Annotated in this window: 51 protein-coding genes (1 of these 51 running past the window's edge); 22 read left to right on the top strand and 29 right to left on the bottom strand. The window is 68.8% G+C overall.

All coding sequences use genetic code 11. The features are described 5' to 3' along the window. From A5767_RS20560 to A5767_RS24225, 3 genes are all read right to left on the bottom strand, one after another. Positions 1-918: the 5' portion of an acyl-CoA dehydrogenase family protein gene (locus tag A5767_RS20560; RefSeq protein ID WP_064853036.1), read on the bottom strand. 132 nt of this gene lie to the left of the window's left edge; 918 of the gene's 1,050 nt are visible here — the first part of the coding sequence; it begins with the start codon at positions 916-918; the stop codon falls past the left edge of the window. Positions 919-925: 7 nt separating this feature from the next. Next, a complete protein-coding gene (locus A5767_RS20555) occupies positions 926-1,441 on the bottom strand; it encodes a DUF4242 domain-containing protein (RefSeq protein WP_064853035.1) in 516 nt (171 codons plus the stop codon). Positions 1,442-1,555: 114 nt separating this feature from the next. Beyond that, positions 1,556-1,606 carry a hypothetical protein gene (locus tag A5767_RS24225; RefSeq protein WP_367880875.1) on the bottom strand — a complete coding sequence of 17 codons (51 nt, stop codon included), beginning with the start codon at positions 1,604-1,606 and terminating at the stop codon, positions 1,556-1,558. Positions 1,607-1,702: 96 nt separating this feature from the next. On the opposite strand from A5767_RS24225, the gene A5767_RS20550 reads away from it, so the two are divergent. Continuing rightward, a complete protein-coding gene (locus A5767_RS20550; RefSeq protein ID WP_082937759.1) occupies positions 1,703-2,338 on the top strand; it encodes a TetR/AcrR family transcriptional regulator in 636 nt (211 codons plus the stop codon). A gap of 26 nt (positions 2,339-2,364) precedes the next feature. Here the strand turns inward: A5767_RS20550 and A5767_RS20545 are convergent, their stop codons facing one another. After that, positions 2,365-3,483: an energy-coupling factor ABC transporter permease gene (locus A5767_RS20545; RefSeq protein ID WP_064853034.1), complete on the bottom strand. Its 1,119-nt coding sequence runs from the start codon at positions 3,481-3,483 to the stop codon at positions 2,365-2,367. Between the two features lie 134 nt (positions 3,484-3,617). On the opposite strand from A5767_RS20545, the gene A5767_RS20540 reads away from it, so the two are divergent. Further along, positions 3,618-4,844, top strand: coding sequence for an acyl-CoA dehydrogenase family protein (locus A5767_RS20540; RefSeq protein ID WP_033096324.1), 1,227 nt, complete (start codon positions 3,618-3,620; stop codon positions 4,842-4,844). Positions 4,845-5,010: 166 nt separating this feature from the next. Beyond that, a complete protein-coding gene (locus A5767_RS20535; RefSeq protein WP_231913241.1) occupies positions 5,011-5,763 on the top strand; it encodes a TetR/AcrR family transcriptional regulator in 753 nt (250 codons plus the stop codon). A gap of 3 nt (positions 5,764-5,766) precedes the next feature. On the opposite strand, the gene A5767_RS20530 is transcribed toward A5767_RS20535, so the two are convergent. Together A5767_RS20530 and A5767_RS20525 are read right to left on the bottom strand one after the other, a co-directional pair. Continuing rightward, positions 5,767-6,579 carry an alpha/beta fold hydrolase gene (locus tag A5767_RS20530; protein ID WP_064853032.1) on the bottom strand — a complete coding sequence of 271 codons (813 nt, stop codon included), beginning with the start codon at positions 6,577-6,579 and terminating at the stop codon, positions 5,767-5,769. 22 nt (positions 6,580-6,601) lie between these two features. Next, complete coding sequence (locus A5767_RS20525) at positions 6,602-8,137, bottom strand: ABC-F family ATP-binding cassette domain-containing protein (RefSeq protein WP_064853031.1); 1,536 nt, start codon at positions 8,135-8,137, stop codon at positions 6,602-6,604. A gap of 193 nt (positions 8,138-8,330) precedes the next feature. Between A5767_RS20525 and A5767_RS20520 the strand changes: the two genes are divergently transcribed. The 3 genes from A5767_RS20520 to A5767_RS20510 all read left to right on the top strand — a co-directional run bounded on the left by A5767_RS20520 (position 8,331) and on the right by A5767_RS20510 (position 12,760). After that, complete coding sequence (locus tag A5767_RS20520; protein WP_064853030.1) at positions 8,331-10,100, top strand: penicillin-binding transpeptidase domain-containing protein; 1,770 nt, start codon at positions 8,331-8,333, stop codon at positions 10,098-10,100. A gap of 78 nt (positions 10,101-10,178) precedes the next feature. Next, a complete protein-coding gene (locus A5767_RS20515; RefSeq protein WP_024102066.1) occupies positions 10,179-11,858 on the top strand; it encodes an NTF2-like N-terminal transpeptidase domain-containing protein in 1,680 nt (559 codons plus the stop codon). Between the two features lie 164 nt (positions 11,859-12,022). Further along, positions 12,023-12,760: a sulfite exporter TauE/SafE family protein gene (locus tag A5767_RS20510; protein WP_064853029.1), complete on the top strand. Its 738-nt coding sequence runs from the start codon at positions 12,023-12,025 to the stop codon at positions 12,758-12,760. A gap of 21 nt (positions 12,761-12,781) precedes the next feature. Here the strand turns inward: A5767_RS20510 and A5767_RS20505 are convergent, their stop codons facing one another. The 5 genes from A5767_RS20505 to A5767_RS20485 form a co-directional block, all read right to left on the bottom strand. Then, positions 12,782-14,254, bottom strand: a complete 1,473-nt coding sequence (locus A5767_RS20505; RefSeq protein WP_033096407.1) for a peptide MFS transporter — start codon at positions 14,252-14,254, stop codon at positions 12,782-12,784. A 129-nt stretch (positions 14,255-14,383) separates the two neighbouring features. Continuing rightward, positions 14,384-14,764 carry a DUF3054 domain-containing protein gene (locus A5767_RS20500; protein WP_006552707.1) on the bottom strand — a complete coding sequence of 127 codons (381 nt, stop codon included), beginning with the start codon at positions 14,762-14,764 and terminating at the stop codon, positions 14,384-14,386. A 134-nt stretch (positions 14,765-14,898) separates the two neighbouring features. Further along, positions 14,899-15,453, bottom strand: coding sequence for a YceI family protein (locus tag A5767_RS20495; RefSeq protein ID WP_039585015.1), 555 nt, complete (start codon positions 15,451-15,453; stop codon positions 14,899-14,901). A gap of 89 nt (positions 15,454-15,542) precedes the next feature. Then, positions 15,543-16,664, bottom strand: a complete 1,122-nt coding sequence (locus A5767_RS20490; protein WP_228044692.1) for a lysylphosphatidylglycerol synthase transmembrane domain-containing protein — start codon at positions 16,662-16,664, stop codon at positions 15,543-15,545. 84 nt (positions 16,665-16,748) lie between these two features. Further along, entirely contained in the window at positions 16,749-18,248 is a 1,500-nt protein-coding gene (locus A5767_RS20485) for an adenylate/guanylate cyclase domain-containing protein (RefSeq protein WP_039585012.1), read from the bottom strand. A gap of 174 nt (positions 18,249-18,422) precedes the next feature. Between A5767_RS20485 and macS the strand changes: the two genes are divergently transcribed. The 3 genes from macS (at position 18,423) to A5767_RS20470 (ending at position 20,988) form a co-directional block, all read left to right on the top strand. Further along, complete coding sequence (macS, locus tag A5767_RS20480) at positions 18,423-19,625, top strand: MacS family sensor histidine kinase (protein ID WP_006552703.1); 1,203 nt, start codon at positions 18,423-18,425, stop codon at positions 19,623-19,625. Next, the gene (locus A5767_RS20475) at positions 19,625-20,251 is read left to right on the top strand and encodes a response regulator (RefSeq protein ID WP_006552702.1); all 627 of its coding nucleotides are present in this window, start codon (positions 19,625-19,627) and stop codon (positions 20,249-20,251) included. The genes macS and A5767_RS20475 overlap by 1 nt, the downstream gene beginning before the upstream one ends. Before the next feature lie 62 nt (positions 20,252-20,313). Further along, positions 20,314-20,988, top strand: coding sequence for a DUF1707 SHOCT-like domain-containing protein (locus A5767_RS20470; protein ID WP_064853028.1), 675 nt, complete (start codon positions 20,314-20,316; stop codon positions 20,986-20,988). A 57-nt stretch (positions 20,989-21,045) separates the two neighbouring features. On the opposite strand, the gene A5767_RS20465 is transcribed toward A5767_RS20470, so the two are convergent. The 3 genes from A5767_RS20465 to trmB are packed head-to-tail and all read right to left on the bottom strand — an operon-like array spanning position 21,046 to position 25,847. Beyond that, positions 21,046-24,402: an MMPL family transporter gene (locus A5767_RS20465; protein WP_064853027.1), complete on the bottom strand. Its 3,357-nt coding sequence runs from the start codon at positions 24,400-24,402 to the stop codon at positions 21,046-21,048. Between the two features lie 9 nt (positions 24,403-24,411). Beyond that, positions 24,412-25,104, bottom strand: coding sequence for an NYN domain-containing protein (locus A5767_RS20460; RefSeq protein WP_006552699.1), 693 nt, complete (start codon positions 25,102-25,104; stop codon positions 24,412-24,414). Then, positions 25,101-25,847: a tRNA (guanosine(46)-N7)-methyltransferase TrmB gene (gene trmB / locus A5767_RS20455; protein WP_006552698.1), complete on the bottom strand. Its 747-nt coding sequence runs from the start codon at positions 25,845-25,847 to the stop codon at positions 25,101-25,103. The genes A5767_RS20460 and trmB overlap by 4 nt, the downstream gene beginning before the upstream one ends. Positions 25,848-25,982: 135 nt before the next feature. Here trmB and A5767_RS20450 point away from each other — a divergent pair, with 135 nt between their 5' ends. The 5 genes from A5767_RS20450 to A5767_RS20430 all read left to right on the top strand — a co-directional run bounded on the left by A5767_RS20450 (position 25,983) and on the right by A5767_RS20430 (position 31,255). Continuing rightward, entirely contained in the window at positions 25,983-26,627 is a 645-nt protein-coding gene (locus tag A5767_RS20450; RefSeq protein ID WP_064853053.1) for a hypothetical protein, read from the top strand. After that, positions 26,624-28,009, top strand: coding sequence for a hypothetical protein (locus tag A5767_RS20445; protein WP_064853026.1), 1,386 nt, complete (start codon positions 26,624-26,626; stop codon positions 28,007-28,009). The genes A5767_RS20450 and A5767_RS20445 overlap by 4 nt, the downstream gene beginning before the upstream one ends. A gap of 38 nt (positions 28,010-28,047) precedes the next feature. Next, on the top strand, positions 28,048-28,425 hold the full coding sequence (locus tag A5767_RS20440; protein ID WP_006552695.1) for a DUF6802 family protein: 378 nt from the start codon (positions 28,048-28,050) through the stop codon (positions 28,423-28,425). Positions 28,426-28,705: 280 nt separating this feature from the next. Further along, the gene (locus A5767_RS20435) at positions 28,706-30,538 is read left to right on the top strand and encodes a phosphoenolpyruvate carboxykinase (GTP) (protein WP_064853025.1); all 1,833 of its coding nucleotides are present in this window, start codon (positions 28,706-28,708) and stop codon (positions 30,536-30,538) included. A 321-nt stretch (positions 30,539-30,859) separates the two neighbouring features. Then, positions 30,860-31,255 (top strand): hypothetical protein, encoded by a 396-nt coding sequence (locus A5767_RS20430; protein ID WP_231913240.1) that lies wholly within the window; start codon positions 30,860-30,862, stop codon positions 31,253-31,255. Positions 31,256-31,319: 64 nt separating this feature from the next. Here the strand turns inward: A5767_RS20430 and A5767_RS20425 are convergent, their stop codons facing one another. The 4 genes from A5767_RS20425 to A5767_RS20410 form a co-directional block, all read right to left on the bottom strand. Beyond that, positions 31,320-33,122, bottom strand: coding sequence for an AAA family ATPase (locus A5767_RS20425; RefSeq protein WP_082937758.1), 1,803 nt, complete (start codon positions 33,120-33,122; stop codon positions 31,320-31,322). 90 nt (positions 33,123-33,212) lie between these two features. Further along, complete coding sequence (locus A5767_RS20420; protein WP_019290872.1) at positions 33,213-33,689, bottom strand: VOC family protein; 477 nt, start codon at positions 33,687-33,689, stop codon at positions 33,213-33,215. Between the two features lie 59 nt (positions 33,690-33,748). Further along, a complete protein-coding gene (locus tag A5767_RS20415; protein ID WP_064853023.1) occupies positions 33,749-34,918 on the bottom strand; it encodes a zinc-dependent alcohol dehydrogenase in 1,170 nt (389 codons plus the stop codon). Next, positions 34,918-35,484 (bottom strand): SRPBCC family protein, encoded by a 567-nt coding sequence (locus tag A5767_RS20410; RefSeq protein ID WP_064853022.1) that lies wholly within the window; start codon positions 35,482-35,484, stop codon positions 34,918-34,920. Before A5767_RS20410 ends, A5767_RS20415 begins: the two co-directional genes overlap by 1 nt. Positions 35,485-35,948: 464 nt before the next feature. Here A5767_RS20410 and cysK point away from each other — a divergent pair, with 464 nt between their 5' ends. Then, positions 35,949-36,884, top strand: coding sequence for a cysteine synthase A (cysK, locus tag A5767_RS20405; RefSeq protein WP_060650337.1), 936 nt, complete (start codon positions 35,949-35,951; stop codon positions 36,882-36,884). Positions 36,885-36,892: 8 nt separating this feature from the next. After that, positions 36,893-37,471 carry a serine O-acetyltransferase EpsC gene (gene epsC, locus A5767_RS20400; RefSeq protein ID WP_019290877.1) on the top strand — a complete coding sequence of 193 codons (579 nt, stop codon included), beginning with the start codon at positions 36,893-36,895 and terminating at the stop codon, positions 37,469-37,471. 86 nt (positions 37,472-37,557) lie between these two features. On the opposite strand, the gene A5767_RS20395 is transcribed toward epsC, so the two are convergent. Continuing rightward, complete coding sequence (locus A5767_RS20395) at positions 37,558-39,006, bottom strand: aldehyde dehydrogenase (protein WP_006552686.1); 1,449 nt, start codon at positions 39,004-39,006, stop codon at positions 37,558-37,560. A gap of 74 nt (positions 39,007-39,080) precedes the next feature. Beyond that, positions 39,081-39,602, bottom strand: coding sequence for a nucleoside deaminase (locus A5767_RS20390; protein WP_064256136.1), 522 nt, complete (start codon positions 39,600-39,602; stop codon positions 39,081-39,083). 110 nt (positions 39,603-39,712) lie between these two features. Here A5767_RS20390 and A5767_RS20385 point away from each other — a divergent pair, with 110 nt between their 5' ends. Further along, a complete protein-coding gene (locus A5767_RS20385) occupies positions 39,713-40,129 on the top strand; it encodes a hypothetical protein (RefSeq protein WP_006552684.1) in 417 nt (138 codons plus the stop codon). 6 nt (positions 40,130-40,135) lie between these two features. Here the strand turns inward: A5767_RS20385 and A5767_RS20380 are convergent, their stop codons facing one another. The 3 genes from A5767_RS20380 to A5767_RS20370 form a co-directional block, all read right to left on the bottom strand. Further along, positions 40,136-40,567, bottom strand: a complete 432-nt coding sequence (locus tag A5767_RS20380; protein WP_024102052.1) for a CBS domain-containing protein — start codon at positions 40,565-40,567, stop codon at positions 40,136-40,138. A 106-nt stretch (positions 40,568-40,673) separates the two neighbouring features. Next, positions 40,674-41,576 (bottom strand): ROK family protein, encoded by a 903-nt coding sequence (locus tag A5767_RS20375; RefSeq protein WP_064853021.1) that lies wholly within the window; start codon positions 41,574-41,576, stop codon positions 40,674-40,676. 22 nt (positions 41,577-41,598) lie between these two features. Beyond that, positions 41,599-42,354, bottom strand: coding sequence for a class I SAM-dependent methyltransferase (locus A5767_RS20370; protein WP_064853020.1), 756 nt, complete (start codon positions 42,352-42,354; stop codon positions 41,599-41,601). A gap of 165 nt (positions 42,355-42,519) precedes the next feature. Here A5767_RS20370 and A5767_RS20365 point away from each other — a divergent pair, with 165 nt between their 5' ends. Then, positions 42,520-43,749 carry a glycosyltransferase family 4 protein gene (locus A5767_RS20365; protein WP_006552680.1) on the top strand — a complete coding sequence of 410 codons (1,230 nt, stop codon included), beginning with the start codon at positions 42,520-42,522 and terminating at the stop codon, positions 43,747-43,749. Here the strand turns inward: A5767_RS20365 and A5767_RS20360 are convergent. Beyond that, complete coding sequence (locus A5767_RS20360) at positions 43,660-45,411, bottom strand: hypothetical protein (RefSeq protein ID WP_033096314.1); 1,752 nt, start codon at positions 45,409-45,411, stop codon at positions 43,660-43,662. The two genes, A5767_RS20365 and A5767_RS20360, sit on opposite strands and share 90 nt — an antisense overlap. 42 nt (positions 45,412-45,453) lie before the next feature. Between A5767_RS20360 and A5767_RS20355 the strand changes: the two genes are divergently transcribed. After that, positions 45,454-46,755, top strand: a complete 1,302-nt coding sequence (locus A5767_RS20355) for a lipopolysaccharide biosynthesis protein (protein WP_019290885.1) — start codon at positions 45,454-45,456, stop codon at positions 46,753-46,755. A 28-nt stretch (positions 46,756-46,783) separates the two neighbouring features. Here the strand turns inward: A5767_RS20355 and A5767_RS20350 are convergent, their stop codons facing one another. Next, positions 46,784-48,019, bottom strand: a complete 1,236-nt coding sequence (locus A5767_RS20350; RefSeq protein WP_072740554.1) for a DUF3068 domain-containing protein — start codon at positions 48,017-48,019, stop codon at positions 46,784-46,786. 246 nt (positions 48,020-48,265) lie between these two features. On the opposite strand from A5767_RS20350, the gene A5767_RS20345 reads away from it, so the two are divergent. Continuing rightward, entirely contained in the window at positions 48,266-49,438 is a 1,173-nt protein-coding gene (locus A5767_RS20345) for an acyltransferase family protein (RefSeq protein WP_033096313.1), read from the top strand. Here the strand turns inward: A5767_RS20345 and A5767_RS20340 are convergent. The 4 genes from A5767_RS20340 to A5767_RS20330 form a co-directional block, all read right to left on the bottom strand. Continuing rightward, positions 49,327-53,613, bottom strand: a complete 4,287-nt coding sequence (locus A5767_RS20340) for an alpha-(1->3)-arabinofuranosyltransferase (protein ID WP_064853019.1) — start codon at positions 53,611-53,613, stop codon at positions 49,327-49,329. The genes A5767_RS20345 and A5767_RS20340 overlap by 112 nt on opposite strands. Next, positions 53,594-53,767, bottom strand: a complete 174-nt coding sequence (locus A5767_RS22835; protein ID WP_006552672.1) for a DUF2613 domain-containing protein — start codon at positions 53,765-53,767, stop codon at positions 53,594-53,596. The genes A5767_RS20340 and A5767_RS22835 overlap by 20 nt, the downstream gene beginning before the upstream one ends. Before the next feature lie 140 nt (positions 53,768-53,907). Then, positions 53,908-54,990: an isochorismate synthase gene (locus tag A5767_RS20335; protein WP_006552671.1), complete on the bottom strand. Its 1,083-nt coding sequence runs from the start codon at positions 54,988-54,990 to the stop codon at positions 53,908-53,910. 55 nt (positions 54,991-55,045) lie between these two features. Next, the gene (locus A5767_RS20330; protein ID WP_019290888.1) at positions 55,046-55,513 is read right to left on the bottom strand and encodes a universal stress protein; all 468 of its coding nucleotides are present in this window, start codon (positions 55,511-55,513) and stop codon (positions 55,046-55,048) included. Between the two features lie 113 nt (positions 55,514-55,626). Between A5767_RS20330 and A5767_RS20325 the strand changes: the two genes are divergently transcribed. Further along, a complete protein-coding gene (locus A5767_RS20325; protein WP_024102046.1) occupies positions 55,627-56,805 on the top strand; it encodes a glycoside hydrolase family 3 N-terminal domain-containing protein in 1,179 nt (392 codons plus the stop codon). A 75-nt stretch (positions 56,806-56,880) separates the two neighbouring features. Beyond that, the gene (locus A5767_RS20320; RefSeq protein WP_006552668.1) at positions 56,881-57,489 is read left to right on the top strand and encodes a TetR/AcrR family transcriptional regulator; all 609 of its coding nucleotides are present in this window, start codon (positions 56,881-56,883) and stop codon (positions 57,487-57,489) included. Positions 57,490-57,671: the final 182 nt, after the last annotated feature.

Here is a 57,671-nt window from a genome sequence, read left to right as displayed (position 1 = left end):
CTCGAGGCGGGTCGCGGCGACCGCCACGACCGAACCGTCGAGACGCAGACGGATGAACTCCGCGGGAGCGATCGAGGTGGGATCGGTGGCGAAACGGTACAGCCGCTCGCGCAGCGATTCGTAACGCGCCGAAAGCTCTTCGTATTCACCGGTGAACTGCTCGCCCAGTCCGTGCAGGCGGCCGGCCGCCTCGGTGAGCGACGCGCGTGCGATGCCGACGCAGAACGAGGTCTGCAACATCATGAAGGTGGGTCGGATCGAACCGCAGAAGTTCGCGAGATCCTCGGTGAGGATGTGCGACTGCGGAATCCGCACACCGTCGAACTTCAGCGAGGTCGACGACGTGGCACCGAGCGCGAGCAGTTCGGGTGAATCCGCGATGGTGATGCCCTCGGCGTCGGCGCGGACGACGGCGACGAGGCGATCACCGTCGGCGGTGCGGGCCGGGAAGACGATCACCGAGTCGGGAAAGACGTTGGACGCCCAGTGGATCGGGCCGGTGACGGTGATGCCGTCGTCGGTTCGTTCGGCGACGAGGGGGAGCTCGCCGAGACCGGCAAGATGCTTGAGCGCCGCGGCCATGGCGGTGACGCCGATCGTGCGGCCGGACGCGAGGTCGTCCCGGTAACGATCGCGCAGGAACTGCGGTGCGCGATCGATGTATTCGAGCGTCATGCGCTGCGCCCACAGCGAGAAGCCGACGGTGAGCGATTCGGCGGCGACCTCGTCGATGACCGCGACCATCTCGGAGAGACACTCCCCGCTCAGCCCCTTGCGGAGCAGGCCGAGCTCGCCTGTACGGGCGATGTCGGTGCGGATGTCGGTTTCTCCGCGATCGAGAGCAGCTGCGCGATCGCGTACGAACTCTGCGATCGCCGCGCGCTGTTCCTCGCTCGTCCGGTCAATGGCCGCGGTCATCGGATGCTTATCCTTCGAGGGAGTGGAGACGGTCGATGGGCGTGCTGACGACCTCGCGGGCGCGCACGACGGCGGCCTCGTCGGGGGCGTTGTAGAAGCACAGGCACTTGTCCATGTCCTCGCGGACGTAGGTGCGCAGGAAGCTCACCTCGGGGACGTCGGCGTACTTCGGTGAATTCGCCTTCTTGCGCGCGAGGTAGGTCTCCATGTCGATGGTGTCGGGGATGTCCCACTCGACGAGGTAACCGGCCTCGGGGCGGGTGGCCTTGATCTGGTCGAGCTCGGCGCCGACCAGACGGACCTCGTTCGGGCCGACGATCTCGGCGACATCGAGGGAGGCCGACTCGAGCTGGGCGGGGCGGCAGGCGTCGAACTCGGCGATCGCGAAGACACGCGTGCCGCCAGTGGTGACCTGCGATTCGATCAGTTCGCCGCCGGCGGCGACGACAGCATCGTCGAAGGCCTTGATGGCAGCTTCGGCCTGGCTCTCGGTGGGGACGAGTTCGTAGAGATACAGCGACATGGGGTCACCTTCCGGGAAAGCGGGTTGGAACTGTGACCGGTCCGGGCACGGCGGGGCGCCGTTTCGTCTTCGGACGGGGCGACTACGGCATGCGGCGCACGCAGACGAGGCCGGTCAGAGAGAGGAGCGACAACACGCAGCAGTCGACACCCGCACGAGATCCACGTGCAGGCGGCGAGTCAGAAGGCTGTGTGTCACGTGCTCCACCGTACTGTGAATAGAACGGTCTGTCTATCGCGCCCTGTCCGTTACTCTGGGCACGTGCGTACGTTCGTCGAGAGTGAATCGATCGGCACTCCGAAGGGCACGGCCGGTCCGAAGGGGAAAGCCGAGCGATCGCCGTCCAAGCCCTCACCCTCCACACGCCTGCTCGACACCGCGAGCACGCTCTTCGCCGAGCACGGCATCCGTGCGGTGGGCATCGACCGCATCCTCGCCGAGGCCGGCGTCGCCCGCGCGAGCCTCTACTCGTCGTACGGGTCGAAGGACGCACTGGTGCTCGCCTATCTGGACGACCTCGACCAGCGCGACCGCCAGCGGTGGCACGCCGCCGTCGAACCGCTCGACGATCCGATCGCGAAGATCCTCACCTTCTTCGATCTCGCGATGCAGTCGGCGCCGAAGAAGAACTTCCGGGGATGCCAGTACGCCAACGCCGCGACGGAATTCCCCCAGGAGCCTCTCGAACCGGTGCTCGCGCACCGGGAATGGCTGAATTCGACGCTCGTCGACCTGCTGAATCTCGCCGGGGCGACCGAATCCGAGGTGGTGGCCGGGCGCGTGCAACTGATCTACGACGGTGCCTTGTCCGGCAGCAAGTTCGAGCACTCCGTCGAACCGATCCGGCTCGGCCGCGACATGGCTGCAGCGATCATCGAGACGCATCTCCCCCGCTGACCCGGGGTCCGCGTCGACCCGTGGACTCAGCCTGCCGAGTTGCTCCGCTGCTGTGTGCGGCGCTCCGTGGTCGCGGAGATTGCCGGCCGCGGCACGAGAGCGCGGAAACACACGCTCGCCAGGACGAAGGTGCCGAGCGTTCCCAGCACCGCGGCAATGCCCGTCGAACCGGGACGGTCGTCGATGGTGTAGTCGGCCAGTGCGCTGTCGGCGAGCCGATGTTCCTCGACGTCCCGTGCCATGCAGTCGCCTGTGAGATCCTCGGCGAGCGAGTCGATCTCGCAGCCGCGTGAGGTGGCCACCTCCAGAGCGCCGGGGGTGTCGACGGCGAGCGGCGCGAGGATCCCCGCGACGACGAGCGAGGTGAACGCCAGGCCGATGAACAGCGTCCCGCGAGCGCGCGGACGCGGAGGCGGGGGCGGCGAGGCGGTCGAGTCGAGAGGATTGACCGGAAGCCGGGTGAGATGGACGGATTCCGGGGAGATCCGCGCAACGGCGAGCACGACGGCGGCCGTCACCACACCCTCGACCAGCCCGACGGGAATGTGCGTGGCGTAGAGGAATCCGATGTTCGACACCGGAACCGCAAAGGTGCCGCCGAGGGCGTACTCGACGACGAAACCCGTCACCGCCGCGAGGACCGAGACGAACCCTGCGACGAACGAGACCAGACCGAGCATGACGAACCGCCGCACCCCGTGGTGTTCGCACAGTGCGCGCAGCACCGTCGCGGCGAGGAAACCGGCGGCGATGGCGACGAGCACCATGTTCGTGACGTTGGCGCCCAGTGCCGACAGGCCGCCGTCGGCGAAGACGAAGGCCTGCACCACGAGGACGATCGTCAATGCGACCGCACCCACGAACGGGCCGAGCAGGATCGCCGCGAGCGCGCCGCCCACGACGTGGCCGCTCGCGTCCGGCAGCACCGGAACGTCGACCACCTGCAGGGCGAACAACAGGGCGCAGACCACCGCCGCAGTGGGCACCGACCTCTTGCTCAGGTCGCTGCGTGCGTACCAGGCGGCGATGCTGACCCCGATCACGGCGATGACGAAGAACCACGCGGACGCGCGGTCGGCGATCAGGCCGTCGCCCATGTGCAGGGCGAGGACGTCCGTGCCGGCGAACCCACTCGTATCGACCATCTCCGATGTCCCTCCCACCGACGGAGTGCTCTGCGGCGAAGGCTAGTACCGGCATCGGGGGAGGCGGAGCGTTTTCGAGAGCTCGGCGGGACGGGAGCCTGGGCAAAAAGTGAAACCCGTTCTATATTTGCGCCATGTACGAGTGGTCCGACACAGACCTCATGTTCCGCGATGCGCTTCGCGGTTTCATCGAGAAGGAAATCCGCCCGCACGTCGACAGTCTCGAATCGGGAGAACTGCCGCCGTACGACATCATCCGGAAGTTGTACGCGACTTTCGGCATCGACGAGATGGCCCGTGAGTCGCTCGAACGCGCCCTCGCGAAAGAGGAACGCGGAGAGAAGCCTTCGGGGTCGTCCGGTGGTACCGGCGGGTCGCCGGGGATGGCGGCGTTGCTCAATATCGAGATCGCCGGGGTGAGCCTCGGGCTCATCGCCTCGCTGGGCGTCAGCCTGGGCCTGACCGCGGGCACGATCCGCAGCCGCGGCACCCTCGCGCAGAAGAAGCGATGGCTGCCCGAGTTGGTGACCTTCGAGAAGGTCGGAGCGTGGGCGATCACCGAACCCGATTCGGGTTCGGACGCCTTCGGCGGGATGAAGACGACGGTGCGCCGCGACGGGGAGGACTACGTCCTCAACGGCCAGAAGACCTTCATCACCAACGGTCCGTACGCCGACGTGATCATCGTGTACGCGAAGCTCGACGAGGGCGACTCCTCGGTGGATCGCCGCGACCGCAAGGTGCTCGCATTCGTGCTGGACAAGGGCATGGAAGGGCTCACCCAGAGCCCGCCCTTCAAGAAGATGGGCATGAACTCCTCGCCGACGGGCGAGCTGTTCTTCGACAACGTGCGCCTGACCCGCGACCGGCTGCTGGGTGAGACCGAGGACGGCGGTCGCAGCGACGGCAAGGACAGCGCGCGCGAATCCTTCGCCACCGAACGTATCGGCATCGCCTATCTGGCCCTGGGCATCATCGAGCAGTGTCTGAAGCTGTGCACCGAGTACGCGAAGTCGCGGAAGCTGTGGGGCAAGGAGATCGCACAGTTCCAGTTGATCCAGCTCAAGCTCGCCGAGATGGAGATCGCGCGGGTGAACGTCCGCAACATGGTCTTCAGCGCGATCGAACGCACGCAGGCGGGGAAGCCGGTGAGCCTGTCGGAGGCGTCGGCGATGAAGCTGTACTCGTCGCGGGCTGCGACCGAGGTGGCGATGGAGGCCGTGCAGCTGTTCGGAGGAAATGGATACATGGCCGAATATCGCGTCGAACAACTCGCGCGTGATGCGAAATCGTTGATGATCTACGCCGGTAGTAACGAAATTCAAGTAACACATATCGCGAAGGGATTGCTCGCACAGTAAGCCCTGAATACGACCGCTCGAAATTAGCAAAAAGGACAATTTTCGGAGGGGGGATGACAATTCCCCCACTGTGTCGACTATTGTTCGCCATGAGAAAAGTTATGCCGGTCGCCGACGAGGGGAGCGACCGGTCCGGAGGGGAGTCCGAGCGGAAATCGGGGGAGCGATGTACGCGGAACGAAGGGACGGCGAAAAGCCGTCGGTCACGACGGACGGCAGGAGCGCTCGCGCAGAGCGCACCCGGCAGGCCGTCATAGAGGCTCATATCGCGCTCATCAGGGCGGGAGAGCTCAAACCCACAGGGGCGCAGATCGCCTCGCGGGCCGGGGTGTCCCTGCGATCGTTGTGGGGACACTTCGGCGACCTCGAGACATTGTTCGCCGTCACCGGCGCCGAGCTGATGCGGCGCCAGGTCGACGCCTACGAGCCGATCGATCCGTCGCTGCCGCTCGAGGAGCGGATCGACGCCTACTGCAGGCAGCGGGCGGAGATGCTCGAATACATCGCGCCGTTCGCACGGTCGTCCGAGATCCGGGTGCCGTTCTCGCGCGAGTTGCAGCGCAACCGCGTGCGTTATCTCGACCGGGCGCGATACGAGATCGGGGCGTTGTTCTCCGACCAGTTCGAGGGCGTCGACGGCACCGTCCGCACCCACATCGAGAACCTGCTGGGTGTGTCGACGACCTGGCCCACCTGGGTGTCGCTGCGGGACGTACTGCGTTTGCCGGTGCCCGAAGCCGTCGAGGTCATGAAGCGGTCGGTGTCGGCGCTGCTCGCGGAGGCATCCGGAGCCGGCCGGCAGCAGGCGGTGGCCCGTGCTGCGCAGGAGAAGGCCGCGGTCGCACCGCACCGGAGGGCGCAGCAGTCCCGGCCGGTGCCGGCGATGACACCGCGGGAACAGGTCGTCGTCCCGGCCTGAGCATCAGAGCGTGTCGGTCGGTTTCCGACCGGCGCGTGCCGAGAGAAAGGTCTCGACCGCAGGCAGCGCGGCCGAGACCGTCTCGGCATGGTCCACCCCGCGCAGGATCGCGAGTCGCGCACCGGGGACGGTGCGCGACAACGCGCGGGTGTCCTCCACGCGCAGGCGATCGTCCGACCCGACGACGGCGAGCACGGGCACGTCGATGCCGGCGAGCATCTCGTCGTCGATCCCCGGCTCCCGATCCGACCGGCGGAAATAGGCGGCGAGAGCCTGCGCGTCGTTCTTCAGGAAGGCCGAGCGCGTCGCGGGATCGACCGGCGTGCGACGCCGCTCCTCCCAGGCACGGACGAAACCGTCCATGCCCTCGCGCTCGAGCACGTCGACGGTGCCGGGGAAGAACATCGCGTCCATCGATCCCGCCTGGGGGCGTGCGCTCCCGCCGAGCAGCGTCAGACTCGACAGTCTGTCCGGAGCGTCGACGGCGAGCGCGAGTCCCGCACGGGCGCCGAACGAATAGCCGACGTAGTGCACCCGGTCGACCCCGGCCGCATCCAGGACGGCCAGCAGGTCCCCGACGATCGCGTCCATCGCGTAGGCGTCCTCGTCGTGAGGGGTGTCGCTGCGGCCGTGCCCACGCAGGTCGGGCATGACCAGCCGGAAATCCCCGCTGAGCGCCTTCACGTAGCCGAAGGCCCGCCACACCGCCGACGACAGGGCACTGCCGTGGACCAGCAGCACGGCCGGTGCCCCCTCGGGACCTGCCGTGGTGAACCGGATCCGGGTGCCGTCGGCGGGATTCGTCGCGTGGCTCATCCCAGCAGTATCGCCGAACGGCTCACCGCCCGAGCTCGACCGACCGATCCACCTCCACCTCCTCCAGGAATCGTTCGTCGTGCGAGACCACCACGAGCGCACCGCTGTAGGCACGCAGGGCCTGGGTCAGGTGCGCGAGACCGGCCAGGTCGAGGTTGTTGGTGGGCTCGTCCAGCAGCAACAACTGCGAAGCGGGATCGGCCGCGAGCACGATCGCGAGCGCGGCCCGCAGTCGTTCCCCACCCGACAGTGCCCCCACGGCGACCTCGGCGTGCCGGCCGCGGAACAGGAAGCGCGCCAGACGTGCCCGCACCTGCTGCGGAGTCAGGTGCGGCGCACGATCCTCGGCGTTCTCCGCGACCGAACGATCGTCGTCGAAGATGTCGAGCCGCTGCGGGAGCAACGCGAAGGGAACGTGGGGTTCCGCCTCGACGATGCGGTGCAGCAGGGTCGTCTTCCCCGACCCGTTGGGGCCGCGCAGCGCGATCCGTTCCGGCCCGACGATCTCGAGCGGTGCGTCCGCCACACGCCGGCCGGGTGGAACCGCGGTTCCGGGCAGGTCGATGCGGATCTCCGGATCGTCGCGCACGGCGTCCTTCGCGCGATCGAGGTTCTCCCGTGCAGTGGTCAGATCCTCCTCGTGCTCACGGCGGAATCGCCCGGCGGATTCCTGCGCCTGCCGTTTGCGCGCGCCCATGACGATCTTGGGTTCGCGCTTCTGCTCGTACATCTTCTGCCCGTAGCGTTGCCGCCGGGCGAGCGTGACGTGCGCCGCCGCCAATTCGCGTGCCTGGCGCCGCACGTCGTTACGGGCGTCCCGCACTGCGGCCCGTGCCGCCTCCTGCTCCTCCGCGACGATCCGTTCGTACTCGCCGAATCCGCCGCCGAACAGGCGCAGAGCCCCGTTGCGCAGTTCGGCGATCGAGTCCATGCGGTCGAGCAGTTCCCGGTCGTGCCCGGCGACGAGCACCGTGCCGGGGAACCGGTCGAGCGCATCCTGCAGGCGCGCACGTCCGTCGGCGTCGAGATTGTTCGTCGGCTCGTCGAGCAACAGCGCGTCCGGCTCGTCGAGCAGGCGTGCGGTGAAGGCGAGCAGCACCGTCTCCCCGCCGGAGAGCTGACCGACGGTGCGGTCGAAATCCCCGACGTCGTGCAGGATCCGGTCGAGGCCGACGCGATGCATGAGCGCAAGAGCGCGGTCCTCGATGTCCCACCGATCGGCTACGACCTCGAAGTCCCGATCGTCGAACGATCCTGATTCGATGCGGCGCAGGGACTTTCGGATATCTCCGATGCCGAGGACGGAATCGACCGGCACCGTCGGATCGAGGGTCACGTCCTGAGGGAGGTAGGCGACCCGTCCCCGCACCGTCGACGAACCGGAGGTCGGGCGGAGTTCACCCGCGATCAACCGGAGCAGGGTGGTCTTCCCACTTCCGTTGCGTCCCACCAGGCCGATCCGCCCCGCCGGGACGACGGCGTCGAGATCCTGCACGGCGATGGTGCCGTCCGGATGGGCGTAGGAGAGTGCGGACAGCGTGATACCGGATGAAGACATGATGGCTCCCGAAGGGTGAGGGTCGATTGCGCGAGTGCGCGGGGGACGGGACCTCTCACAGGAGCAACGGACTTCTCCGATCGACGGGTACGGGATGCGAACACCATGGTGAGCCCGCACCGTCCGGGATGCAACCGAATATTTCACCCCGACTCCTACCTGCGATAACAGGCACGGGCTCGAAAGTGCAGGCATGATCGGGACCGTGTGGATCCGACTGATCGGTATGGGAGTCGCGACAGTCACGGTGCTGTCGCTGTCGGCGTGTGCCCTCGGCCCCGATCAGCCCGAGACGATCGCGGAGGAGTTCGCTGCCGCTCTCGACGCCGGCGACGTCTCCGGAGCGGCAGCGCTGACCACCGATCCGGTAGCCGCGGAGTCCGCGATCGATGTCCTCTTCGCCGGCCTCGGCCACGACGACCCGACCGTGAGTGTCGCGGGGACGGGCGACGGCGACACCTTCGACCTCGACGTGACGTGGAACTTCGGGGAGGGCCGCGACTGGTCGTACCGCACCACCGGCAGCGCGACGGAGGACCCCGAGGCCGACGCGTGGCGGGTCCGCTGGGACCCCACGGTGCTGTCACCGGAACTGGCGGGCGGCGCGTCGCTGGAGTATCTGACCACCGTCGGCGCCCCGCCGACGATCTTCGACCGGGCCGGGCGGCCGCTCATGGGGGAGCAGGTCGTCACCGTCGTGAACCTGGATGCCACCGCCGATCCCGCCGCGGTCGCTCCCGTGCTGGCCACGGTCGTCCCGACGATCACGGCGGAGAGTCTCGCCGAGCAGGTCGCGGTGGCCGCCGGCGGCGCTGCGGGAGTGATCACGCTGCGTGAGGAGGACCTCGCACCGATCGAGGATCGCCTCGCCGCGCTGCCCGGCGTGACGCTCGTGCCGCAGACCCGTCTGCTCACCACCGAGCGCGACCTCGCCTCGCCCGTGTGGTCCGGCCTCGCCGAACTGTGGCAGGAGGGGCAGGACGCCTCGGCCGGCTGGGTGATCCGGCGGGTCGCGGCGGACGGCGCGACGAGCCAGGTCGCCGGCGAAGCCGGACCGGAGGCACCCGACCTGACCAGCACGATCGACCTCGACCTGCAGCGACGGGCCGAGGAGGTCCTCGCGGGTTTCGACACGCCCGCGGTGATCGTCGGGATCGAACCCTCGACGGGCGCGATCCGCACGATGGCCCAGAACGACGCGGCCGACGCCGAGGGGCCGATCGCCGCGACCGGCCTCTATCCGCCGGGGTCGACGTTCAAGGTGGTGACGACGGCGGCGGCGCTCGATGCCGGGCTCGCCGAACCCGACACCGTGCTGCCGTGCCCGGGCGTCGCCTCGGTCGGCTCACGAACGATCCCGAACGACGAGAACTTCGATCTCGGCCCCGTGCCGCTGCACACCGCGTTCGCGTTCTCGTGCAATACGACCATGGGGCAGCTCGCTCTGGACCTGCCGCCCGACGCCCTGCGCGCCACCGCGGAACGCTTCGGTCTCGGCATCGATTACGTCACGCCCGGTCTCGTCACGGTCACGGGTAACGTGCCGGTCGCAGACACCGATGCTGCCCGCGTGGAGGCAGCGATCGGACAAGGTCGGGTGACGGCGTCGCCGTTCGGGATGGCGCTGGTCGCAGCCTCGGCGGCGAACGGCCGCACGCCGGTTCCGACGATCGTGGAGGGGCAGCCGGCGACCGCGGATCGGGAGGCCGAACCGATGCCCGGGGACGTGCTGACGGCACTGCGAGAGATGATGCGCGAGACTGTGATCGAGGGTACAGCCGGCACGTTGCGCGACATTCCCGATCTGACGGGGAAGACGGGGACGGCGGAGTACGGTGACAACGTCGGGGCGCACGGCTGGTTTATCGGATCACAGGATAATCTTGCCTTTGCGGTGTTCGTGTCGGGGGCGGACGGCTCCGCCCCTGCCGTCGAGGCGGCGGGTCGATGGCTGAGGGGGTAGGACGCGTGGCGCAATTGTGATGTGTTCGTGCACAACGCGTGCTGGTATCTCGTGTGACTGAAGTGAAGGTTGTTACATATGAGATTTCGTGATTGGCGGGGGAAGCGGGGGCGCATCGTCGCGCTGGCCGTGTGCCTCGTCGTGGCTGTCGTCGCTCTGACGACGGTTGTGTTCTCGGATTCTCGAAGCGAGGCGCAACGCCTCGTCGACGACTTCGTCGCCGCCCTCGACGATCGTGATGCGGGCGCAGCGGCGGCCCTGACCTCCTACCCGAACGCGGCGGAGGAAACGATCTCGCAGATGTACGACGGTCTGTCCGACGGCACCGTCGACTACGACGTCACCCAGCTGGTCGAACTCAACGACGACTCGGGATACTTCACGCTCTCCGCCGGCTGGAATTTCGGTGAGGGCAAGGACTGGTCGTATCAGGTCACCGGTTCGGTGCGGAAGCTCGCCGTCGGCTGGCGTGTGTCCTGGGACCCGGAGGTCGTCGTCCCCGACCTGTCCGGCGGACGCACCGTCCACCACGTGCGCACCGACGCCGCGCCGCCGAAGATCTTCGACCGCACGGGCCGCCTCCTCATGGAGGAACAGACCATCAACGCCGTGGTGCTCGACCCGGCGGCGATGCCCGACCCCGTCGACACCACCACTCGTCTCGCGGCGGTTCTCGAGCCGGTCGCACCCGTCATCACCGCCCAGCTGATGCAGGAGCGGATGGCGGAGAACCCCGGAAACCGGATCACCGCGGTCAAGCTCCGCGACCAGGACTACCAGTTCCTCGAGGGCGGCATCGTGTCGATCCCCGGGGTCGAGGTGCTCACGACACCCACCCTGATCAGCGCCGATCGGCGGATCTCCACGCCGCTGCTCGACTCGCTGCGCTCGGCCTGGCAGCTCGAACGCGACCGGACGGCAGGCTGGGCGGTCACCCTCGAGGATCCCGAGGAGGGCCCGATCCAGGTGGCGGGCTTCCAGGGCCCGCCGCCTCCGGACCTGCAGGCGACCGTCGACTCCCAGGTGCAGCTCGCCGCGAAGGAAGCGGTCGTCACCGCAGGTACCCCGGCCGCGGTGGTCGCCATCCAGCCCTCGACCGGTGGCATCCTCGCCGCCGACGTCAACAACTGGGCCATGGAACTCGGTCCCGTCATCACCCACGGTCTCTACCCGGCCGGCGGCGTTCTCGATCCGGTCCGGCTCGCGGCCGGCCTCGAGCGCGGCGTCGATCCGAACGACGTGGGATCCGATGACGTCGCCTCGACCGCCCGTCGCCTCGGCCTCGGCGTCGACTACGACGTGCCGGGCTTCGAGTTCGAGACCTCGCAGATCGGGCACAACCGCTCCGGAGTTGTCCAGTTCGCCGGATCGGATTCCGACGAGAACCTGATCACGCCGCTCGGCGCCGCGGTGCTGGCCGCCTCGGTCGCACGGGGCAGCGTCGCTGCCCCGACGATCGTGCAGGGCCAGGAGACGGTCGTCCACGACGCCCCCGAGGCGCTGCCCGGTTCTGTGATCGACGCCCTGCGCGGCATGATGATCGACAACGTGCAGAACGGTCCGGCGTCCTTCCTCCGCGGACACGCCGGTCTCGCGGGTATCGCCGCGGCGAGCGGTGAGGACCGCTGGTTCTTCGGCTACACCGGCGGCGACCTGGCCTTCGCGGTCTTCGTCGCCGATGCCGACGGCGGCGACCGCGCGATCAAGATGGCCGACACCTTCCTGCGCAAGCTCGGAGAACCCCTGCTCGGGGAGTGATCGGCCGGAGGCCGGTCCATGGTGCGCTGATCGGCCGGAGGCCGGTCCATGGTGCGCTGATCGGCCGGAGGCCGGTCCATGGTGCGCTGATCGGCCGGAGGCCGGTCCATGGTGCGCTGATCCGCCGGAGGCCGGTCCGCGGCGTACAGGTACGTTGAGCGACCGTGACCGTCCTCGACCTGGCACTGCTCGTGGTTTCCGGATTCTTCGCGGGTGTCGTCGGGTTCGTCACCGGCCTGGCGTCGATCGTCTCGTATCCGGCGTTGCTCGCCGTCGGCCTCCCGCCGGTCGCGGCGAACGTCACCAACACTGTCGCGATGGTCGGTGTGGGTGTCGGGGCGCTGACCAATTCGGCGCGGGAGGTCGTCGACACCGGCCCCCGCGTGTGGTGGTGGACGCTCTACGCCGCGCTCGGCGGCGTGGTCGGCGCGGCTGTCCTGCTCGTCGCGCCGCCCGACTCGTTCGAGGCGATCGTTCCGGGTTTCGTCGCGCTCGCCGCTCTCGCGCTGCTGCTCCAACCACGCATCCGCACCCTGGCCGGCGGTCGCGACCTGCCGCGGGTGTTCTCCGTGGCGGTCTTCGTCGTCGCGGTCTACGGCGGATACTTCGGTGCCGGCGCCGGCGTCGTCTTCTACGCGCTGGTGCTTATCTGCACGTCCGAGCAGATTTGGCGCGCGAGCATCCTCAAGAGCTACCTGCTCGGCGTCGCCAACCTGGTCGCGGCGATCGGGTTCGCAGTCTTCGGACCCGTGCACTGGGGTGCGGCGGCCGCCATGGCCGTCGGCGCGTTCGCGGGTGGCTACTGCGGTCCGCCGCTCGTGCGGCGCATACCCCCGAACCTGCTGCGCGTGGGTGTCGCGCTCGCAGGGTTCGGGTTGGCGGTATGGCTCGCTCTCCGCTGAGCAGCGTCCTGTGCAGTGGTGCTACTGCACGCCGTGCATGAGCTTCTTGATGTGCGGCGCGAAGAGGGCCAGCACGATGCCCACTGCGATCGACGCTCCGCCGATCCACAGGTAGTACGGCACCTCGTTGTTCTCGTCGTAGAACCCCGCGAGGGTGCCGGCCATGGCCGTACCGCATGCGACGGACAGGTAGAACAACGCGACCATCTGCGTGTGGAAGTTCTTCGGCGCGAGCTTCGTCGACAGCGACAGTCCGACGGGGGACAGGAACAGCTCGGCGAAGGTGAACAGCAGCAGGATGAAGACCAGTCCGAGCAGCGGAGCGCTGTTGGGGCCGCCACCGGCCATGGGGATGAAGCACAGGAAGGCGATGCCCATGATGATCGTGCCTGCGGCGAACTTGATGGGCGACGAGGGCTGACGCGGTCCGAGTTTGGTCCACACGGCGGCGAAGACACCCGCGAACAGGATGATGAAGACCGGGTTGATCGACTGCACCCAGGACGGCGGGAACTCCCACCCGAACAGATTACGGTCCAGGCGTGTGTCGGCGTAGACGGCGACCATCGTGAACTGTTGCTGGAAGAGCGACCAGAACACCGCGCTCGCGATGAACATCGGGATGAACGACAGCACCCGGCTGCGCTCGACCGGCGTGATCTGCTTGCTCGACAGCATGAGGACGAAGTAGGTGATCGTCGCGATGATGGTCAGGGCGACGACGATGTCGGACATGTTGCTCGTCGTGACGAGGCCGGTCAGCGCGGCGACCGCGATGAGGACCACGGCGACCAGACCGATCCCGGCGGCTTTCGTGCGCGTCTCGGCGGGAAGCGGATGGGGTGGCACCTTGCCGATGTCGCCGAGATGCTTGCGGTAGATCGTGTACTGCAGCAGGCCGAGGAACATGCCGACCGCGGCGAGACCGAAGCCCCAGTGGAAGCCGTAACGCGTCTGTAGGAAGCCGGTGAGCAGCGGGCCGACGAGCGCGCCGATGTTCACGCCCATGTAGAAGATGGAGAAACCGGCGTCGCGTCGCGGGTCCTGCTCGTCGTAGAGATCGCCGACGATCGACGTCGCCGTGGCCTTCAGACCACCGCTACCGAACGCGACCAGCACCAGGCCGATACCCACCCCGACGAAACCGGGCAGCACCGCGAGCGCGATGTGGCCGAACATGATGAGCACGGCGCTGTAGAACAGGGTCCGTTCGGAACCCAGCAGCCGGTCGGCGATCCACGCCCCGAGAATCGTCGACAGGTAGACCGTGCCGCCGTAGGCGCCGACGATGGAGGTCGCAGCCCCCTGGCTGATCCCCAGCCCGCCCTCGGATGCCGAGTAGTACAGGTAGTAGATCAGGATGCCTTGCATGCCGTAGAAGGAGAATCGCTCCCACATCTCGACACCGAACAGGTTGGCCAGGGGTAGTGGCTGACCGAAGAACCGATGGTCGGATCGCGACCCGGTCAGAGTAGGTGGTTCCAGCGTGGACATGATCTCCACTGTTCCACCGCACGGGGCGCGAGCGCGAAAAATTCGCGTATCCCGCGGTCGCAGATCACACTTCGCGTGCGAGTGCGAGAGCTGCGACCGGAGGGTCGGTACTGGTCGGCCTCGGCGAGGTCAGTGAGCGTCGACCTTGCGGTGCTGGAGCAGTCCGACGACCACGCGCCAGCCCACCAGGAACAGGCCCAAGAAGATCGTCGCGACGATGATGAAGGCGGTTGCGGTGCCCTGACCGGTGACGGCCCGCAGCAGCATCCCCACGACGAGGGTGCTCACCCACACGAGCAGTCCGGTGGGAACGGCCGCGAAGGCGTCGAACTTGTCGCGGTAGAGCCACGCGGTGAAGAACCATCCGACGGTGAGGCCGCCGAGGAACGGCCACGCCGTTCCTGCGAGCCCCACGAGATCGAGCACTTCGTCGTGACTGGAACGACCGAGCACGGCGAATACGACGACGAGAACGACGTCGATCGCCAACGCCGGGATGTACTTCTTCACGGGTCCAGAGTAGCGGCGGCGCGGGGCGCGTCGGAATCTCCGGCGCGTGCTCTCGAGCACGATCCGGACCGGTAGAGCGGGTGGAACGCGGCAGCGCCCCTGCCGGAGCAGGGGCGCTGTCTGTGCGAGAGGGGTCAGGCCTGCAGGCCGGCCTCGATCTCGAGGGTGATGGTGATCTTGTCGCCGACGACGGCTCCGCCGCCTTCGAGCGGCATTTCGATGCTGATGCCGAAATCCTTGCGGTTGATGACGGTGGTGGCCTCGAAGCCGGCGACCGGGCCCTGGCCCATGCCGGGGTTGACGCCGTTGAACTCGAGCTTCAGGTCGACCGGGCGGGTGACGCCGTGGAGCGTGAAGTCGCCCGTGACGATGTAGTTATCACCGTCGGCACGCACGTCGGTCGAGGTGAAGGTGGCGACGGGGAACTGCTCGGCGTCGAAGAAGTCGGCGGAGCGGACGTGCGCGTCGCGGTCGGCGTTCTTGGTGTTGATCGACTTGACGTCGATCTCGGCGTTCACCGATGCGGTGCCGTCCTCGGCGACGGTGATGGCGCCGGAGAAGTTCTCGAAGGTGCCGCGAACCTTGCTGACGACGAGGTGCCGGACGGTGAAGCCCACGTTCGAGTGGACGGGATCGATGGCCCAGGTGCCGGTGGTCAGGCCGGGGAAGGTGGTGGTGGCGGTCGTCATGGTGGTCCTCCTCGATGGTCAAACTTTCAACTGCTTGTCGACAACCATGCCACCAAATAGTTGCATGCGCAACTACATCGTGAGGTGGATCACGCCGGCTCGGGATTCTCGACCGGACGACGCCGCCGCTCCAGGGCGCTGCGCTCGTGTTCTGCGCGCTCGGCGATCGGATCGATCTCGTCGGGTCCGTTGCCCCGGTACATCGCGGCGACGGTGGCCCAGCCCGCCAGGGCCACGAACGCGAAGCTCACCATCCGATACACGAAGACCGCTGCCAGCGACTGCGACGCGCTCAGCCCGGCAGCGGTGAGCGTCGCGATGAGGGTGCCGTCCACGAATCCGAGGCCGCCCGGTGCGAGCGGCACGCTGCCCACGGCCTTCGCCGCCGCGAACGCGATGAACAACCCCGCCACCGACGGGGAGCCGCCGACAGCCCAGCACGCCAGTCCGAGGCACGCGACATCGGCTGCACGGTGCACGGCCGACCACGCCACCGCGGCCACACCGTCGCGACGCGCGAGTTCGACGGACTCGAGCTGCGCGAGGGTGCGTTCGAAGACGTCGAAGCCGGTGTCCCTCGGCTTCCTCGTGATGCGGTTGACCCGACGGAGCACCCATGTGCCCGCCGCCTCGATCGACGTGGGGTTCTTCGCGACGTACCGCAGGCCGAAGATCAACGCGATCGCGCCCGCGAGCGACAACACGAGAGTGACGGGGCTGATCCGGCTGCCGACCGCGAACGCACCGATCATGCCCACCGACGCCAGGGTCACGGCCGCGATGACGCCGGAAACCGCGAGTTGCCACGAGGCGACCACGGGGGTCGCGCCCCACTTGCGGGTCTGCTTGTAGGTGAAGGCCGTGGAGAAGACCGGACCTGCGGGCAGGGTCACCGCCATCGCCGTGCTGCCGTAGATCACCGACGCCGAACGCCAGTGACCGACGCGCACCCCGCCGGCGCGGAGCAGTCGCTGCTGCACTCCCGCGAAGCCGCTGAGGGAGATCATCTGCGCCAGCACGGCCGCCGCGAACCAGCCCCAGTGCATCTCCGTGACCGCGCGCCACGAGTCGCTCATCGTCGGCCACAGGTAGATCGCCTCGACCGTCAGCAGAGCCACGAGGGCGATCGCCGACACCCACTTGATCCACCGGAACGAGCCCCGACGCGGCGTGGCGTCGGGGCATGGAGGATCGTCGTGCGGCTGCGCCACGCTGTTCACCGTAACCGACCGTCGGGTCACGAAGAGGGCGCTGTGGCCGTTCCGCGTCGTTCGCGGGTGTCGCGGGACGGACCGTCACTCGTCCGTCGAAGTGTCCGTCCCGTTCGCTTCTCCGGGGGCTCCGGGATAGCGAACCGGCCATGCGAGATGGGTCATCCGCCGCCGGCCGCGAAGCTGCACCTCGTCGCCGAGTTCCCAGTGGCTGCGCTCCTCGTCGTCCGCGAAGTACAACGCGCTCGACGACGCGAGAACCCTACTCGGACGCAGTTTCGCCAGCTCGGTCAGGCGCGAGGCCTCGTTGACCGGGTCGCCGATCACCGTGTACTCGAAGCGCTCCGCCGCGCCGATGTTGCCGGCCACCGCGAGTCCCGCCGACACGCCGATCCCGACATCGAGTCCGGTGATCTCGTCCAGAGCGAAACGCAGTTCGCGGGCCGCCGCGAGCGCCGCCGTGGGGGCGTCCGGCCGGTCGAGGGGAGCGCCGAAGATCACCAATGCCGCGTCGCCCATGAACTTGTTGACGAAGCCATGATGATGGTCGACCACCTCGACGACGACACGGAAGAACTCGTTGAGCAGTTCGACGACCTCGCTCGGCGGGCGCTCGGCGGCCGTCGCCGTCGAACCCACCATGTCGACGAACAGCACCGCGACGTAGCGCGTCTCACCACCGAGCTCGGTGCCGTACTGCAGGGCCCGGCGCGCGACGTCCTCACCGACGTGCTGACCGAACAACTCCCGCAGACGCCGGCGTTCGTCGGACTCGGCCATCATGCGGTTGAAGCCGACCTGTAGGCGTCCGATCTCACTGCCGTCGAACACCTCGACCTGCACTCCCGAGGCGCCGCGCTGCACGCGTTCGATCGCCCAGCGCAACTGCTTGATCGGGTCGGAGATCTGCGCCGACGTCAGCAGCGACAACACGAGCGCGAGACCGATCGACGTCACCGCGAGAGCGAGCACGGACAGGGCGAGCGCGTCGGCGTCGAAGTCGGTGTTGGCGCTCAACTGCGTCACGCACAGCAGCACGATCCCGGCGACCGGCATGAGCGTGCCCAGGCCCCAGGTCATGGCCAGGCGCGTGCCGACGCCGGGAGCCATCGTCCGGTCGAAGTTTCCCTCGCTCAGCGCCCGCGCGGCGACCGGCCGCAGGATGCGTTCACCGAGCATGTAGGTGAAACCGAAGGTGCTGGTCGCGGCCATTGCGACGGTGACCGAGACCGCCACCGCGAGCGACGGCATCTCCTCGGCGGTGAGGAAGACGAAGAGCACGCCGCCGAGCAGCCACAGACCGAGGTGCACGATCGCCTGTCGCAGCGGGGCGTGCAGGGCCGCCATCTGTTCGGCCCGGGTGGGCGGGCCGCCGCGGAGCTGCCACCGGACGACAGAGCGCAGCGTGATCGCTGCGGCGCCGAGGCTCACGATGCCGGCGAAGACCAGGTACACCGCGAAGACCGCGAAGTTGCGGACCCGATCCGCGATGATGGCGTCGGTCTCGGCGATGGGGATGCCGTACCGGACGAAGGCGAACACGAGCATCGCACCGAACAGGTTCGACGCGCCCATGGAGACCATGTAGAGCGGCCAACGACTCCGCAAGGTGGCGGCGACAGCTCGGTACGACCTCAGCACGACTTCAAATCAAACCACTGTGCGGACGGTCACAGGATGGGGCGGTCACTGTTGGAGGCGCGGAGTGGTTGGATTCACTCGCCCCACCTACTGCGACGAAAGGTGCGAAACGTACACATGAGGCCGCCTCCGACCGGTCCCGACGCGGATGCACCCCTGTGGCGGGCCGCCCAGGTCTTCCGGCTCGTGACCGTCGCATATGCGGTGGGATCGCAGTTCTCGACCGTCGTGAACTACACCCGTCCGGGCTTGTCGTGGTTCTTCACCGGGGTACTCGTGACGTGGTCGCTCGTCTCGGCGGTGTTGCTCTCCCGCGAGGCACGACTGCGCCGCACGGTCACCGTGGTGGACCAGATCCTCGCCGTCGCGTTGATGGCGGCGACCCGACTGGTCGCCGACCACGACTGGTACAGCAACCACCAGACCATGCCCACCACGCTGTGGGTCGCCAACGCCGTGCTGTCGGCCGCGATCCTCGGCGGTCCGCTCACGGGCATCGGCTCGGCGCTGCTGATGTCCGTCGTCAGCGCGGTGGTGCGCGACCAGATCAACCTCGACCTGTGGCGCGACGCGACGGCGCCGGTGCTCGTCGCGTGCGGTGTGGCAATGGGTTTCGCCACCACCACCGCGCGTAGTGCGCACCGGCAACTCGAGCAGGCCGTGCGCGTGGCAGCGGCCACCGAGGAACGGGACCGGCTCGCCCGGCAGGTGCACGACGGCGTGCTGCAGGTGCTCGCGCTCGTGCAGCGGCGCGGACTCGAGCTGGGCGGTGATGCGACGGAACTCGCCGAGTTGGCCCGCGAACAGGAGACCGCGCTGCGCCAGCTGATCTCCGAACAGGACACCGACGTCGACCGCGGCGGTGAGCATGCCGACCTCACCGCCCTCGTCCGGGCCAGGGCCGGGACCGGTGCGACGGTGTCCGCGCCCGCCGGCCCGATCATGATCCCGCGGGATCGAGCGGAGGAACTCGCGGCGCTCACGACAGCGGCGCTGTCGAACACGCAACTGCACGCCGGCGCCGGTGCCGCCGCCTACATCCTCCTCGAAGATCTTGGCGACGAGATCGTACTCAGCATCCGGGACGACGGCGTCGGGATCGAACCGGGCAGACTCGACGAAGCTCGCGAACAGGGACGCATGGGGGTGTCCAAGTCGATCGTCGGGCGAGCGGAATGGCTCGGCGGCGTCGCACTGCTCGACAGCGATGTAGGCGAAGGAACCGAATGGGAGATCCGGGTACCGAAGGGGAATGAGTGGCCGAGCTCAGCGCGGAAACACACGAGAACAGCACAGAGGAACGCAGCACCGTCAGCGTGATGGTGGTCGACGACCACCCGATCTGGCGCAACGCCGTCGGACGTGACCTCGAGGAGGCCGGGTTCACCGTCGTCGCCGAGGCCGACGGTGTCGCGAGCGCCGCGCGCCGTGCCGCCGTCGTCCGCCCCGACGTCGTGCTCATGGACATGGCGATGCCCGACGGCACCGGCACCGAGGCGACCCGCGCGGTCCTCGAGGTCTCCCCGGACAGCCGGGTGCTGGTCCTGTCGGCGTCCTCCGAACGCGACGACGTCCTCGGCGCGGTCAAGGCGGGCGCGTCCGGCTATCTCGTGAAGAGCGCCTCGGTGCACGAACTCGTCGACGCCGTCCTCGCGACCGCGCGGGGACAGGCCGTCTTCACCCCCGGACTGGCCGGGCTCGTGCTCGGCGAGTACCGCCGGATGTCGAACGACGTCGCCGACCGGAGACCCCCACCGACCCTGACCGGCCGGGAGACCGAAGTGTTGCGTCTCGTCGCGAAAGGGTTGTCGGCGAAACAGATCGCAGCGCGACTGACGCTCAGCCACCGCACGGTGGAGAACCACGTCCAAGCGGCGCTACGCAAACTGCAGCTCGCCAACCGCGTCGAACTCACCCGCTACGTCATCGAACAGGGCCTCGAATAGCGCCCCGCACAGTGGCTCCGACGACTTCGGAGGCATACCGTTCGTCCCGTTAAGCTCAGGGCATGGAACCGAAGGATCTGCGGGTGTCGGACGCCGAGCGCGAGCACGTCGGCGAACTTCTGCAGCGGGCGGTCGGGCAGGGAATGCTCTCGCTCGGAGAGTTCACCGAACGGATGGACACCGTCCTCGCGGCCAAGACCCGAGGCGACCTGAACCAGGTGCTCGTCGACCTGCCCGGTATCCAGATCCGGCCCGAGTTCCAGGAGCAGAATCTGCCGGGCATGTCGCAGGCGCACTATCCGGCGCCGAGTGCGGCCGGCTTCCCCGCGCCGAGTGCAGCTGCTTTCCCCGCGACCGGCCAGAGCGCTCCTCTCGTGATCAAGGGCCGCGTCTCCGGCATCGAACGCAAGGGTCGCTGGCACGTGCCGCCCGCCGTCGTTCTCGACACCGTCGCGTCCTCCGTGACCCTCGATTTCACCGAAGCGGTGATGCAGACGCAGGTCGTGCGGATCGACGTGAGCGACTACCTCAGCTCGATCAACATCGTGCTCCCCGCCGAGGCCACGGCCGACGTCAACGGCGTCGAGAACGTCGCGTCGAGCGTGTCGTCGAAGGTGCGCGGCGGAGCGCCGTACGGACCGCTGCACGTCGTGGTGACAGGCAAGGTCCGCGGCGGGAGCTTCAACGTCACCCATCCGCTGTCCACGCGGCTGCGGAAGTTCTTCAACGGCAGCTGACCCCGGAAACACTCGAGGCGACCCGCTCTGCGGGTCGCCTCGAGTTCGTTCGTCAGATCAGTCGCGACGCTGCCGGGCGATCAGCTCACTGACGCTGATCGAACGGCCGCTGTCGGGACCGTGGCGTCCACGCCTCCGCGACTCCGCGTCGTTCTGCTCCGGCTGCGATTCGTCCGCTCGCGCTTCCGGCCGCTCGCCGGCCGGGCGGGGCGGCTGCTCCGGACCACGGGACCGGGAGGGCAGAGGCGGACGGGGACCGTTCTGTGTCGGCGGCTGCATGCCCTGCGTCGGCGGCTGCTGAGTGCCCGGCACGGGCGGTCGGGCAGGTCCCTGCGCCGGAGGTCGCTGGGCCTCCGATGTCGGGGGACGTTGCGAGTCCGGCGCCGAGGGGCGCGGTGCGTCGGAAGTGGGCCTCGGTCGCTGGGCCGAAGACTCCCCGCCGGGCGACGTACGGCGCAACTGCGACAGCCAGTTCTCGATCGCCTGCGGATCCCGTCCACGACCGGTGCCGGGTTCGCTCGGACGCGGAGCCGGGGCACCGGGCAGAGCTTCCGCATCGCCCGGGACAGCGGGCGGTCGGATGAAGGACTGCGGCAGCGGCGGCGGAACCTCCCCGCGCTGACGGCGGGGGAGCGGAGGCACCGACGACGGCGACGACGGGTCGGACGCACCGCGCTGTGTCTGATCGAGCGCACCGCGCTGTGTCTGATCGAGCGCACCGCGCTGTGTCTGATCGAGCGCACCGCGCTGCGTGACATCGCGCTGCGGCATCTCGGGGGCACGACGTTCGGGCTTCTCCGGGACACCCTTCTCCGGGCCTCCGAGCCCCGGAAGAGCCGAGCCGTTGCGCTCGTCCACCGGCGGCCGACCCTCCGGGCGACGACGCGGCTCCGGGATCGGACGCGACGGACGCCCCGGACCCGTACCGGGCTGCACCGGACGGCTCGCCGGCATCGGACGCCCGGCTGCGGGCGGCACCCGTTCGCCGTTCCGCGGAGCAGCAGGGGGACGACCGGACGCGGGCGCGGCCGGACGGACCGGGGGGCGGCCCGGGGCCTGCCGTCGCACCGGCGGCGGCGTGAGATCGCGGAGCTTGCGCTGTTCGGCGGCCGGCCTCGGCGGAGCGATCTTGGGCAGCGGCTGCGTGAGGTCGGAGCCGCCCTCGAAGGCACCTGCCGGGAAGCGGTGCGCGCCCGTGGCCGCGACCGTCGCCGGCCCGAACATGCCGACGGTGATGAGCTCGGGAACGTCCTCGGGCATCAGTTCGTCGGCGAGGATCGGCTCGCCCAAGCCGATCTTCTCCTGGATCCGCTTCATCCACGCCGGAGCCCACCAGCAGTCGTCGCCGAGCAGCTTCATCACGGCGGGCACGAGGAACATGCGGATGACGGTCGCGTCGATGATCAGCGCGGCGATCATGCCGAACGCGATGTACTTCATCATCACCAGCTCCGAGAACCCGAAGGCACCGGTGACGACGATGAGGATCAGGGCGGCCGCGGTGATGATGCGACCGGTGTGGGCGGTACCGATACGGATCGACTCGGTGGTGCTCGCCCCCATCGATCTCGCCTCGACCATTCTGGAGAGCAGGAACACCTCGTAGTCGGTCGACAGGCCGTACACGATCGCGATGATCAGCACGAGCACCGGCGACATGATCGGCCCCGGGGTGAAGTTGAGCAGGTCGGCGCCGTTGCCGTCGATGAAGATCCAGGTGAGGATGCCCAGCGTCGAGCCGAGACCCAGGGCGCTCATCAACACGGCCTTGACCGGCAGCACGAGCGAGCCGAACGCCAGGAACATCAGCAACGTCGTCAACAGCACGACGACCACGACCATCAGCGGCAGGGTCTCGAGCAGGGCCCCGATGGAGTCCTGCTCGATCGCCGGGGTGCCGCCGACGAGCACTTCGACACCCTCGGGCCATTCGGCTGCGTGCAGGTACTCGACGGTGTCGGCGGACTCGTTGCGGTCGGTCAGACCGGCCTTGAGCACACGGACGCCGTCCTTCGCGGGGCCGGTGATCTGGAACTTCTCGACGAGGCCGGGAGCTTCGCTGGCCGTCGTGATGATCTTGTTGAGGTCGCCGCCCTCGGCGCCGCGGACCACGAGCTTGACCGGCTCGGCGCGCTGGCCGGGGAACAGTTCGTCGAAGGTCTCCTGCGCGACGCGCGTGGGGTGCTCGGGCGGCAGGTAGGTCTCGTTGATGCCGCCGAACTTGATGCCGGTCAGCGGCATGATGAGCAGCAGCAGGCCGATGACCGTCGGGATGGTCACCTTCATCGGGTTGACCATCACCCAGCGGCACAGGCGGCCGAGGAAACTGTTCTCGACCTGCTCGTTCGACTGGATCTGCCCGAAGCGTTTCATGCCGAACTTGTCGATGCGCCTGCCGAGGATGCTCAGGATGGCGGGCAGGATCGTGATCGACAGCAGGGCAGCCAGTGAGACCGCCGAGATCGCGCCGTAGGCGACCGACTTGAGGAAGCCCTGCGGGAACAGCACGAGGCCACCGAGGCTGGTGACGACCATCGTCGCCGAGAACACCACCGTGCGACCTGCAGTGACGACGGTGCGTCGCACCGCCGCCGGGGTGTCGTAACCTTCGGCGAGTTCCTCACGGAACCGCGACACCATGAACAGGCCGTAGTCGATCGCCAGGCCCAGGCCGATCAGTGAGACGACCGGTGCGACGAACGAGTTGACCTCGGTGAAGTTGGTGATCAACCGGACGATGCCGTTTGCCGCGACGATCGTGAGACCACCGGTGATCAGCGGGAGAGCGGCCGCGACGACGCCACCGAAGACGAAGAACAACAGGATGCCGACGGCCGGGATCGCGAGGATCTCCATGCGCTTGATGTCGTTGGCCATCGTGTCGTTCAGTGCGCCGGAGATCGGCTGCAGACCGGCGAGCTGCACGTCGACGCCGTCGATGTAGAAGGCGTCCTTGATCTCGCGGAAGTTGCCGGTCAGCTCCGTGTCGTCCTCGCCGGCGATCGCGACCGACGCGATCGCGTGCTGACGCGACGGATCGGCGAGCGACGGCAGCGACGGCGCGTCGTCGGTGGGCCAGTACGCACCGTTGATCTTGAGGATTTCGTCGGGATGCTCGGCGACCAGCGAGTTCAGGCTGTCGGTGACCTTCGCCGCGAACTCGGGATCGTCGACCGTGCTGCCCTCGGGTGCCGTGTACAGCACCAGCACGTCGCCCGCGGTGTCGCGGCCGAAGGTGCCGTCGGCGAGCTTGGCAGCGGCGACGGACTCCGAACCGGGATCGTCCCAGCCGCTCTGGCTGAGGTGATCGTTCAGGCTCAGCCCGTACCCGGCGAGCGCGAGCAACCCCGCGACCATCACCGCAATGACGGTGAAGCGCGCGCGGTAGACGAGCTCTCCCCAACGGTCGAACACGTAAGTCTCCTATTCGGCGACGCTCTTGCGCCCCACCAGGAGAGCAGAAAGCGGTCGGAACGGCTGCAGCCAGGCACCCTCGTCGGGCAGCGATTCCAGGCTGACGCGGGGCAGCGGTTCGCGGAACACACCGGGAATGTCCTCGAGATCGAGGAACTGGATGATCTCGGAGGTCACCGCCCAGCTGGCGTGCTCGCGGAAACCGAGCACCTGGGTGGCGATGCCCTCCTGTGCGAGCCGCTCGAGGGGTTCACGGAACGCCTGCCCGTCGGCGGAGGCCACCATGACACCCGCGAGACCTTCCCGGTGCCTCAGCTCGATGTGGTCCAGCATGTCGGAGTCGACATCGCTGTCCTCGTCGATCTTCGGTTTGGCGAACACCGCGAAGCCCACATTACGCAAGGCCTCGACCCAGGGGCGGACGACGTCCGCGCTGCCGGGGGCGATATTGGTGAACACCGTGGCTTCGGGTTCGAGGGTCGCGGAGTGCAGACGCGACAGTTCGGCGGTGCGTCCGAGCAGCCACCGGCCGAGAGCGTCGAAGCGCGGGCGGTAGGCCGCGGTGGGCCGGCCGCCGAGGATCGCGCCGAGGCCCATGTCGAGGTTGGGTGCGTCCCAGACGAGCAGGACCTTTCGGACCGGCTCGACACCGTCGATCGCGGAGGGGTCGGTCACGCCGGGAAGCTCTTCATGGACACTCATGCTCCGATCTTCCCCCAGACGAACTCGTTGATAGCGCTACCCACCTGGTGTGCCTTGTCCTCGAACTTGGTGACGGGGCGTTCGAGGCTGATCGGGGAGGTGCCGGTGAAGCGGGCGAGGCGCGGTTCGGCATCGCCCACCTCGGCGATGGCCTCGGCGTAATCGGCGTGGTCGGTGGCCACGTGCAGCACTCCACCGGGCTTCAATCGGTCGGCGATCAGAGCGAACGTCGGGGCCTGCAGGAGTCGGCGCTTGTGGTGGCGGGCCTTGGGCCACGGATCCGGGAAGAACACCCGCACGCCGGTGAGTGACGCGGTGGTCAGCATCTTCTCGAGCACCTCGACGGCGTCGCCGCGCAGGATCCGCAGGTTTCGGATCGGCGCGTCGGTGTTGCAGCTGCGTTCGATGTTCTGCAGTGTCTGGGCGATGCCGGGCTTGTAGACCTCCACGGCGATGAGGTTCACCTCGGGCTCGGCTTGGGCCATAGCGACCGCGGCGGTTCCTGTTCCGGATCCGATCTCGAGGACGAGGGGCGCGGAGCGACCGAACCAGGCGTCGACGTCGAGCGGTTCGTCGCCGACTTCCTTGCCGAGTTCGGGCCAACGACGGTCCCAGCACTGCTGCTGGGGGTCGGTCAGCGATCCACGGCGGGACCGGAAACTCGTCACCCTGGGGTATAGGCGGTTCCCGCGGGTCGGGCGCTCCTCGAGCGTCTCGGTGGTGTGCTGATCGGCTTCGTTCACCGGTCCATTGTCGCGTATTCCGAGAGTGTGTGGCGGGAGTGACCTGAGTGGCCACAGTGTTTTCTCAGGGAAGCATTCGTTCGGCTGCCTGTCAGCGATCTCTCTGCGACAATTTCCGCCGACGATCGGGGGATCATGACGGGGGAGTTGTGGCACCACCTCGCCGCGCAGGTCGAACAACTGGATGCGCAGGCAGGGCGGTTGATTCGCAGGGCGCTGACCGAGCATACGGCCGCGCTGCGGGTGCAGGTCGCGGGGCGGGCCGGGACCGGCCGGGAGAGCGTCGAGACGCAGGTACGCGAACTGCTGCTGCGCAGGGTCGATATCGAGGGTGGGCAGGTAGACGCGGCCGTGGGCGGAGTGGCAGTGGACACGCCGGACGGTCCCGACCCGGTCCTCGACGGTGACGTCGTCGTCTACGTCGTGCCGCGTCGTCTCGACCCGGCCGTCGCCCATCCGGCCGACCGCGCCGCGCTGACGGCCGTGGATCCTTGTCGCCTCGTCCTCGTGGTGACGGGTGGGACGGATGACAGCGAGTGCGCTCTCGTCGCGCGTGCGACGGGGGTGCCGCCGGATCAGGTGGTCGCGGTCCGTGATGAGGAACTGCTCGGGGAACGGCTCGCCGCGCGTGCGGTCGTGGCGCGCCGCCTACGTGACGAGGAGCTCGCCCGGGTCGTGGCGGGTGTCCCGGCGGCACCGCAGGTGCGCGAACTCGTCGAACAGACACTCGACCTGGTCGGGCTGGACCCGATGGAGTCCGTCGCCGCGAGACTGCGGTGACACCGCCGAGCGGACTCGTGGATCCGGCCGACGACGTCCTGCGCCGATGGAACCCGCGCGGATGGATGGGACTGCACCGGCCGGCCGCGACCGGCGTGCGGGTCGTCGGAGTGCCCGGTTCCGGCGCCGGCACGCTGGCAGCGGAGCTACGACCTCTGGGCGGGCTGGACATCACGGACGATGGCCGCGCCGTCACCCTCGTGGTGTTCGACCCGTCGGCGACGATCGGCCGCACCGAACTCGACCTCGTCCGCTCGGCGGCAGCCGAGTCGATCGAGGTCGTCTGCGCACTGACGGGCATCGACCGCTTTCCCGACTGGCGTGCGGTCCGCGACGCCGACGTTGAGATCCTGCAGCGGCACGCATCCTGGCTGCCGAGGGTCGTGGTCCTGCCCGTGAGCGCCGCGGCCGCTCGGCGGGCACGCGAACTCGAGGACGACGCGAGCGAGGCGGTCCGGCAGACCCTGCTCACCGCGTCCGGACTCGTCGAACTGCGGGACGTCCTGGCCGCCACGGTCCGGTCGTCGCACGACCCGCGACGAGCACGCGCCGCGGTCGTCGCCGCCACCCGGCCGATGATCGAGGAGGAGATCGGACGACTGAGCGCGGAGGACGAGGAAGGGGGCCTGCGTGCGGAGCGCTCCCGCCTCACCGTCGCAGCACCACCCGCGACCTCCGGCCCCGACCTGCGCCGGCTGCAGGTGACGCTGTTGCAGGAGGTCGCGATGCGCGTGCGGGCGGCGTCCACCGCCGCGGGCGAGGTGCTCGAGACCGCGGACGCGGATGCGGTGGTCACGACGATCGACACCCACGTCGACGACCTGTGTGCGCGGCTCACCGACGAGACGGCCCGGATCGCACCGGGCACTCCGGCGCCGGAACCCACGCGCACGGCCCGCCCACCGCAGACCGCGCGGTCGATGGAGGACACGCTGACGGTGGTCTTCGGTGCGTCGGCAGGCGCGGGTCTCGGCAGACTGCTCCTCACCCCGTTCGGGGACCTGCCGGGCTGGATGTCGCTGGTGGTCGCGATCGCGTGCGCGGTTCCGGCCGCCGGATGGCTGATGCGGATCCGTAGGCGAATCGCCTACCGCGACCGGATGCGGCGGTGGATCGCCGACGAGCTCGCGACCGTACGGGCGGAACTCGACACCTGGATCCGCACCCGCATCCACGAGACGGAACTGCAGTCCACCGCGCTCGCGGTCGCTGCGCGCGACCGGCACGCGACCCGCGTGCGGGAACGCGTCGCCGCGATCGACGCGGAGATCACCCGTCGCCGGGGCGAGCGGCGTGCGCGCACCGCCGCGTGCGAACGCGACCTGGCGGCACTCGGACACATCCCGGAACCGCAAGGTGCCGGGGTGCGTCCAACCGGATAGGAGCGATCCGGCGCGTGCCGGGTCGGAAAGGGGAGACGATGGCCGAATTCGCCGGCTCGGGTGGCACACCCCAGCCGTTCACCGATCCCTTCGATCCGTCCGGGTTCGATCCGTCCGAGTTGGCCGCCTGGGCCGACGAGCTCGCCCCGACGACCGACCTCGACGGTGACGGCGCCGCCGAGACGGTCGTCGCCGATACCGAGCACTGGGGAGTCGGTGGCGACTGGGGCGACGGTCTGGTGGTGGCCACCGACACCGATCTCGACGGCAGCAGTGATCGCCTCTCGGTGATCGCGGACGACGGCCGTTACGGCGTGTGGGAATACTGTCGCGAGCTCGACGGATCGGGTCGGTGGAGCCGACTGGACACAGGTAGCCTTGAATACGACGTACACCACGGAGAAGAGTCGAAGTGATTCATATCCGGCTGCGCAGCAGGGGGAGGGGACGGTATTGTGCGCAAGTTCTGAATCGTTTCTGTGAGATTTCCGACCGGCCCCGAGTGACGCCGGTCGGCATTCCGACGTTAACCTCTATGAAAAGGACATCCGGCGCCTACTTCGCCTGTTCGGCCACGGACGAAGTAGGTGGTACCCCTGCCGAGAGGGGCAAGCCCGGGTCTGCCCTCGTCCGCACAGAAGAACGTGCAGGTCGGAGGTGGGATCCCGGTTCCGGGCACACCCCAGGAGAGTTTTGATGACCTCAGCGACCATTCCCGGTTTGAACGGTACCGACGACAAGCTCCCGACCCAGCATGCCGAGTTGCTTGCCTGGGTCCAGGAGATTGCCGAGCTCACCCAGCCCGATCGTGTCGTATGGGCCGACGGATCCGATGAGGAATGGGATCGTCTGACCTCTCAGCTGGTCGAGGCAGGCACCTTCACGCGTCTGAACGACGAGAAGAAGCCGAACTCGTTCCTGGCCAATTCCGATCCGTCGGACGTCGCACGCGTCGAGTCGCGCACCTTCATCTGCTCGAAGAGCGAGATCGACGCGGGCCCGACCAACAACTGGGTCGACCCCGACGAGATGCGTGCCACGATGACCGAGCTGTACCGCGGCAGCATGCGCGGACGCACCCTCTTCGTCGTGCCCTTCTGCATGGGCCCGCTCGGAGCCGAGGACCCGAAGCTCGGCGTCGAGCTGACCGACTCGGAGTACGTCGTCGTCTCGATGCGCATCATGACCCGCATGGGCAGCGCGGCTCTCGAGAAGCTCGGCACCGACCGTCCGTTCGTCAAGGCGCTGCACTCCGTGGGTGCGCCGCTCGAGGCCGGTCAGCAGGATGTCCCGTGGCCGTGCAACGACACGAAGTACATCACCCACTTCCCCGAGACCCGTGAGATCTGGAGCTTCGGCTCCGGCTACGGCGGCAACGCCCTGCTCGGCAAGAAGTGCTACTCGCTGCGCATCGCGTCGGCCATGGCGCACGACGAGGGCTGGCTGGCCGAGCACATGCTGATCCTCAAGCTGATCTCGCCCGAGGAGAAGGCCTACTACATCGCCGCGGCGTTCCCGTCGGCCTGTGGCAAGACCAACCTCGCGATGATCCAGCCGACCATTCCGGGCTGGCGTGCCGAGACCCTCGGCGATGACATCGCGTGGATGCGTTTCGGCAAGGACGGCCGCCTCTACGCCGTGAACCCCGAGTTCGGCTTCTTCGGCGTCGCGCCGGGCACCAGCGCCGACTCGAACCCGAACGCGATGGCGACCATCGAGGCGGGCAACACCATCTACACCAACGTCGCGAAGACCGACGACGGCGACATCTGGTGGGAGGGCATCGGCGGCGAGACCCCGGCGCACCTCACCGACTGGCTGGGCAACGACTGGACCCCCGAGTCCGGCACCAACGCCGCGCACCCGAACTCGCGTTACTGCACCCCGATGTCGCAGTGCCCGATCCTCGCCCCCGAGTGGGACGACCCGCAGGGTGTGCCGATCTCCGCGATCCTGTTCGGTGGCCGCCGCAAGACGACGGTGCCCCTCGTCAGCGAGTCCTTCGACTGGCAGCACGGCACCTTCCTCGGCGCGACCCTGTCGTCCGAGCAGACCGCCGCGGCAGAGGGCAAGGTCGGTAGCGTCCGTCGCGACCCGATGGCGATGCTGCCCTTCCTCGGCTACAACGCCGGCGACTACCTGAACCACTGGATCACGCTCGGCAAGAACGCCGACGAGGACAAGCTGCCGAAGATCTTCTACGTCAACTGGTTCCGTCGCGGCGACGACGGCCGCTTCCTGTGGCCCGGCTTCGGCGAGAACTCGCGCGTGCTCAAGTGGATCGTCGACCGCATCGAGCACAAGGCCGGCGCGCAGTCCACGCCGATCGGCTACGTGCCCAGCGCCGCCGACCTCACGCTCGACGGTCTCGATGTCGATCCCGCCGACGTCGACGAGGCCCTGAAGGTCGACGTCGAGGAGTGGAAGTCCGAGATCGACGGCATCGCCGAGTGGTTCGAGTTCCTCGGTGAGAAGGTGCCCTCGGGCATCCGCGACGAGTTCGAGGCCCTCAAGCAGCGCCTCGGCTGAGTCCGTACACGACGACGAATGCCGTTCCCGGTTTCCCGGGGGCGGCATTCGCCGTCTGTGGGGTGAAATCCGGGAAATCGTTCACAGCGGACATCTCGTCTCGGTTGTGCCACGCCGACCGGTGACGTAGTTCGACGATGCACTGCAACTACTTCCGTCGGCGAGCGGGTCGTCTCGTGCGTGGTTCGAGTCGTATCGGTCGGAAGTGTGCGGCACTGGTGGGGCGACGGCGCTGGCCTGGGCGCTCCTGGCGGCACCCGCCACCGCACAGAGCGAAGAGCAACTTCGTCGGCGGACGTCGTTCTTGACGAGAAGACCACGGTGGCAGCGGCTTACACGCTGGCGCAATTGCCCCGGTACTCGGAACTTCCCCGAACGGCCCCGCCACCGAGGCGCGGCGGCCTCCGGGTTCCGTGGGGTGTGGTCGTCGACGGCAACGACAACATCTGGGTCGCGAAATTCGCCGGCCGGGCCGTCTCCCAGTTCTGCGGCAGCAGGGCAGTGGCCTACCGCCCCGTAACCACCACGGGCGCACCGATCTCCCCGGGCGTCACCGGCTACGGACTCGACGGCCTCGTGCACAACACCGGCATCACGATCGACCAGGCCGGGAACGTGTGGGTGGCGAACAGTTGGAAGCAGATCCCGATCCAGACCAATCCCGGCGGCTCCGAGATGGTGGCCTTCGTCGGGGCCGCCGCGCCGGTGACGCCCTGACCTCGACGTCTGGACCGCTGTCGAGGCAGAGGTCCAGTGCAGGTCGTCGTCAACCTCGGCTGGTTCAATCCGACACGAGTTCCATGACGTGGGGAAAGCGTTCGCGAACGGCGCGGTCCACATCCGATTCTTCGATGCGTGCGAGTTGCTGTGCCGAAAGGGCCTTCAAGTCGGTGCAGGTCGAGACGATGCGTAGGTCCCGCTCTTCGATGGCCGATTCCAGGAGGTTGCGGATGAACCGAGCGTTGCCTTCGCGGTCGATGAGAGAACGTGTAGACCCCTTGGTCGACGTCTCGTTCGCCGTACACAGCACTGCGGCGATACGTTCGATCTCTGTGGCGGCGGACGGATCCAGATCGGCGCCGTAGACGCCGCCGGCCATCCGGTTCGCGATCTCTGCCAGCTCTGTCGCAGAGTACGAAGGAAACCTGATGTGTCGCGAGAACCTGCTCTTCAGACCCTCGTTTCGGTTCAGAAAAGTGGTCATGGCATCTTCATAGCCTGCCACAATGACCACCATGCGGTCGCGATTGTTCTCCATCGTCGCGAGTAATCCGTCGATCACCTTGCCTCCGGCTGCGTCTCCACCGATCCAGCCGTCGTGGTACAGCGAGTACGCCTCGTCGATGAACAGGACGCCGTCGACTGCGCTTGCGAAGATCTCTCTCGCCAGCAGTTCCGGGGAACCCGATCCGGGTGCGAAGAAATCGTTCGGCGCAACTTCCACGACTGTGTCGGTCGCGAGAATGCCGAGTCCGTAGTACATCTGTGCCAGCGCGCGGGCTACAACGGTCTTGCCGACTCCGGGAGGCCCGGTGAACACCAGGTGGCGTGAGCGTGCGGAGGGACGAACGACATCGGTAGCGTGATCGCTCTGAGCGTTCGCGAGAAGAGTCGAGGCAGTGAGCTTTTCGATTTCCCGCTTGACGGACTGGAGGCCGACCATGGCATCGAGTGCGCGACGTGCTCTCGAACAGGCCTCGGCGCGCTTCGATCGATCGGTGTCATCGGAGATTCGACTGCCGGAGGGCTCGGTGGCCGGATCCCAGGGGTCGGTACGTCGTGAGATACGTTCCGCGCTGGTCAGAGCGAGACGGTGATCGGGGTTGTGTAGTGCCTCGGCGTAAGCGGCGTCGTTCGGTCGCGTGGCGTACACGCGCTCCAGCAGGGTGCGTGCTCTCGGCTCGTCCCCCGATTCGCGTGCGATCAGTGCCCGGATGTACATGGCGTACGCAACGAGCCACGGAGTATCGGACTTCTCGGCCAACCGGAGGCGGCGGTCGGCTTCTTCGAAGAGTCCGAGAAACGCACAGGCGACCCCGACCATCACGTTCGCTCCGACGCGGAGGTATCCGTCGGCCCATTCTCCGACAGGACCCAGAACGGACAGCACATCGGTCCATCGGCGGGTCTCGTAGTGCAGGGCCCCCATCATGTAGGTGGCGAGTTGTGAGGGAGGCTGCATGGTTTCGAGCAGCGCGAAGGCGTCCTGAAAGTGGCCTGCGTCCATACGTGCCTGGGCTGCGGCAGCCCAGATCTCGGGACCTGTCGAGAGACGATGCGACGCGAATCTGCCTGCCTGGAAGGACCCGGACAATGTTCCGGGACGTAACCCCGCCCGCGTTTGTTCCCGGAAGAGACTCTGGTGCGCAGTGCGCATGAGATTCTCGATCACAGCTTCGTTCACGAGACCGGTCGTTGCGAGGCCGAGCCATGCGTCGCACATCATGGGGTCGATCGCCAGCGCTTCGTGAAAGCATTGCCGGGCGACGGCGAAGTCCGTGCGCTGTCGCCTTCCCTTGACGAAATAGCCCAGGGCCATCACGCCGTCGTCGAATCGCTTCTGCGCACGCCTCTTGTCGAACACTGATCCCCCCGGCTCTCGTACGGAACATCCGGGAGGAAGATCCTAGTCAGCGTGCACCGAAGGGTGCTCCGTGGGCAACTGCTTTACACCTCACGCGTTCTGCGTTGCCGCCCACTCGTCGAGCCGTCGCTTCGCTTCCTCCGCGGGCACGTTCTCGACCCGCGTCATCACGGCCCACCGATGACCGAACGGATCGAGGATCGACGCGAACCGGTCGCCGGTGACGAAGGTCGACGGTTCCTCGAACACCCGGGCACCGAGGGCGACGGCCCGCGCGAACACGGCGTCGGCGTCCGCGCAGTACAGCACGTACGAATGGTCGACGTCGTTCGTTCCGCTCGGCGCGTGCAGGCCGATGCCGGGATGGGGATCGCTCAATTGCAGTCGGCCGTTGTCGAAGTCGAGCTCTGCGTGCATCACCGTCCCGTCGGGGCCGTCCATCCGCTCGACGACGGTCGCTCCGAACGCGTCGCAGTAGAAGTCGATCGCGCGGGAGGCACCGTCGACGACGAGGAAGGGGGTGAGGGAGGTGTATCCCTCGGGGATGGGGTTCACCGAATTCGTCATGGCGCCAGTGTCGGACGCCGACCGTGCGCTCGTATTGAAGAAATCCGACCGGTCACGATCTAGGGGCGGAAGACCGCGCGCAGGCAGTCGTCCTCCTTGTTCTTGAACATCTCGTAGCCGCGTACCGCGTCGGTGAGCGGAAGGTCGTGCGTCATGAGCCAACTCGGGTCCAACCTGCTCTCGAGGACGTGTTCGAACAGGGTGGGCATGTACCGCTGGCCATGTTGCTGCGCCGTCCGCAGGGTCAAGCTCTTGTTCGTCAGCACCGCCATCGGGAACTTGTCGGTGACACCGTAGATGCCGAGCACCGACACGACTCCGCCCTTGCCGCAGGACAGAATCGCCTCGCGCAGGGAGGTCGCGCGGTCGCTCTCCATCCGCAGCGCCTGCTTGACCTTGTCGTAGGCCTGCATGACGCCGGTTCCGTGACCCTCCATGCCCACAGCGTCGATGCAGGCGTCCGGTCCGCGTCCGCCGGTGCTCTCGCGGAGCGTCTCGTAGACGCTGTCCACCTCGGCGTAGTCCACGGTTTCGGCGCCGACCTTCTTCGCGGCACGGTCGAGGCGGTCTCGGAAACGGTCGATCACGATCACCCTGTCGGCGCCCATGATCTTCGCGCTTGCCGCGGCCATGAGACCGACGGCGCCGGCGCCCCAGACCGCCACGATGTCGCCCGGGGTGATGTCGCAGAAGTCGGCGCCCATGTAGCCCGTCGGTACCGCGTCCGACAGGAACAGGGCCTGTTCGTCGCCGACACCGTCGGGGATCTGGAAGCAGTTGACGTCGCCGAAGGGCACGCGGATGTACTCGGCGTGCGAACCCTGGTACCCGCCGAAGGGATGGGTGTAGCCGTAGATTCCGCCGGTGGGATAGCCCAGCACGGGTTGCTGCATCGCGGCGTTCGGGTTGGTGGTGTCGCACACCGCGTGCAGGCCGTCGGCGCAGTACGGGCACTTCCCGCATCCGATGAACGACGGCACGACCACCCGGTCGCCGACCCGCACGTTCGTCACCTCCGGACCGGTGTCGACGATCTCGCCCATGAACTCGTGGCCGATCACGTCGCCCTCCCGCATCCCCGGCAGGTACCCGCCGAGGAAGTGCAGATCGGACCCGCAGGTCGTGGTGAGGCGGACCGCCACGATCACGTCGTGCGGGTTGACCAGGCCGGGATCGTCGACCGTCTCCACCGACAACTCGTTCACCCCCATCCAGCACAGGGCTCGCATCACGCGTCTCCTTCCGATTCACGGGCACTCGGACTGCCCTGCAGGGTGGGGATCTCACCGGTCTGCATGAGAGCCCGCGCACGGTAGAGCGCAGTGAAGGTCAGGGCGCCGGTGACGAGATCGGGGACGGGAACCTCGGCGCGCAGGGTCATCTCGATGCCGCCCCGGGGCGCGTCGGACACCGCGAGCACTACGCGCGGACCCGGGGTGTCCGCGTCGTCCTCGCCGACGAACGCGAGTCCTTCCGAGGTGACGTCGACGCGGGTGTCCCAGGTCGTCGTCCCGCCGGGGCTCTCCCAGGTCCAGCGCAGCCGGTTCGCTTCGACCGTCTCCACCCGGACGTGGTCGCCGAAGACTCTGCTCAGGTTCTCGGGATCGCGCCAGAACTGCATGACCTGTGCGCGCGGAGCCGCGACGGTCACCGTCTGCGGTTTCCGAGCGTCGACGGGCCGGTCGACGGCGCGCCGGACGAATCCGCCCACCGAGCGACCGGCGTCGTCGATCGCCCTGTTCGCGTTCTCCACGACTCGGCTCGCGTTCTGCACGACTCTGTTGAAGTCGACCACGGTCGTCTCCTTGCTCGGATGCTCGGATGCTCGGATGCTCGGGTCGGTGTTCGGTGTTCGGTCTAGTCAGGGTCTTCCACGTTTCGGCGTCTGTTCGGCGACACCGTGCCGTAGCGGGGGGTGATCGTCCACTGTGCTTCGTCGAGTGCACGGATCCTCGGCGCGAGCGTGCCCGGCGCCAGTTCGTCGTAATCGGGGACGGGAAGATCGTGGTGACTCATATGGTCGGCTACCCGTGCTCGGTGGCCGGGCAAACCCGGTCGAGCCGGTCCGAAATCTCGCGGGGCACGAACCCGTCGAGGCCGGGCCGGGCGACGACACGCCGACTCGCCGGGGAATAACGACGGCGTACGGATACGTTCGTACATCGATGGGCCCGCCGAGTCGTCCGATGACGGCGAAATGGTGCAATAGACCGAGACCGCGACCCGAGCCGCCGTGTGTGGCCATGAGGAGGATCGAGCATGAGCAGGATCTACGACAACGTCACCGAGCTGGTCGGACGGACCCCGATCGTCAAGCTCAACCGTCTGACCGAGGGAGCCGGCGCCACCGTCGCCGCGAAGCTCGAGTTCTACAACCCGGCGAACAGCGTCAAGGATCGTATCGGTGTCGCGATCATCGACGCGGCCGAGAAGTCCGGTGAGCTGAAGCCCGGCGGCACGATCGTGGAGGGCACCTCCGGCAACACCGGCATCGCGCTCGCCATGGTCGGCGCTGCGCGCGGTTACAAGGTCATCCTCACGATGCCCGAGACGATGTCCACCGAGCGTCGCGTCATGCTCCGCGCCTACGGCGCCGAGATCGTCCTCACCCCGGGTTCCGAGGGCATGAAGGGTGCCGTCGCGAAGGCCGAGGAGATCGTGGCGAACACCGAGAACGCGATCCTCGCCCGCCAGTTCGGCAACCCCGCGAACCCGGAGATCCACTACAACACCACCGGTGAGGAGATCTGGAAGGACACCGCCGGTGAGGTCGACATCTTCGTGGCCGGAATCGGTACGGGTGGCACCATCACGGGCGCGGGTCGCAGGCTCAAGGAGTACAAGCCGGACGTGAAGGTCGTCGGTGTCGAGCCGGTCGACTCTCCGATCCTCAACGGTGGCGAGCCCGGACCGCACAAGATCCAGGGCATCGGCGCGAACTTCGTGCCCGACGTGCTCGACCGCGAGATCTACGACGAGATCGTCGACGTCTCGTTCGAGGATTCGATCCGTGTCGCGCGCGATCTGGGCACCCAGGAAGGCATCCTCGGTGGCATCTCGTCGGGTGCGATCGTCTGGGCGGCCCTCGAGTTGGCGAAGCGCCCCGAGAACGCCGGCAAGCTGATCGTCGCCGTCGTCTGCGACTTCGGTGAGCGGTACATCTCCACCCCGCTCTTCGAGCACATCCGGGACTGATCGCCGTCGTGGGAATCCTGCACACTCTCCGGGAGGATCTGCAGTCGGCACGCGGCCACGATCCGGCCGCGCGCAGCGACGCGGAGAACGCCATCGTCTATTCGGGGCTGCACGCGATCTGGTCGCACCGCATCGCGCACCGGATGTGGCAGGTGCCCGCCCTGAAGGGGCCTGCGCGGATCCTCGCGCAGTTCACCCGGTTCCTCACCGGCATCGAGATCCACCCCGGCGCGACCATCGGCCGGCGCTTCTTCATCGACCACGGCATGGGCGTGGTCATCGGTGAGACGGCCGAGATCGGCGACGATGTGATGCTCTACCACGGCGTGACGCTCGGCGGCCGGTCGCTGGCGAAGGAAAAGCGTCATCCGACGCTGGGCAACCGGGTCACCGTCGGGGCGGGGGCGAAGATCCTCGGCCCGGTGGTGATCGGGGACGACAGCGCGATCGGCGCCAACGCCGTGGTCACCCACGACGTGCCGGCGGATTCGATCGCAACGGGTATCCCCGCGACCGTCCGGTCCCGCAAGAAGCACGAACCGCTCGTGGATCCGACGACGTACATCGATCCCGCGATGTACATCTGAGGTCGCGTCCTCCCGAAACACGAAAGAGGGGAGGATATGTGCGAGTTCTCCGTCGAGAACGCACATATCCTCCCCTTTTTCCGGGATCAGCCCTCGTAACCGAGCGGGTACAGCACCGACTTGGTTTCGCAGTACGCCTCGACGCCCTCGGGACCGTTCTCGCGGCCGATACCGGAGTTCTTGTAGCCGCCGAACGGTGAACCCGGATCGAATGCGTACCAGTTGATTCCGTACGTGCCGGTGCGCACGCGCGAGGCGATCTCGAGGCCCTTCTCGACGTCGGTGGTGTACACCGAACCGGCCAGGCCGTAGTCGGAATCGTTGGCGATCTTCACGGCCTCGTCGACGCTGTCGTAGGGAATCACGCAGATGACAGGTCCGAAGATCTCCTCGCGGGCGATGGTCATGGAGTTGTCGACGTCGGCGAAGATCGTCGGTTCGACGAAGTAGCCCGTCTCGATGCCCTCGGGGCGACCACCGCCGAGCACGAGACGCGCGCCTTCCTCCTTGCCCTTGGCGATGTAGGACTCGACGCGATCGCGCTGCTTCGCGGAGATCAGCGGACCGAGTTGTGCGCCTTCGGTATCGGGCAGTCCGACGGGGAAGAAGGCCGCGGTCGCGGTCATCTTCTCGATCACCTCGTCGTAGCGCGACCGCGGCGCGAGGACGCGGGTCTGCCCGACGCAGGCCTGACCGGTGTTCATCAGGCCGGACATCACCAGCATCGGCATCGTCGAGTCGAGGTCGGCGTCCTCGAGGATGATCGCTGCCGACTTGCCGCCGAGTTCGAGTGAGCAGCGCTTGAGTCCGCGCGCGGCGATCTCACCGATGTGACGACCCACGGCCGTCGAACCGGTGAAGGTGATCTTGTCGACGTCGGGGTGCGAGACCAGGTACTCGCCGGTCTCGGCGCCGCCGGGCACGAGTGAGAGGACGCCCTCGGGAAGTCCTGCCTCCGTGAAGATCTCGGCGAGGACGTTCGTCGTCAGCGGCGATTCGGGAGCGGGCTTGAGGACCACCGTGCATCCGGCGAGCAGGGCGGGTCCGAGTTTGTTGAGCATCAGGAACAGCGGCACGTTCCACGCGATGACGGCGGCGACGACGCCGACGGGTTCGCGGCTGACGCGGCTGCGACCGAACAGGCCGGTGCGCTCCTCGGTCCACGGGAACGAATCGGCAAGCCCCGCATAGTAGTCGAGTGTGGCCAGGCCCGACGTCAGCTGCATCATCTCGACCGAGGCCGGCGGCTGGCCCATCTCCGCGGTGAGCGAGGCGCCGATCTCCGCACGACGCTCCTCGATGAGCTTTGCTGCCTTGCCGAGGATCTCGGCGCGCTCGCTCGGGGTGGTGCGCGACCACGGGCCTTCGTCGAAGGCCGTGCGGGCGGCGGACACCGCGGCATCGATGTCCTGCGGTCCCGCGACGGGCACGGAACCGACGCGCTCTTCCGTGGCGGGGGAGAACACCTCGAGTCTCTCGTCGGTCGACGGTGCCACCCATCGGCCGCCGATGAACAACTTGTCGTAGTCGGTCATGTCGCTTCCTCACCTGGCTGTGCTCGTGTTGTCGACCGTATTCGTGTGACATCGAACACTAGAACACGTTACAACTATTGACCAGGGGGTGACCAGACCGGACGGGACGGGAAGGCTCGATCCCCGAGATGGCAGCGACGGTGCAGGAGCCGAATCTCCTGCTCGAACTCGGGAACGGGCCCGTCGACGACGGCCTCCGGCACGACCTCGCGGATCGGCAGCGGACGGACCGGTGCCGGCGGCACGCCCATCTCGCCGAGCCACCGGACCAGTTGCTCGGAGGACGCCGCGTAGACGATCCGCCCCAGGCCCACCCAGCCGTGCGCGGCCGCGCACATCGGGCAGTGCTCACCGGAGGTGTAGACGGTGGCGGTGGCACGCCGGTCGGGTTCGAGATGTTCGGCCGCCCACCGCGCGAGCGCGAACTCGGGATGCCGGGTGCGGTCGCCGCCGGCGATGCGGTTGCGGTCCTCGGCCAGGACCGTGCCGTCCGCGTCGACGAGCACCGACCCGAACGGCTCGTCACCTGCCGCGACCGCCTCCTCCGCGAGTTCGACGCACCGCCGCAGATGCTGCAGATCCGTGTCGTTCACCATGGACGTCTCCTTCCTCCCTCGACTGCACAGTAGGGCGGGGGATGAGCCGGGTGGCGCGAATCGGCGACCGTCACCACACTGGAGGGTGCCCAACGGTCAGGAGACATGTCATGGCGGAGAACAATCCGTTCGGGTTCGACCCCGAAGATCTCGACCGCGTGGTGCGGGAAGCCGGTGAGGAACTGCGGGAACTGAAGGACCGTATCTTCTCCTTCCTCGAACCGCCGGTGGCGCCGACGCGCACGCAGCCGCGGCCCGAGACCACCGGTGAGAAGGGCGACGGCGTCTGGGTCGTCTACACCACCGAGGACGACGGCGTGGCCCGCGTCGACCAGGTCCATCGCACCGAACTCGACGCGCTGCGCACGCTCAAGGGCAACACCGACCCGCGACGCTCGGTGCGGTTCCTGCCCTACGGGATGAGCGTGAGCATCCTCGATCGCCCGAGCGCCACCGAGGGCGGTGCCGCAGAGGAGAGTGCCACCGGCGACACCGCTCCCGACGACGCCGCGACCGGCGAGAACTGATCAGTTCTAGCCACCATCGTGGATGTAGGAGGCGAGCTGGTCGCGTTCGGTCTGTAGTTCGTCGATGCGGCTCTTGACCACGTCGCCGATACTGACGATCCCCACCAGCCGAGCGTCCACCACGACCGGTAGGTGCCGGATCCGTTGTTCGGTCATGGTCTCAGCGAGGCTGTCGACCGAATCGGTGGGCAGGCAGGTCGTCACCGTCCGCGACATCAGTTCGTGTGCCGGGGCGGCGAGGATCGACGGTCCGCGTTCGTGCAGGGCGCGTACGACGTCGCGTTCGGTGACGATCCCGGCGACGGTCTTGCCCTCGCACACCACCATCGCGCCGATGTTGAACCGCGCGAAGTCGCCGATGAGCTCGCACACCGTGGTGTCGGGCTCGACCGTGTGCACCGCCGAGCCCTTGTTCCGCACAATGTCAGCAATCCGCATCCGGTACCGCCGATCTGCTCGCAGAGCATCCCGGCGGCCCCTCACCGGTTTCCGCCGGGACTCCGATGTGGTCCTCAGGGTAGGCCGGAAAACCGGGTGTGCCCGGTCAGGTTATCCAGTCGTGACCTGCGGCGACGATCGATGCGCCGGTGAGGGTGCCCAGTGCGCCGAGTTCGGCGGGGACGATCTGCAGGTCCTGCACGAACCGTAGGCGGGCGTGCCGGGCCGCCGACGCGAGCATCGGCCGCCACAGGTGCCCGCCCGATTGCGCGAAGCCGCCGCCGACGACCACGCGTCCCACATCCGTCAGTGCTGCTGCCGACGCGATGACCTGGCCCAGTGCCGTCCCGGCCCGTTCGAGGGCCGCGGCGGCGACGCCGACCCCGGCCTCGGCGTCCGTGGCCAGCGCGACACCGTCGGGGCCTTCCCAGCCGTGGGCACGGGCCCAGCGCACCGCCGACGGGCCGCTCGCCACGGTCTCGATGCAGCCGACGCCTCCGCACGCGCACACCGTCGTGCCGTAGGGCGAGACGACGTGCCCGATGTGGCCGGCGTTTCCGGTGCGGCCGCGCACGATCCGGCCGCCGAGCACGAGACCGCCGCCGATGCCGGTGCCGAGCACGACCCCGAGCAGGTCGGCGACGTCGCGTCCGGCACCGAAGCGCTGTTCGGCGAGGGTCGCGGCCGCGCCGTCCATCACCGGATCGACGCGGGCGTCGGGGAACACCGAACGCACGGCGTCGACGAGTGCGAAGCCGGAGCTCCACTCGGAGATGTTGATCGGGCCGATCGTCCCGGCGTTCGTGTCGACCGGTCCTGCCGCGGCGATACCCACGGCGGTTACCGGTCCCTCGCCGATCTCCGCGACCTCCCGCAACAGTCCCGCGCACGCGCCCCACACGTCCTTCCGGGGAACCGGCACGGATCGGGCTTCGAGCGGGGTGCCGTCGACCGCGGCGACGGCCGCGGCGAGCTTGGTGCCGCCGACGTCCAGGGCCAATGCGGTCATGGCGACGACACTAAGCGACGGGTCAGCGTCGGCGCAGGACCAGTACCAGGTTGCTGGCGAGGAACTCCCGGACGCCGGGCACGTCCACGAGCCACCACGCCCAACTCGGGTGGTAGCGGGGGAAGGCCGCGAGCAGTTCGCCATCGGGTGTCGAACGTGCCCAGCGCAGACCGTCGCTCGCGCCCACGTCGAACAGCGACACCCCGTACCGGTTCTTCGGCTCCCTGCCGTGCTTGCGCGCGTAGCGCCGGGCCGCGTACTCGCCGCCGAAGGCGTGCCACGGACCGGTCTCGTGCCCGCCGAACGGTCCCCACCACAGGGTGTACGACAGCACCATCAGTCCGCCGGGCCGCGTGACGCGCAGCATCTCGTCGGCCATCACCCACGGCGTCGCGACGTGTTCGGCGACGTTCGACGAGAAGCACACGTCCACCGACCCGGTGCGCAACGGCAGCGCCAGGCCGGAGCCGCGGATCGCGCCGCCCACCTGCAGGCCGGCGGCGTGCATCTCCGACGGGTCGGGCTCGATCGGCACGTAGCGCGAACCCACCTCGGTGAACGCGTCGGCGAAGTAGCCCGGTCCGCCGCCGACGTCGACGACCGTGGTGCCCGTCAGATCGGCGCCGGTCAGACCCGTGTAGAGATCGCCGATGAGGTCGACGGTGTCGCGCGCGAGACCGCCGTAGAACTTCTCGGGTGCCGTCTGCTCGAACCGGAAGCTGCCGAGCAACCCCACGGAGCGGCGCAGTGTGGCGCGGCGGGCGAACAGCCGGGTCACGTCGGTGCGGGGTCGGGTCGTCGATGGCACGTCCAGTCACCTTAGTGCGGGCCTCACACTCGTCCCTCACCTGTTGCCGCCCGGCACCCGCTACTGTGTCCCTGTCATCGTCCGAGTCACATCTGCCCGGCCGGGTGGTCGAGTCGACATACAGGGGGTCACCGCGTGCGGGAGGTTCTGCTGCTTTGCTGGCGCGATAGCGGACATCCGCAGGGTGGTGGCAGCGAGCGGTATCTCGAACAGGTCGGGGCGCAGCTCGCGGCGCGCGGCGTCCGCGTCGTCCTGCGGACTGCCTCCTATCCCGGAGCCGCCGAGCGAGACCGGATCGACGGCATCACCGTCAGCCGCGGCGGGGGACGGCTCACCGTCTATCCGCGCGCGCTCGCCGCGATCCTCGCAGGCAGATTCGGTGTCGGCCCCCTCGCCGGTATCCGTCCCGACGCCGTCATCGACACCCAGAACGGCATTCCGTTCTTCGCCCGGCTCGTCGCCGGTGCGCCCGTCACGGTGCTCGTGCACCACTGCCACCGCGAACAGTGGCCGGTCGCGGGCAGGCTGATGGCCAAGCTCGGCTGGTGGATCGAGTCGTCGCTCTCGCCGCGCGTGCACCACCGCAACCAGTACCTCACCGTCTCCCTTCCGTCCGCCGACGAACTGCGCGCTCTCGGGGTCGACCGGGAGCGGATCGCGGTGGTCCGCAACGGTGTCGACGCCGTTCCCGCCGGTGTCGCGGTGGGTGGCGACGACACGCGCACGGCCCACCCGAGCGTGTGCGTGCTCTCGAGGCTGGTGCCGCACAAGCAGATCGAGGACGCCCTCGCCGCGGTCGCGGCGCTGCGCGGCACCGTCCCGGGTCTGCATCTCGACGTCATCGGCGGCGGCTGGTGGGAGCAGAACCTCCGCGATGCGGCCGCCGAACTCGGCATCGGCGACGCCGTCACCTTCCACGGCCATGTCGACGAGCAGCGCAAGCACGAATTGCTCTCCCGCACCTGGATTCACGTGATGCCCTCGCGCAAGGAGGGGTGGGGACTGGCGGTGGTCGAGGCCGCCCAGCACGGTGTGCCCACCATCGGTTACCGCAGCTCCAAGGGATTGACCGACTCGATCATCGACGGCGTGACCGGTGTGCTCGTGGACTCGCCCGCCGAACTGACCGCCGCCGTCGCCGATCTGATCGCCGACGCCGACCGTCGTCGTCAGCTCGGCAACAAGGCCCGCATCCGCGCGGGCGAGTTCTCGTGGGAGGCCACGGGAGAGGGCGTGCACGAGGTCCTGTCCGTCACGACCTTCGGGCACACCGTCTCAGGACTGTTCCCGCGCGCCGACGAGCCGTCGACGCTCGCCGACCCGCTGCCCGAGCGCGCAGCCAGCGCCGCCGGCCAGTACCAGTAGCCACACGACGTGCGCCCCGATCGCCAGGGCGCGATGGGGTGACGGGGTCGAAGTGACTCCCTCCACCCGGTACAGGCTCAGATCCTCGTCCTGATAAGCGGTCTCGAGGGCTCCGAGCGTGCTCTGCGCGTCACCGAGTTCGCCCGGCGTGCCGTGCTCGACGAGCACCCAGCCCACCCCGCGGGCGGCGAGCGCACTCGGATCCGCGCCGGACAGCAGCAGGGCTTCGACGTCCTCCGCGCGACGACCCTCCCCGGCGACACTGCCCTCGGCGACGATCAGGGTTCCGGTCTGCAGGACGTCGGCGCGCAGCATGCGCGGGGACGGATCGAGCACCGGTACGGGCCCGGAGAAGTCGAAGACCCGGAACATGCCCACGGGCAGCACCGCCACGTCGCCGTCGTCGGCCGTGACGATCTGCGACACCTTCTCCCAGCCCAACGGATAGCGCACGGGCTGCAGTTGCCCGCCCACACCCCACACCAGGTCGGGCAACGCGACCAGCACGGCGGCGATCGCAGCCGCCGCCCACACCGGTTCGGGCGCCACGAAGCGCCGGGCGAGGACGGTCGTGCCGGCCGCCGCGGCGAGCGCGTAGGCGGGCATCGCCCACGCGACCCACTTCTGGGTGTCGCGCAGCAGTCCCGCGCCGGGCACGTTCACCATCGCCCATTCGCCGACGGCGAGTCCCGGGCCGGTCGCGGCGAGGGCGATGACGAGCACCGCAAGGACGGCAGGCACCGCGACCGCGACGATCACGGAGTTCCTACGTCGCCGCCACAGTGCCGGCACCCCGCACGCCACCACCGTGAGCAGCAGCAGGGTGCCCATCAGCGCCCATGCGGTAGTGCGCGAGGTGGGGACGGATTCGGCGTTCCAGATCCCGCCGAGCCCTGCCACCGAACCGATCGTGCCGAGCAGTGGTTCGGCCCGGGCGGCGAAGGCGCGCACACCGGCCGGGTCCGCTTCGGTACCGCCACCGGCGAGCGCAGTCGCGATCAGCCACGGCAACGACACCGCGACACCCAGCGCGAGTGCGCCGCCCACGCGCGGCAGCACCCGCGTCCGCCCACCGGGCGCGACGAGGACGGCGCAGGCCGTCACGATCGCCAGCAGGGCACCGGTCGGGGTCAGCCCCGCAGCGGCCAGGCAGACCGCCAGCGACGCCCAGCCGCCGCGTCTCCGTCGCCGGATCGCGACGGCCGCACAGATCGTCCACGGCAGCGCGGCGTACCCGGCGAGCAGACTCCAGTGGCCCTGCAGCAGCCGCTCGGCGACATAGGGATTCCAGATCGCGACCGTCGCCGCGACGAGCCGGGCGCCGGTTCCGCTCGTCGGCAGCACCACCGCGACCAGCCGTGCCGCACCCCATCCCGCCGCCCACAACGACGCGACGAGCAGCGCCGTGACCGCGACACCACCGTCGACGACGGTGCTCACCCACGCCAGCAGGGCGTCCTGCGGCACCGCGCGGGCGGCGGCGTCGGACAGACCGAGCGCAGAATCGGTGAGGAACGATCGGGGAGTGCTCACCGCGTCGCGGAAGAGCAGGTAGCCGGGGGAGACGAGGAACGGACCGAGCACCGCGACCGTCAGGACGAGGGACCAGACCGCCGGGAGAGCCGCCGTCGTGGACATGCGGGACGACTCCGGGCGGGACATGGCGGCAGAATACGGTGTCGTTCCGGATGGGAGGATGAGCGGATGCCGCGAACACCCCGACCCGCGTCGGAGGGAACCGAGACCACTCGTGGTTCGACGACGGGAACCGCCGTCACCGGCATGACACTGGTGACGGTCGGCGCGATGACCGCGAACCTCGCGTCCTATCTGTTGCACCTGCCGGCGGGACGCTGGCTCGGGCCCGCCGGATACGGCGAGTTCGCGAGCCTGCTCGCCGCGCAGCTCGTCCTCGCCGTGCCGGCACTGGCGTTGCAGACGGTCGTCGCCCGGGAGGCCGTGCACGGCACCGGCGCCGCGGCGCTGCGTCGTCTCGGTTACCGCTGCGCCGTGCTCGCCATCGTCGTCGCGATGCTCCTCGTGCCCGTCGTGGCGTGGGCGCTCGACACGAGTGTCGGCGGGGCGTTCGGGTCGCTCGTCACCGCGCCGCTGCTCGTCCTCCTCGCCGCCGAACAGGGCCTGCTGCAGGGGCGGGGCAGGTTCGCAGCGCTCAGCGTCGTCCTGTCCGCCGCGGGCGTCGCGAAGGTGGTGCCGGCCGTGGCGGTGCTCGCCGTCGGAGGCGGCCCCGGTGCCGCGCTGTTCGCCGGGGCGCTCGGCACGGGTGCGGTCGCGCTGGCCGCGAGTGTGCTCGTGGGCCGGACGTCGGGTGGACGGACGGAACCGGTCCCGACCGCCGGGGCGGTGCTGCGTGCCTCCCAGGTGCAGCTGGCCCTCATCGCGCTCACGTCGCTCGACCTGCTGCTCGCCCGCATGCTGCTCGATCCCGATTCCGCCGGGTTGTACGCGCTGGGGGCGGTGGCGACGAAGGTCGCCTTCTGGTTGCCGCAGGCGGTCGGTGTGGTGCTCTATCCGCGGATGGCGAATCCCGCCCAGTCGGCGGCCGCGGTGCGGTCGGCGCTCACCGTCCTCGTCGCGATCGGCGCGGTGCTCGTCGCCGGCGCGGCGATCTGCGCACCGATCGTCCCGATGCTGGTCGGCGACGCCTACGGGCCGGTGCAGTCGCTGCTGTGGCTGTTCGCACTGCAGGGCGCGTGTCTGGCCGTCCTGCAGGGCGCGCTGCTGTCGGCGATCGCCGGGGAACGTACCCATCTCGCGCTCGTCGCGTGGGTGGGCCTCGCCCTCGAGGCGGTGCTGATGTTCACGGTGGCGTCGACCCTGCGGCAGTTCATCGCCGTCGCTGTCGGTGTGGCCGCCGCGACGGCCGCGGTGGTCGCGGTGCTCGCTCTGCGCGGTGCTGCAGTGGCCCGGTCGTCCACGGACGACGCGGTGACGCCGTCCACCGACGAGTCACCCGCGAACGACACCGCCCCCCACCGGGATCGGTGAGGGGCGGCTCGGTTCGTCTACCGGACGATCACTCCTGCGTCGGAGGCTTCCGCAGATCGGTGCGCGGGATCTCCTGCGTTCGATCCGTCGTCCAATCACGCTGCTGCGCGTTCGGATCGGTCTGGCGCGGGATGACCTCGGTGCGGTCCTCGGTGTGATCGCGCTGCGCGCCGCCCGAATGCGCCGGGCCGACCGTGGTCGTGGCCGGACCTGCCGGGGCGGGACCGCCGGTCGCGGTGGCCGGACGACGGTTGCCGCCACCGCGGATGCCGAGCACGAAGCCGACGATCAGCAGGATGACGCCGAGGATGCCGAGGATGATCGGCAGGGTGCGGCCGAACAGCGAGATGGTGTCCTGGCCGTCCTTGGCCTGGCCGATCTGGTACTCGATCGTCTCCTCGTCGAACGGCAGCGTCACGTTGAGGACCGTCACCTCGGGCTTGTCGGCCTCGCGGGCGTAGTACTGGTCCTGCTGCTCCTGGCCCTTGACGACGACACCGGTGACCGGGTCGACCCACAGGTCGCGGATGTTGTTGTACCAGCGGGTCATCGTGATCGGCTCGTCGCCCTCACCGACACCCCAGGTGGAGGCGGGCAGGCTGAGCTTGTAGGTCGGGACCTCGGGGTCGGCCTTCGAGAGGTCGACCGGCCCGATCTCCTGGCTGAAGTGGTAGACCTTCATGCCGTTGATCTCCTCCTCACCGACGAAGTCGATGGGGAAGTTCTCGCGAGCGTTGATGTCGTAGTACGGGTACGACTCCTGCTGGACGTCGAACGGGAACTTGTACTGCAGTCCGGCGCGGTTGTCGATCTCCACCGGCGGCTTGTCGGCGCTCACCTGGATCGTGCTCACGCGCTCCGGGAACTCCTCCTCCGAGACGGGCATGGAGGTCTTCCGGTCGATCGTGAGACGGTCGACGACGGCCGAGACCAGGCCCGTGTCCCCTTGCATGTCGAGTCGTCGCACGGTCTGGCCTGCCTGCAGCGTCATGACCTCGGCGTTCGAGGGATCCTCGACGGTGACGAAGCGCTGCGCGACGATCGGCACGTCGCGATCGACCTGCGCGTTGCCGGCGAGCAGCTGACGGGAATTGAGGATGTCGCCCGTGCCTTCGGCGACCGTGGTCACCTCGAGATCGAGCGGTGTCGTTCTCAGCTTCCCGAGCGTGTACGTCGGCACGAGAATCGCGATCACCAGGAGGAAGGCCCCCAGGCCCACCAGAATCATTGCCAGTATCCGGCCGGAGCTCGAACGCTCAGCCATGCTTTCTCCTCACTCAACGGTCGTCATCGAGTACCCCCACCGGCAGCAGCAGGGCTGCACGGATCGCCTGGCATCCGGCCCGCGAACACCACGTGAGCTCAGACACTAACAGCCCGGTATGGCAATATGCGCGCCCGCTCGCCGCTGGGATGGATCGGTAGTCGATCTTCGTCGCTGCCGGGATCGTCCCGTTCCGGGTGATCCTGCTCTGTCCACCGCCCCCGCGACACGGCACACTGGTGCCCGATGACCACTACCACCGACCGGAACCGCAGCATGAGCGGATTCCTTCCGGCACTCGAAGGAATGCGCGGTTTCGCCGCAGTGGGCGTGTTGATCACCCACGTCGCGTTCCAGACCGGCGCGGTGCACGACTCGGTGATCGGCCTGGTGTGGGCGCGGTTCGACCTCGCCGTCGCCCTGTTCTTCGCCCTGTCCGGTTTCCTGCTGTGGCGACCGCACGCCGCCGCGGCCCGCGCGCTCGGTCCGTCCCCCTCGACGACCCGCTACTTCCTCTCCCGCGCGACCCGCATCCTCCCCGCCTACTGGACCGTCGTGATCCTGGTGCTGTGGTTGCTGCCCGGCGCGGGCGGCGGCGCGACGGTGTGGTGGTCGAATCTCGCGCTCGTGCAAGTGTTCGTCCCACTGACCCTCACCGAGGGCCTCACCCAGATGTGGAGTCTGTCGGTGGAGGTGGCCTTCTATCTCGTGCTGCCGCTGCTGGCGCTGGCGGTGAGCGGGCTGCGCGGGGACGCCGCCCGCTACCGCGTCCCGCTGCTGCTCGCCGTGAGCGCACTGTCGCTGCTGTGGGCGTGGCTACCGGTCGGCACCCCCGACCACATCAACCACACCAACTGGCTGCCCGGCTACCTGCCCTGGTTCGCGGCGGGAATGATCCTCGCCGAACTCGTCACCGGCCCCGAGACGTGGATGCACCGCTTCGCGGCGCGGCGCACGGTGATGGGAGCGATCGCCGTCGCCGCCTTCGCTGCCGCCACCACCCCGCTGGCCGGACCGGAGACGCTCACCGATCTCGCACCCACCGAATATCTCGCCAAGATCGCCCTGGGCGCGATCATGAGCTTCGCCCTGCTCGCCCCGCTGACCCTCGCACCGCGCCGGCAGCACCGCGTCCTGGCGAGCCCGGCCGCACTGGCCGTCGGACGCTGGTCGTACGGCGTGTTCATCTGGCATCTCGCGGTGCTGTCGATCGTCTTCCCCGTCTTCGGGATCCCGGCTTTTGCGGGGCACTTCTGGTTCGTCCTGACGGTGACGGTCGTGCTGAGTCTGGCCGTCGCGTCCGTCAGCTACGCCCTCGTCGAGGAGCCGGCGCGGGCCGCCTTCCACCGCTGGGACAAGGCCCGGCGCGGTACCGCCGCCAGGCCCACCGCGACCACGCCGACGAGCGCCGCGAACTGAATCAGGAACGAGTGCCCGACATATCCGTCGGGTGATCGCCACGGCCCGGTGGACAGCAGCGCCATCGCCAGCATCGTCGCGCCACCCGCGGTGCCTACGAGCACACGCGACGCCAGGACGGGGCCGTGGCGCACCGCGAGCGCACCGATCCCCACCGCGCCGGCGACCGCGACGGCGGCACCGGCCCATCCCGCGAGGAGCGTCGCGGCGACCAGCACACCGGTCAGCGCGAGAACCGACGAACCCCAGGTGCGCGGCATCGGACCCGGATCTTCGACCCGCCGCCGCGGCCACACGGCCGCCGCGAACAACGGGACGAGCAACAGCAACCCGCCGAAGATCCCGAGCCGGTACCAGCGGTCGGTCGCGAACTCGAGTGTCAGCGTCTGCTCCGGCCCGGCCGGCACGATCCAGCCCTGCTGCCAGCCGTCCACGACGACCGGCGTCGCCACGGCACCGTCCGGGGTGCGCGCCACCCAGCCGACGTTGGTGCTCTCGGGCACCACCACGAGCCGGTCCTTGTCGCCCGCCGGAACCATCACTTCGCGCAGGTTCTCCGTCCAGCGGCCCTTGTCGAGTTCCGTCGGCTCCGCGACGGGCGCGTCGGGACCGGGGACGTCGAGCCGAAGGCCCGAGACGACGAAGGCCGCACCGGGATCGACGTCGATGTCGACCCGGCCCGGGTTCATGCCGACGACGTCGGTGCCGCACAGCGTCGCGGGGACCTCCACGCCCGCCGCGAGATCGGCGACCCGCGCGGTGAGCGACGTGCGGTAGCTGCGTCCGTCGATCTCCACGACGGGTCCGCGCTCGCAGTCGACGGTCACCGTCTCGTCGTAGACGGATCCCTGTGCCCCGATCGGCCCGTCGTCGCCGAGCACCGACACCTCGGCGAGCCCGGGCGGGGTGAGTTTCGAGAAACCCAGCACTGTGCGATCGAGGGTGTCGCGCCAGTGCACCACGGTGAGTTCGATCCGGTCCGTGACGTGCGGGGTCAGATCGACGATCGTGTCGTCACCGTCGAGTTCGCGCACCTGCGGTCCGTTGCCGAGATTCACCGCGACCCGCGACGGCGCAACCGGCAGCGCTCCCAGCGCCGTCCTGATCTCCAATCCCGTGACGCGTTGTTCCTCAGGAAGCTCCAGCGTGAGCGACGGCCGCGGCGCACCCGCTTCGAGCGAGCTCTCCTCCGCGGTCCACGACGTCCGCGGGTCGCCGTCGGTGAGGGCGAACGCCGAGCCATGCAGGTCGACGACGTCGGCGTCACCGCGCGCGACGACCCGATCCGAACGGTCCGCGAGGTCCTCGAGCGCCGGCCCGGGGCGCGCGCGCAGGAGCAGTTCCGGGCGGACCCAGGTCTCCTGCGGCACGTCCAGGGTGCGGGTGAACATGCCGGGTTCCTCGGCGGAGGTGGCGAGTCCCCGCGCGCAACGGACACGGTCGTCGGTGTCGACGCAGCTGCCGCGGCCGGGGAATTCCTGGCCGAGCTGCCATCCGCGTACCGCGGCGTCCTCGACCGGGCCCGGCACCACGATGCGGCGACGGATGTCGATCGGGCGTGGTTCGTTCCGGTCGGTGAAGTCCTCGACGACCACCTCGGTGAGACCGAACTGGTTGCCGACCGTGCCGCGTTCGGTGTGCACGGACGTGATGCGGATCCACGAGGTGGTGCCCAGCGGCAGCGCGACCGTCTGTTCGCGTCCCGGTTCGTCGACGCGCACCGCCGTGCTGCCCCGGTCGGTGGACACCTCGAGCCACTTGACGGGATCGCCGAGAGCACCGGAGCTGGTCGTCAGGTGCAGCAGACCCGCTTCGATCGGCCGGTCGAGGTCGAGCTGCAGCCACTGGCCGATCGCCGATTCGAGTCCGTTGCTGTGCCAGCCGGTCGTCGGATCGCCGTCGACCACCGCGGCCGGGCTGCTTGCGACCGACGTGCCACCGAGCTGGGTGGCATCCGACGCCGCGCTGGACACGCTGATGCGGGCGCCTTCCCATTCGGCCCGGACGAGTTCGGTGTCGGGCACCGGATAGTCGGGGACGGCGTTGTGGGTGCGACGCGGGTCGTCGGCGGTCCGGATCGTCGACGAATGATGGTCGACCTGCCCGTAGTCCGTCTCGCGGTCCGTCGGGGTGTCGGTGACCGTCACCTCGTCGACGGGCAGACCCGCGCGGGCCGCGTCGGCGGCGAGGAGCGTGGGACCGACGAACTCGGGCTGCGCGGTGTTGCGGCGCAGCAGCGCTTCGGGGCCGCCCTGCACGACCGGCACGTCGGCGATGTCCACGACGTAGGGACCGACGGGTGCCGCGGCGGGTTCGGCGACGCGGTAGATCTCCACGGCCGGATAGGCAGGTCGCAGGTCGGCGTCGGTGACGAAGTCGTCGGGGTTGTCGAAGACGATGTCGTCACCGAACTCGGCGACCCGCTCGATGCCCGGCGAACCGTCGAGCGCGCGATGCACGAGTGCCGGTCGCGCGGCGGGAGAGGTGTCGGGATCGAGGTCGTTGCGCACCACCAGGAAGCCGATGCCCTGACCGCGCAGGGTCGCGGCGAGACCGTCGGACGGGCGGCCGTCGGCGATGTCGCGTTGCACGGCGTCGAGGGCACGGATGGCGCCGGGTGGCACGAGCGGGACGGCGTCGCGCACCGCCCACGGCGTCGATGCGAGTGCCTGCAGCGGTTCGTCGCGGGTGAGCCCCCACATCTGGCTGCCGAACGGCGCGCCGGGAACGATGAGGGCGCGTTCGCCGCGCTCGCTCGTGTTGTCCTCGAGCCAGGCCGCCGTGGCGTGCCAGTGCTCGGGGACCTCGTCGAAAGCGCCGCGCGGAGCGAGCCGCCCGGTCCACGCGAGTGAGGTCGCGAGCGTCATCGCGACGAGGATCAGCGTCGTCACCGCGACCATCGGATTGCGTTCGGGATGCGCGAAGGCGTTCCGGGCACGCGTCCACGGCACCGATCCGGGCAGAGGAACGGCGCGCAGTAGGTGCGCGATCCCGAGCACGATCGGCAGTCGCACGAGCGGCTCGAGCTTGTGGACGTTGCGCAGCGGCGCACCGGCGGTGTCGAGGAACAACCGGACCTGCTCGGCGAACGGCGAGTCGAGCTGGCCGACGTAACCGACGCCCATGCCGACGAGACCCACCACGAGGATCAGGGTGAAACGACCGCGCGCGGGCATCGACCGCATCGCGAGACCGGCGAGACCGGCCGCGGCCAGGGCGCCGGTGACGAGGACCGCGGCCGGTTGCGTGACGAGCACGGCGCCCGCGATGCGTTCGGGGGAGACGAAGGGCGTCCAGCTGCTGGTGCCGCGCAGCACCTCGGCGAGCGACGTCCATTCGGTGGTGACACCGGACGATTCGATGAAGTCGAGGAAGGGCGGACTGACGCGACCGAGCAGCAGCAGCGGCACCATCCACCAGGTCACCGCGACGACGCACAGCGGCAGCCACCACAGGGTGAAGCGCCACCAGCGCCGGTTCGGACGGTGCGCGGCCCACCACAGCGCCGCGACGAGACAGGCTGCGGCGGTCGCGACCGCGTTGATCGCGCCCATGAGCGCCACCGCCACGGCGGACTGCGCGGCGTGCCGGCGGGCCGAGCCCGGATTCTGCGTGTTCAGATACCGCACCAGCGGCAGCAGCACCCACGGCGCCAACATCATCGGATGTGCTTCCGACGAGATGGAACCGAGCGTCGTGAGGACGCGCGGGGACAGCACGAACACCGTCGCCGCGATCAGACGGGAGCTACGGCTCCCGATACCGAGGGCTTCGGCGAGGCGGACGAGACCCCAGAATCCGGCGACGAGCAGCAGCACCCACCACACCCGCTGGGTGATCCACGGGGGGATGTGCAGCAGTTGACCCGCGGCGAAGAACGAGCCGTGCGGGAAGAAGTAGCCGTACGCCTGGTTCTGCACCTGCCCGAGCGGCGCCACACTGCTCCACTGGTGAGCGGCGCGCGTGAGGAATCCGATCGGGTTCTGCGTCAGGTCGTACTTGGTGTCGGCGACGACCAGGCCCGGAACCTGGGCGAAGGACAGGACCACCGCCACCGCGGTGACTGCGTACAGCCACCGGCGGGACAGCGGTTCGGCGGACGGGAGCTCCGTCTCGCCTCGGTACGTGCGTGAACTCGAAGCGTTGCCGGCGCCGTCAGCGGCTGCCGTACTCAACCTGGTTCAGGAGGGACGAATCGGCGTTGCCACTGCGATCGATCTGAGGGCGCGAATTCTCCTGCACAGCGGCCGTTACGCCGAAGACCGCCACGGCGCCGAGTACGGCACCGACGACCACGCTACCCAGGCCCGGTCCCAGGAACTTCCCCATTCCGTCTCCCCATCTCCAGTGACGCAGGCAGTCATCGCCGGCCGCCACGCTGTCTATCGGTCCGCGCCAAACTATCACCCCGGAAGGCGGTGGTGGACGGTGCGAGCCTCCGAGTCGATCTTTACCGTCGCCGCGGTGCGCTAGACGCCCAGTGCGCCGAGCAGTGTGCGCAGTTTCGCGGTGGTCTCGTCGAGTTCGGCGAGGGGGTCGGAGTCGGCCACGATGCCGCCTCCTGCCCAGGCCACGGCGCGTCGGCCGTCGGAACTGAGCTCCGCGCACCGGATGGCGACGAACCAGTCGCCGTCGCCTTGTTCGTCGCACCAGCCCACCGCGCCGCCGTAGAAGCGCCGGTCGCCCTCGACCCGGGAGATGACGTCCAGCGCGGCTTCGGTGGGGGTGCCCGCCACGGCCGGGGTGGGGTGCAGAACGTGGGCGAGGGTGAGCGCGTCGGTGTCGGGGTCGCGGAGGGTGCCGGTGATCGGCGTGGCGAGATGCCAGACATCGGGTGTCGCGGTGAGCTCGGGCTTGTCGGGGATGTCGAGGTCGCTGCACAGCGGGGCCAGTCGCGTGCGGATCCAGTCGACGACGTAACCGTGCTCGGTGAGGTTCTTGTCCGAGGTCAGCAGATCCTCACCGGCGCGGCGGTCCTCGTCCGGATCGGCCCGGCGCGCGGCGGTCCCGGCGAGGGGACGGCACGTGACGGTCTCGCCACGGCGGCTCACGAGCAGTTCGGGCGTCGCCCCGACCAGCGTGTGACCCCAATAGCGTTCGCCCGCCGCGCTCAGATCCAGCGCGTACGTCGCCGCGTCGGGATGGCGTTCGATCATGCGGGCCGCGAGAGCGAGCGGGTCGAGCGGTGCGTCGGCCTCGAGGGCGACCCGCCGGGCGGCGACGACCTTCTCCATCTCCCCGAGGGACATCTGCTCCACGAGCCGGCGCACCCGCTCGACGTGCACGCGGGGCAGTGGCAGTTCGGCGGAGATCCGCACCGGCGGCAGGTCCGACAGGTCGGGCGGGGCCTGCCACGGGCCGTCGAGGATCTCGACGTCGTCGGGCTGCGCGAGGGCCACCGGACGGTGCCGCGAGAACGGCAGTGCACCGACGACGATCGTCGCCTTACCGCTGCGGAGTGCCTGCGTGGCGGAGTGGACGTCGTCGAAGAACCGGCGGGTGCCGGTGGCGTGCACCGAGCGTTCGGTGCGCGAGAGCAGGAATCCGTCCATGGTGGATCGACAATATCCCTGCCCGCACCCGGCGCCGGTGACCCGGTGCGGGGCGTCAGCGACCCGGCGGCACGATCAGGACCGGCCGGTGACTGTGCCGGAGCACGTGATCGGCCACCGACGACTGCAACAGGGACCGCAGACCGGTGGTGCCGCGGGTGCCGGTGACGATGATGTCGACGTCCAGCTCGTCGGCGGCCTCGATGATCGCCGACCACACCGCGTTGACGACCTCGACGGTGCGGCCCTCGGCGTGCAGACCCACCGAGCGGGCCATCTCGAGCCCCTCGTCGTTGGTGATGCGCGCGTCGGACAGGGCGACGTCCTCGCTGTCCTCGTCGGGCACCCAGTCGGGTTGCATGACACCGGACAGGCCGGACATGCGGGCGGCCTGCCGGACCATCGGCTCCCAGGCGGTGACGACGACGGCACGGCACGACTCGAGGAAACGACCCGCATACTGCACGGCACGCTTCGAGTTCTCGGAACCGTCGTAGGCGATGAGGATCAGATCTGCGCCCACCGCGTACCCCCTGGGTCGGATTCGGATGCTCGGGTGCACCTTAACCCGCCGGAGCGTCCCCGGGGGAGGTTCGAGCTGTGGATCCGCGAGGTTCGTCCGCTACCGTCGGCACCATGCGGATCCGTCACACTGTCGCCGCCGTGCTCGCGGTCGCCCTCACCACCGCGGGATGCGGTTCGTCCGATTCGGGCGGCGACGACCCGGTCGAGACGACGTCCGACACCGCGCCCGCCTCGTCCACCACAGCGACCGCCACGACCACCGAGGCGACCGCGGCCGCGACGTCGGCGACCTGCGGCGACGATCTGCTCGCCCGGTTGACGCTGCGGCAGAAGCTCGCCCAGTTGCTCAACGTCGGGGTCACCGGAGCCGCCGACGCGCAGGCCGTCGTCGAATCCGAGCAGATCGGTGGCATCTTCATCGGCAGCTGGACCGACGCGTCGATGCTCACCGACCGTCTCGTGCCGCAGGTGGCCGCGCGGAGCGCATTGCCGCTCATGGTCACGATCGACGAGGAGGGCGGCCGCGTGTCGCGCGTGGGCGACCTGTTCGGGCCCGATCCGTCCGCGCGGGTGACGGCGCAGACGATGACGGTCGACGAGACCTACCGAATGGCGTTCGAACGTGGACAGGAACTGAAGTCGCTGGGCATCACGGTCGACTTCGCGCCGGACGTCGACGTGAGCAGCCAGCCCGACGACTCCGTCATCGGCGACCGCTCGTTCTCCGACGATCCCGAGGTCGTCACGCAGTACGCCGGCGCCTATGCGCGGGGACTGATCGACGCGGGAATCATGCCGGTGCTCAAGCACTTCCCGGGACACGGCTCGGCCTCCGGTGATTCGCACACCGGTGCCGTGACCACCCCACCGATCGAGCAACTGCAGCAGAGCGATCTCGTGCCGTACCGCAGCCTGGTCTCGCCCGAGGTGGGCGTCATGCTCGGCCACCTCGACGTGCCGGGTCTGACCGGCGGGCTGCCCGCGAGCATCAGCCCGGCAGCGGTGGACCTGCTCCGCTCGGGTGCCTACGGCGGCCCCGCCTTCGGTGGCGTGATCTTCACCGACGATCTGTCGGGGATGCGCGCGATCACCGACACCTACGGCATCACCGAGGCCGTCGAGGCCGCGATGGTGGCGGGCGTGAACCAGGCACTGTGGCTGACCACCGACGAGGTGCCCGCCGTGCTCGACCATCTCGAGCAGGTCGTCGCGGAGGGCACGCTCTCACCGGAATGGGTCGACGAGTCGGTACGGACGGTGACACGCGCGAAGGGCGCTCTGGACTGCTGAAATGTCGCAGGTTGCTTCGACCGCAGGCTTCCTACCGTAGAGTAAGAACTTCATTCGAGGAGTCCGGGAGGAGTCATGGCGGGCGGAACCAAGCGACTGCCGCGTGCGGTCCGCGAGCAACAGATGCTGGACGCCGCCGTCGAAGTGTTCTCCGAGCACGGTTTCCACAACACATCCATGGACGCCATCGCGGCGCGGGCGTCGATCTCCAAGCCGATGCTCTACCTGTACTACGGGTCGAAGGACGAGTTGTTCGCGGCGTGCATCGCCCGCGAAGGGCAGCGGTTCGTCGAGGCACTCACACCGGCGGGCGACCCCACCCTCGCCCCGCGTGAACAACTGCGGGTCGCGCTCGAGTCGTTCCTCGGCTTCGTCGACGAGCACCGGCCGTCGTGGATGGTCCTCTATCGTCAAGCGCTGTCGCAGCAGGCCTTCGCGCCCCAGGTGCAGGGCAGCCGCGACCGGCTGATCGAACTCACCGCGCACCTGCTCGAATCGAGCACGCGCGATCCGGAACCCGACACGAACTTCACGATCATGGCCGTCGCGCTCGTCGGTGCCGGTGAGGCCGTCGCCGACCGCATCGCCGGCGGTGAGATCGATGTGCAGCAGGCAGCGGATCTGCTCGAGAACCTAGCGTGGCGCGGTCTCGCGGGACGCAAGCGCTCCGATCAGATGCACTGACCTGTCCCATCGGGAACACCTCGGCCACAAGAATATTCACCACACGAGGGTTCGGGGGGGGGGGGGGGGGGGCCCCCCCCCCCCCCCCCCCCCCCCCCCAAAATAAAAAACCCCCCACCCGGGGGGGGGGGGGGGGGGGAGGGAGGAGGTAAGGGACACGAGAAAGACAAAAATAAAAAAAA

This window comes from Rhodococcus sp. 852002-51564_SCH6189132-a, from assembly GCF_001665495.1.
GTDB classification, from domain to species: domain Bacteria; phylum Actinomycetota; class Actinomycetes; order Mycobacteriales; family Mycobacteriaceae; genus Rhodococcus; species Rhodococcus pyridinivorans.
This window is presented reverse-complemented; position numbering and strand designations above follow the sequence as displayed.

Coding starts and splice junctions, on each gene's coding strand:
- A5767_RS20555 (WP_064853035.1), bottom strand. CDS start 1,441: ATGTCGCTGTATCTCTACGAACTCGTCCCCACCGAGAGCCAGGCCGAA.
- A5767_RS20545 (WP_064853034.1), bottom strand. CDS start 3,483: ATGGTCGATACGAGTGGGTTCGCCGGCACGGACGTCCTCGCCCTGCAC.
- A5767_RS20540 (WP_033096324.1), top strand. CDS start 3,618: ATGTACGAGTGGTCCGACACAGACCTCATGTTCCGCGATGCGCTTCGC.
- A5767_RS20535 (WP_231913241.1), top strand. CDS start 5,011: ATGTACGCGGAACGAAGGGACGGCGAAAAGCCGTCGGTCACGACGGAC.
- A5767_RS20530 (WP_064853032.1), bottom strand. CDS start 6,579: ATGAGCCACGCGACGAATCCCGCCGACGGCACCCGGATCCGGTTCACC.
- A5767_RS20525 (WP_064853031.1), bottom strand. CDS start 8,137: ATGTCTTCATCCGGTATCACGCTGTCCGCACTCTCCTACGCCCATCCG.
- A5767_RS20520 (WP_064853030.1), top strand. CDS start 8,331: ATGATCGGGACCGTGTGGATCCGACTGATCGGTATGGGAGTCGCGACA.
- A5767_RS20515 (WP_024102066.1), top strand. CDS start 10,179: ATGAGATTTCGTGATTGGCGGGGGAAGCGGGGGCGCATCGTCGCGCTG.
- A5767_RS20505 (WP_033096407.1), bottom strand. CDS start 14,254: ATGTCCACGCTGGAACCACCTACTCTGACCGGGTCGCGATCCGACCAT.
- A5767_RS20495 (WP_039585015.1), bottom strand. CDS start 15,453: ATGACGACCGCCACCACCACCTTCCCCGGCCTGACCACCGGCACCTGG.
- A5767_RS20485 (WP_039585012.1), bottom strand. CDS start 18,248: ATGGTCTCCATGGGCGCGTCGAACCTGTTCGGTGCGATGCTCGTGTTC.
- macS (WP_006552703.1), top strand. CDS start 18,423: ATGAGGCCGCCTCCGACCGGTCCCGACGCGGATGCACCCCTGTGGCGG.
- A5767_RS20475 (WP_006552702.1), top strand. CDS start 19,625: ATGGTGGTCGACGACCACCCGATCTGGCGCAACGCCGTCGGACGTGAC.
- A5767_RS20470 (WP_064853028.1), top strand. CDS start 20,314: ATGGAACCGAAGGATCTGCGGGTGTCGGACGCCGAGCGCGAGCACGTC.
- A5767_RS20460 (WP_006552699.1), bottom strand. CDS start 25,104: ATGAGTGTCCATGAAGAGCTTCCCGGCGTGACCGACCCCTCCGCGATC.
- A5767_RS20450 (WP_064853053.1), top strand. CDS start 25,983: ATGACGGGGGAGTTGTGGCACCACCTCGCCGCGCAGGTCGAACAACTG.
- A5767_RS20440 (WP_006552695.1), top strand. CDS start 28,048: ATGGCCGAATTCGCCGGCTCGGGTGGCACACCCCAGCCGTTCACCGAT.
- A5767_RS20435 (WP_064853025.1), top strand. CDS start 28,706: ATGACCTCAGCGACCATTCCCGGTTTGAACGGTACCGACGACAAGCTC.
- A5767_RS20420 (WP_019290872.1), bottom strand. CDS start 33,689: ATGACGAATTCGGTGAACCCCATCCCCGAGGGATACACCTCCCTCACC.
- A5767_RS20415 (WP_064853023.1), bottom strand. CDS start 34,918: ATGCGAGCCCTGTGCTGGATGGGGGTGAACGAGTTGTCGGTGGAGACG.
- cysK (WP_060650337.1), top strand. CDS start 35,949: ATGAGCAGGATCTACGACAACGTCACCGAGCTGGTCGGACGGACCCCG.
- A5767_RS20395 (WP_006552686.1), bottom strand. CDS start 39,006: ATGACCGACTACGACAAGTTGTTCATCGGCGGCCGATGGGTGGCACCG.
- A5767_RS20390 (WP_064256136.1), bottom strand. CDS start 39,602: ATGGTGAACGACACGGATCTGCAGCATCTGCGGCGGTGCGTCGAACTC.
- A5767_RS20385 (WP_006552684.1), top strand. CDS start 39,713: ATGGCGGAGAACAATCCGTTCGGGTTCGACCCCGAAGATCTCGACCGC.
- A5767_RS20380 (WP_024102052.1), bottom strand. CDS start 40,567: ATGCGGATTGCTGACATTGTGCGGAACAAGGGCTCGGCGGTGCACACG.
- A5767_RS20375 (WP_064853021.1), bottom strand. CDS start 41,576: ATGACCGCATTGGCCCTGGACGTCGGCGGCACCAAGCTCGCCGCGGCC.
- A5767_RS20360 (WP_033096314.1), bottom strand. CDS start 45,411: ATGTCCCGCCCGGAGTCGTCCCGCATGTCCACGACGGCGGCTCTCCCG.
- A5767_RS20355 (WP_019290885.1), top strand. CDS start 45,454: ATGCCGCGAACACCCCGACCCGCGTCGGAGGGAACCGAGACCACTCGT.
- A5767_RS20350 (WP_072740554.1), bottom strand. CDS start 48,019: ATGGCTGAGCGTTCGAGCTCCGGCCGGATACTGGCAATGATTCTGGTG.
- A5767_RS20345 (WP_033096313.1), top strand. CDS start 48,266: ATGACCACTACCACCGACCGGAACCGCAGCATGAGCGGATTCCTTCCG.
- A5767_RS22835 (WP_006552672.1), bottom strand. CDS start 53,767: ATGGGGAAGTTCCTGGGACCGGGCCTGGGTAGCGTGGTCGTCGGTGCC.
- A5767_RS20335 (WP_006552671.1), bottom strand. CDS start 54,990: ATGGACGGATTCCTGCTCTCGCGCACCGAACGCTCGGTGCACGCCACC.
- A5767_RS20325 (WP_024102046.1), top strand. CDS start 55,627: ATGCGGATCCGTCACACTGTCGCCGCCGTGCTCGCGGTCGCCCTCACC.
- A5767_RS20320 (WP_006552668.1), top strand. CDS start 56,881: ATGGCGGGCGGAACCAAGCGACTGCCGCGTGCGGTCCGCGAGCAACAG.